We start from the raw sequence: 57,671 nt of genomic DNA on the forward strand, positions 1-57,671 counted from the left end.
TACTATTCCTGATGTCTTTAAAGTCGTGCAGAGTCGCCGTAGACTCCGGCGTAAGGTACCGACTGACGCTGTTCAGCACTTCAAAATTCATATTATTCCAGATAGCCGCTCTCCCACTGTGAGCCTGCAAGAAATTTTGTAGTCGCTTACCCAACCCCATACTATTGCCGATAACATTATTATGGTGTTGCCGATAAAGTACAGTAGGAATAGTGTCAAAAAAAACTTTCCCACCACATCCGCTGACAATCTGATAGAGCGACCAGTCATGCGCAACCATAGGAATGCCATAAGCCAGAGCAAGAAGCTCTCTGGCCTTATGATTGAAAACCATCGTATTTCCACTGGCAATATTTTGAAGAATTGAATTTGCGAAAGAAGGAGGACGCTTATAGTTAGGGGAAGCCCCGATGATTTTTCCGTGAGCATCCGTCAATGTTGTTCTGGAACAATACAGCGCCGGCACATCATCAGGGATCTCAGAAAGCCAATTAATCGCCCGCTCCAGCTTGTCAGATTTCCAGACGTCATCTTGATCAGAAAAGGCATAATACTTCTCGCATATTTCTTCATTGTTGATCATATGCATGAAGTTTTCTACAAAACCGCGTTTTGGACCTTTTAAGTGTGTGCCCTTTAAGTGGGAGCAGTTAATAAATGAACGAGCTATTGCGCAGGTTTCGTCGGAAGAACCATCGTCAGATATGTAAATATGTACATTATTGACAGATTGATTTTCAATAGACTCTAGTTGAGATAGCAAATATGGTGCACCATTATAAGTGCACATCATAACTGCGATTTCATGATCCTGCATATTGGGATAACCTTATTCTGATATTGAGAAAAAGTCTGCCCCACAGGGCAGACTTTCGAAAAGAGATCCAAGAATTCAGTTGATCAAACCTCGTCCACAATAGTCATCATCAAGAACCATTTTTTCCAGAACACTGTTCTTATTTTCAAGTGTTGCTTCAATGAAATCAGCATACAGTACATCAGCAATCTCTACCGAAGGTTCAAAGCTATTGTAAAATTTATTTTTAATATCAACAGACTGATATACGAAGTCCATTGCACCTTCTTGCAACGCATTCCGGGTGAGTTGAGTAGACAATTCCGCTTCACTTAAAACTTTAAAACATGGTTTGAATAAATTATCTTCATCAAAGACATACTTCGTCACCTGTGGATCATTAGCGCTTAATAATTGCTCTAAGCAGAAACTGTTACTGAATATGCGGGAACCAGTATTTATAGCCTGACCCAATTCAACATAACAACCTTCAGCAAATGCATTGTCAGGCATAGTATCGCGGATGTTATGTGCAGTAGCGAAATAGAATCCGTGAATCGGACCAGTTAGTAATTTATTTATAGATTTTTGGATCGTCCCAGAATATCCCACATCCACTACCGCCGCATTTTCGCTGCTGGTAAGACCAACAGAGTCTAAATACTGTAAAAGGATATTCTTTTCAGCTGAAGCCTCAGCCAAAATATCAGGTGTAAGAACATGTAATAACTCATTAATAGCAGACAAATCCCCGTCTTTTACCTGGAGTAAAGTACCTTTATTCCAGACACCTGAAGCATAAATTTCATTCCAACGATCATCTGAAAGTTCTAAACCAAACCGTTCGTAGAAAAAGCTCTGTACTTTATTAGGATAATAGTTAGACATCGCGATTGCACAAATATCTTCGAATGACGCAATATTCGGTACATTAACCGCTCTGCGAGAAACCTGTAGATAGTGGCTATTTGGTGCATCATCAACTGTTTTGGACCATGCATCATAAACTTGCTTGATTAGCTTACCCTCACGAGCAAGGAAATACAGATCCGTCACATTTCGTGCTTTTGCTCTCTTAGCAAGCCATGCGCAAAATGCTGATATTGTCGGCCCCACGAGATTAAAGCCAAGTTGACGAGGGATAGATGAAAATATAGCAATATCATTAGCATCAAAATTGTAGCATTTATTCAGATTTTCTCTGACTAACATCCCAATGGTCAATTCTCTATTGAGATTGTTCTCATAAACTTCTGGTCGAACAAGAGTCTCATATTCAGGCAAAGATTTAGCGAGGTCTGCGGCCCGGAGTATGTGTAACGCACGCAATTTGAACTCATCACAAGGCAGTTGCAAATCGGAACGCTCATTATCACCAAACATAACAACTTCCTCACCCTTCACGCCTTCTTCAGCAAGCATGAATGAATAGAGTTGTCCGGTATCTTTCCTTATGCCCAAATCTGAGGAAAGGTATAGGCGATCATAATTATCAATCCCATTGAGCTTTAACATTGTTTTGATAGTTTGTATCGATAAAAACATATCGCTGATGAGAACAACACGTTTGCCCCACTCTTTTGATTTATTGAGGAGGTGTATCATATCTTTTCGAGGTGATACTGATTCTAATTCAATATTTTCCTCAATGCATTGGATTTCAGCACATTTCTCAACAGACAGTTTAGTTAGTAAACCAAACTGCTCATATATATCAGAGATGGAAATATCTTTCCCTTTAATATTACGTGCATTAACCTCTGCTATTGCTCGGAAATTAGCAAAGAGCTTACCCTCAGCCTCATCCAACTTCTGACGAATGATTTCTTTAGTATGGTCAGCAACGAGTAATGGACGAACAAGTAATGTATCAAAAATATCGAATGCTATAACTTTAGTTTTGGAATCTCTGATCAAATGGCTATAAGTTTCATCTGCACGATTTAAATATTGCTGATCAAAGCGGAATGGTGACCAAGAAGGACTGCTATGGTCTTTAATAATAATTGACTGATAGTTTTGAGATGTTGGTACAATACCGAGCATCCTTTCCAGCGCATGCGCTAATGTACCATCAGTTTGGCCTAATTCTTCAGGGAATTCTTCCCATTTAAGATTCAGGTCAAAAAGAGGTTTCATTGCTGACATTTTTGCCCAAAACATGGAACCCGCAGGGAAATGGTAATAACTTTCAGGCATCGGTATACCAATGCGTTGACAAAGCATTGCACCATCTCGTTTATTAGCCAACCATGTAAATGCCGGATACGGGACCTGAACAAAAGCTTGGGGGAAGATGATACCTACCGAAGGATTATCTTGGAATAACCCAAAAATACGATTTATATTTTTTTCTGTACCTAAAAGAGCATTAAACAAGTACTCACGCCATCCCAATGTTGTCCCACCGTTATAGAGAGACTTTTTGCTCTGTATATGACAGACATAATCGTATTCCTTTATCCGTTCACCAAACTGACAGAACATCGGAGCAATATCTCTACCGCGGTTCGGTACAATTTCAACATATAGATTCGAAATGTTTTTTATTTGCTTCAGCGCATTAGTACAAACCTCTCTTCCTTCCTCAGTTGTAACTGAAACATAAACGTCAAATAAGAATGGAATAGCTGAAAGATGGGCGCTAAACTCGTTTATTAGATCATGATAAAATATATGGCAATGTACAGCGACCTTTCCAGGTGTTCCTTTAAAATTGTCTCTGCAGGCATTAATATCTACCATCCAGTCAGTTTTAGCCTGCCTAAACCCTGCAATGCTGTCGTTCGTACGCATGAAAGATGGATGGTCATAGAACCATTCTGGTTTTAATTTCATCGCAACTTTTAAAGCACTAAGCTTATATCTATCTGGCAGTGCATGATAAACACGCTGTGCGTATGTTCTACTGCGCTGGTTCACTCTTGTAGCGAGCATTTTTACAGGGCGTGTAATGTTCTGCACAGCCTGGCCCGACTTAACTTTAACTTTCTGTCCAATATAGAAAAATTTTCTAAAAATCAGGCGCGCTGGATTGCGCAAATAAGAAGGGGTTCGTCTTGAAATCACACGAATAGGGGCTGAAAATTTCCAGCTGGTTGAATCGTAAATACCATTTAGTTGCTGTTGCAATAAATAATTTTCATGGCGGGATTGGCCCAAAAGCTGCTCATTGAGAGCAGCATCATTATAAAGTTCAGCGAGTTGTTGATCACGTAAAGATATTTTATCCAGCAATTCTAATTGAGAATTATTTGATTTATCAACATTTACTCTGTTCGTATCTTCTAATGTTTTAATAGTCATCTCTTTACCGGCAATATCTAATTCAAGTGACTGAATTACGCTTGCGCGCTCATCAGCTACAGTAAGCAGTTCTGCAATATGCTTCTGTAAATGTTTCTGTTCTTCAATTGCATTATTTAAGTCGTTGACAATAGCCTTTGCAGAATCCCTTCTGACATTTAATTTTACCTCTTTAAGAACAGAGAGTATTGCAACAGAATCTTTAGACTGAACAGATGCCAGGAAATCTGCTTCTGCATCCAGCCAGATATTTTTTAAATCGTCGTCACAGTTAAAGCCTATAGCATTCATAATTAATAACGAAAAATCAGCAATACTTTCGCCACGATATGACGGGCTAAATGAAATTGACGTCAATCTTAATAGAGAATGGAAAATCCCTCTGAAGACTATATATCCCAGAGTAATCTCAGCAGGTGAATTCCACTCTTGGTCAAAAAGTTTCTTATCACCATTATCTAATGTAATAAAATTAAATGGCATTGCATCCAAAAAATCAGAAGGCAAAACCGTCAGGCTATTGAATTCGTTAGAAAGACTAGCTCGCTTTTGTATTTCATTAATCCATATACTGGACCAGCAAACGATAGCTTGAATTGTCCAGTTGGGTTTGTTAACAGTATGAACGAGGGAAAGCCATAAACTCTCTCCGTCATGGAAAGCGCCACTTTCAACAATTGAATGTTCATTAACTGATGATGGAATTGAAACATCACCACCACTGGTATGCACAACTAATTCATCATCTAAATTTGTTTGGAAAATTGTTGTTTTTTTGAATTCATTAGCTCTACCATCTGAAAAATGATAAGCAGCAATCGTATTATCAATAATTCCCTCATCAGGTTTTACCTGACTGCTTATCATTAAAAAAGAGTTACTCAAATCAGCCGCGAGATCATTATTCCAGATGTTATAAATGCCTTCCTCAATTGAAAAATAATTTTCTGAATTTTTCTGGGGGTCCTGATGTGCACTTTCGATTGCCAGTTGCGAGAATTGTGATGAAAAGTTTTTCCATCCAAGAGGACAAATGATGCTAACGGGTAATTTATAATCAGGAAGCGGCAAAAATTCTTCGTTATGCAAAAAACCTGAATTAGCTAATACAGCTTTAAGTTCACTACGGCCAAAAGTAACGACGCTTTCTTCAGTGTAAGAGTTGTTGATACCAAACATTGGCAAGTTTACATGATCTTCATTGACACCGGAGAAATACTTTATACCTAATTTATTTTCAATTGCGACGAAAAGCCTGCCCGACTCAGTCATTCTGTCACGACATGAATCTAAAAGGGTTTTTTGGCCATCGCGTCCAAGAAATACTCGCGCATATTCCAATACACCTACAAGTATAACTGCGTCAAAATGACCAATGTCTGGTATAATATCACTCGGTGCACAAATAACGTCAACATTAGACAAATCTCGGGTTCGTGCTCTTGCAATTTGAGCTCGTCGAAGGCTCCCTTCTACCGATACAACATCAGCGCCACTCTCTCCTAAAAAACGCGTTATTGCACCGCAACCGCAACCTATTTCAAGAACCTTTTTGCCCTTCAACCATTGCTCAAAAGGACGCAGTAAATTCGAGCGTCTAGAGGAAAGATGATAAGTGGATGGCCAATCCTTCATCTTATCTGACAGCTCTTTTGAATTAATGCTCACATCAACTGATTCGGTAACGGACTTCAATACGTAATTCTCAGCCTCATCACCGTCATTATATGCAAAAGCTGGCAATTCAACAGGACGCCAAACATTGGTCGTTTTATCAATAAAGAAATCATTATTTAATAAAATTTCATGTATGTTATTCTGTTTCAAAATTTATTCTCGCATTCAAATTGGCTAAGCCAGTGAAAGATTTTACAGGCCCGACAGCCAAGTGTATTGAATCATACCGGCGGTCATGCGGTATGATTTCACCATCAAGAGAACTACTGGCAATACCGACAGAGATAAAGAAATCACCCTCATACACCATCATCGGCAATGTAACAGAAACCATCATTTCAGTATTAATTTCCGCCACATCAACCAAGTCTACAGATTGCCATTCACTATTCGTATTATAGATTGTCACGCCTTCTTTAGTTTTAATTGCGAAACCAAATATTGGCCTCACAACAACATCATGAAATCTTACTTTAATAGCCAAGGTTAATTCTTTTCCGGGAGTAACGGTGCTTGGATAATCTTCACCATCCTGACAGATGTAAAAATCTATCAGTTCCGCTGCACGGTCTCCCCATCGGTACTCTGACGGATTATAGTTAGGGCGTTCTGAGTATTCTCCCGTCAACAATGAGCTGAAGCTTCCAGGTGAGAGATTAGATTTCGATTCCCGGTCCCGAATTTGAACTTCGCGGGAAACAGCCTTCTCAAGTTTATCATCTTGATCTTTTCTAATCGATGAGCCGTTTTTCTTACCAAAAAGAACATCCAAATACCTGTTAACAACATCATTAGGGCTACCCTGAACTTGTACCACCCCATGGTCTAACAGCAATGCACTATCACAATGGGTGACAATTTGCTCTGTTGCATGTGATACAAAAAGAATTGAAGTACCGTCCTGTTTAAGCCTTTTCAGTCGCGAAAAACATTTTGCCTGAAATTTCGCATCTCCAACCGCCAGGGCCTCATCAACAATAAGAATATCTGGGTCTATTTGCGCCTGAACGGCAAATGCAAGGCGGACCAACATTCCACTCGAATAAGAACGGACCGGAGAGTTGATAAAATCGCCAATGTCTGCGAAAGATAATATATCATCTAATTTATTTTCAGTTTCCTCTTTAGATAACCCCAAGAGTGAAGCATTTAAATAAACATTTTCCAGACCTGTGAAATCGGAATTAAAACCTGCCCCCAGTTCCAGTAAGGCTGCAACGCGACCATTGACAGCTATATTTCCCGCTGTCGGCGTTAAAGTCCCAGCAATTATTTGCAAGAGTGTGGACTTACCAGAACCATTTTGGCCAACAATCCCCATTGTCTGGCCACGAGGTAAATTAAAAGACACATCTTTTAACGCCCAGAAGTCCTGATGATAGATACGTGCCTCTTTCCCTAATTTACGGTCAATTTTAGGCATAACGAATTGCTTAAGCCTGCGCGCAGGACTTTCATACACCTGGAAACATTTATCAACATTTTCAATTCTAATTGCAAAATCATCAGAGGACATCTGCGAATCCTTTTCTAGTCTTTTGGAACCAGGCATACCCTAACCACATAATGAAAACTGCAATCAAGGAATATATTGCCAGCCCCATAAAATCAGGTAATTTCCCCCAAATAATGACGGATCTCCCTTGCTCAATAATAAATGTCAATGGGTTAAGTAAAATTATTTTTCTCATTGCAACAGGCACAGCTGTAATGGGATAAAACACTGGGGAAAGAAACATTAGTACAGTGACTACAATCGAAATGGTTTGACTAACATCACGGATAAACACCCCTAATGAGGCAAGAAACCAAGTTAAACCCAGCGTCAGTAAAATCAAAGGGAACAGGACTAATGGAAAGAAAACTATAGTCCAATGGAGATAACCGTTAAATATTACAAAAGCCGCAGACAACACAAATGTGCTAACAAAACTATGGAAAAGCACATTACCCAGCGCGACTAGAGGTAGTATTTCAAGAGGGAAAACTACTTTTTTAACATAATTTACATTATTTAAAATCATCGAAGGGGCACGACTGAGCATTTCAGCTAACAGTGTGTGGATGATCAAACCGACGAAGAGAATAATCGCAAAATCGGCTTTAGATTCATTTCCAGCAGACTGAGTGCCCCAGCGGGCTTTAAAAACAACCGAGAACACCAACGTATATACAACCAGCATAAAAATTGGGTTGATGAATGACCATAAGACCCCCATCACTGAACCACGATACCGGCCAATAATTTCACGCTTAGCCATCTGTAATATTAAATTTTTATTATTCCACGCGCTATTAAATAGCGAAAGCAGTGAAGTGGGTTTTCCTAAATGAGGATTCATAGACTTCTCTTTTTGCTTCACATTTGAAAGTTAACAGTTTCTTTGAGCTGAGGTTTGTAAAAACTCAACTCAAATTAATTGACACCTTGAAATTTACCTGAATCAATTTACTGATTTCACCCATTGTACGCATTGATATTTTCAAGTGCTTTTTGCCAATCACTTGGTGCAATATTGAACTTTTTCAATAACTTGGCACAATCAAGTTTGGAATTGGAAGGGCGTTTGGCAGGCGTCGGGTATTCAAAAGTTTTAATATTTAGTATAGAAGGCGATTTAGCGAGAACTGAATGCTTTGTAGCTGAGGTGAAGATTTCTGCTGCAAAACCTGCCCACGATGTATAAGGATACCCTGAATAGTGATACACGCCCCAACGTTCGTCTTCAGTTTTCAGTTGACCGGATATTGCAATCAGAGTTTCCGCAATATCTCCGGCATAAGTTGGACTACCGAATTGATCCCCAACAATAGATAATTGCTCCCTGTCTTTCGCCAGTCGCAGCATGGTCTTTACGAAATTGTTGCCATATTCACCGAACACCCATGAAGTGCGCAAAATAATGTGTTTTTTGCAAGCCATGGCAACAGCTTGTTCACCGGCCAATTTGCTTGCGCCATAAACTCCGGTAGGCCCTGTGAGATCTGTTTCCACATAGCATCCCTCATGGTCTCCAGAAAAAACATAGTCAGTCGATATATGTAGAAAAGAAGCATCAACCTTTTGCGCTGCAATTGCCAAATTTTCAGCGCCTGTGCTATTGATTAAATAGGCAAATTCACGTTCAGATTCTGCACGATCAACAGCAGTATAGGCAGCAGCATTAATAATCGCGTTAGGGCGTAACTCGCTGACAACACTCATTACTTTACGGTGATCGGTAATGTCAAGCTCTTGCCTGTCAACAGCTTTTACCTCCCATTCAGCCGGAGCTCGTCGCACCAATTCTTTACCAACCTGGCCCGCGCATCCTACGATCAATAATTTCATTTGGTTATAGTACCTATAGAATTTTATAGTGTTCTTGTATTAATGCCTCAAGCCAAAGCCCAAGGCCTTTGAAAGCAAATCAAATCTTAAAAAGTTCTGAAAAACTTTGACCCAATGCATCTTTTGCAGAGAGCAAGGGTTCACTAACCGGCCACTGAATCCCAACTTCCGGATCGTTCCAGATCAAGCAACCTTCATTTTTCGGATCATAGTAATCAGTGCATTTATACTCAAAATCGGCGAAGTCTGAAATCACAACAAATCCATGGGCAAGGCCGGGTGGTACCCATAGTTGATTCTTATTACTTTCTGAAAGATGGACACCAACCCACTTGCCAAATGTTGCGGACTCAGGACGAATATCAACTACGACATCGAATACTTCACCTCGCACTACACGTACAAGTTTACCCTGCGGTTTTGACGTCTGGAAGTGCAAGCCACGAAGGACATTGCGGGAGGATCGTGAATGATTGTCCTGAACAAAATCCAGATCAATATCCAACATTTCCCGATAGCGGTCTTGCTGGAAAGTCTCAAGAAAGAATCCACGTTCATCACCAAACACTTTAGGTTCAACTAACTTCACACCAATAACGTCTGTATCAGTCACTTTCATTTTTATAGCTCACTCGTTATACAATTATCAGGCGATACTCAACTCTCTTGTATGAACAGCAGTCGCTGTAACTTGTACAAAGGAAATTTTGAGCGAAATCCGCCTTGCTCAATTTTCTAAAAATCCTACCACAAATGACTCTTATGGCTCACTCAGAATCTGGCTAAAAGCTCCCTTAATCGCCTAAATGCATCTTTACTGTACTTTGTTCTACGAGTTTGGATGATCCAGCATCCAGGCCAGACACTCTGCAGCAATTGAAAGCATTTTTATTCCCTCACGAAGCTTCATTTGTGCTGAAAATTGGACAATTCCTACGAGAACTTTTACCGACAAGTAATATGATATTCCACACGTTTTGCCACAGGATTCAATGGTAGTCAGGCTCAACCATTAGGAGCATTTTTTAATCAGATATCTGGCGTGTTTAATTTATTTTAAGCACCTCGAAATATTTAGCTCAAAAACGCTAGAATAACCTGATTATAGCTGCGCTTACCCTGACTCTGCGCTACGCTATGTTGTTCTTCGCAAGCTAAAGCGAAATAGCTGATTTTTTGAGCATGTCAAAAAGCTAACACTTCATAAATGAGTACGTATATATGAAAATCTTGATCACCGGTGGTGCCGGTTTCATCGGTTCAGCAGTTGTTCGTCACGTTATTGATAATACGCATGATAATGTCTTGGTGGTCGATAGTCTTACCTATGCAGGTAATCTTGAATCGCTCGTTTCTGTTTCGGATAACAGCCGTTATGAGTTTGCTCAGGTAAATATCTGTGACCGTTCAGCCCTTGATGCTGTTTTTGCAACCTTTCAACCTGATGCTGTTATGCATCTCGCAGCTGAAAGCCATGTTGATCGTTCAATTGATGGGCCAGCAGCTTTTATCGAAACTAACATCGTGGGTACTTACGTTCTTCTTGAGGCAGCTCGGCATTTCTGGAGTTCGTTGTCTGAAGAGAAAAAAACAGCTTTCCGCTTCCATCATATTTCGACGGATGAAGTGTATGGTGATTTGCACGGTACTACAGATCTTTTCACTGAAACGACACCGTACGCACCAAGCAGCCCTTACTCTGCGTCAAAAGCCTCAAGCGATCACCTTGTTCGTGCATGGCAGCGCACGTACGGCTTCCCTACTATTGTGACAAACTGTTCAAATAATTACGGTCCTTATCACTTCCCTGAAAAACTCATTCCCCTCATCATTCTTAACGCATTGTCGGGTAAAGCGTTGCCTGTTTACGGTGATGGAGCCCAAATTCGGGACTGGTTGTTTGTAGAAGATCATGCCCGCGCACTTTATAAAGTGGTAACCGAAGGTGTGGTAGGCGAAACCTATAACATTGGTGGTCATAACGAGCGCAAAAATATTGATGTTGTTAAGACAATCTGCGGACTGCTTGATGAACTGATTTCAGATAAACCGGCAGGCATCACCCATTTTTCAGAGCTCATCACTTTCGTCAAAGATCGGCCTGGTCACGACATGCGCTACGCAATTGATGCAACTAAGATTGATCAAGAATTAGGCTGGAAGCCGCAGGAAACTTTCGAAAGCGGTATCCGGAAAACGGTCGAATGGTATCTGAACAATGAAAATTGGTGGCGCCGTGTTCAGGATGGTTCCTATGCCGGTGAACGTTTAGGCCTGACTGACTAATATTTGAGGAGAATAATTAAGTGAAAGGTATCGTTTTAGCCGGTGGTTCAGGCACACGCCTGTACCCCCTGACACGCGGTGTATCTAAACAACTGCTGCCAATTTATGATAAACCGATGATTTATTATCCAATATCGGTGCTAATGCTCGCAGGGATTAATGAGATATTGGTCATTTCTACTCCTGAAGATATGCCGTCATTCAAGCGTTTACTGGGTGATGGTTCGCAGTTCGGTATTAAATTGGAATATGCCGTGCAACCTTCTCCCGACGGTCTTGCCCAGGCATTTATCATCGGTGAAGAATTTATTAACGGTGAGCGTTGCGCACTGGTTCTCGGCGACAATATCTATTTTGGTCAAAGCTTTGGCAAACAACTCGAAGCCGTTTCCAAAAGAGAGACTGGCGCTACGGTCTTCGGTTATCAGGTACAAGATCCTGAGCGCTTTGGCGTGGTTGAATTTGATAAGGATTTCAAGGCACTTTCCATTGAGGAAAAACCATTAAAACCAAAATCTCATTGGGCAGTAACCGGGCTTTATTTCTATGACAACAACATTGTAGAAATGGCTAAACAAGTGAAGCCATCTCATCGCGGTGAACTTGAGATAACCACATTAAACGAAATGTATCTTGAGAAGGGTCAACTGCAAGTCGAACTTTTGGGGCGTGGTTTTGCGTGGCTGGATACCGGCACACATGACAGCCTGATAGAAGCTTCGCAATTCGTCCATACCATCGAGAAGCGCCAGGGTTTCAAAGTAGCCTGTCTTGAGGAAATCGCATTCCGTAAAGGATGGCTCAGCAAAGAACGTGTTGCTGAACAAGCTGCTTTAATGAGTAAAACAGCTTACGGAACCTATCTGACCCAACTGCTAAATGAACAGAAGTAAGAGTAAGGTTTACCTAAATTTCTCAAACATCCAGGATTGTTTAAAATAGCGCTTCTGGAAATCAGATATAAAAAAGCACCGGTAATTCGGTGCTTTTTTTTGTTCGCATTGGATAAGTATCTACTCTTCTACAAACTCTTTCAACCACGCCTTGAACGCTTCACCTTGTGAGTTATGGCGAATGCCATACTCAACAAACGCTTTCATATAACCGAGTTTGTCACCACAGTCGTGTGAACGGCCAGTCATGGAGAAAGCTTCTACAGTTTGTTTTTTCATCAGCATAGCAATGGCATCCGTCAACTGGATTTCATTACCTGCACCGTATGGCGTTACTGCCAGCAGTGGCCAGATAGCTTCGGAAAGAACATAACGCCCCACAACCGCGAGGTTAGATGGCGCATCTTTCAATTCAGGTTTTTCAACGATGGCAGTCATTGGCGCACTTTCGCCCGGCTCAACTTCCGCACCATTACAGTTCACGATACCGTATTTGGACACGTCTTTTTCAGGCACTTCTTCAACCATAACCTGGCTGTTGCCGGTCTCTTTGAAACGGCGAAGCATTGCTGCAAGGTTGTCTTTACGCAGATCGCTGGTTGAATCATCCATCAGAACGTCTGGAAGGATAACCGCAAAAGGTGAGTTACCAATCAAAGGTTTAGCACACAGAACGGCATGTCCAAGGCCTTTAGACTGCCCCTGACGCACGTTCATGATAGTCACGCCTTTCGGACATATTGACTGCACTTCTTCCAGCAACTGACGCTTAACGCGGGTTTCCAGCATGCTTTCCAGTTCGAATGAAGTATCGAAGTGGTTTTCGATGGCATTTTTGGAAGAATGCGTGACGAGAATGATCTCTTTGATGCCCGCCGCCGCACATTCATTAACGATGTACTGGATTAAAGGCTTGTCGACGATAGGCAACATTTCTTTTGGAATGGCTTTCGTCGCTGGCAACATACGTGTGCCCAGACCGGCAACAGGGATAACAGCTTTTAACATTGTAGAAGATACTCCTTGAAACCTATTGGTGTGTAAATTCAGTCAGTTGGGGAGCCAAACATGTCAGGGCATTCACTGAACTGAAATTGTATAAACAAATTAATTTCCCAGCACGATATTTTCTTCCCTGAGTATAGTCCCTGTGATTTCGTTTAGGGAGACTATACTGCTGACTTTAGGACTCCAGCACCATTCTGTGTATGCCATTACGATACCAGCAAGCAGCACATAACGGTAAGCTAAAGACTTAAAATTAGGAATGTTGAACCTGTTCGCTGATTTTCTGCACACAATTTGCTGCTTTCCAAAACATCCCGTTAAACTTTACCGCACAGCAACCGCACCTGTTTCATTTCCATCACGCTATGCGGTAGCACGCTGATTTAGATTTGAAATTTCGCCCTCTGACGCCCATTATTCAACGTGCGACAATCGTCGTGTAACTAAAGGTGAAACAAGCAATATGGAATGGATCGCCGATCCGTCAATCTGGGCCGGGCTGGCTACCCTGGTAATCCTTGAAATTGTCTTAGGGATAGACAACCTGATTTTCATCGCCATTTTGGCAGAAAAGCTTCCCCGCCGGCAGCGCGACAAAGCCCGCGTCACAGGGTTAATGCTGGCATTAGTGATGCGCCTGTTGTTACTGGCGTCAATTTCCTGGCTGTCGACCCTCACCCGCCCTCTCATCACTTTACTCGGGCATCCGTTCAGCGCCCGAGACATGATTATGCTGACCGGCGGCGTGTTCCTGCTGTTTAAAGCCACCATGGAGCTCAATGAGCGCCTGGAAGGTAAAGATGAAGAGCAGAGCCAGCAGCAAAGCGGTGCCAGATTCTGGCCTGTCGTGGCGCAGATCGTGGTGCTCGATGCGGTATTTTCCCTCGACTCGGTGATTACCGCCGTTGGTATGGTGGATCATCTGGCCGTTATGATGGCGGCAGTCTGTATCGCCATCGGGCTGATGCTCCTGGCCAGCAAGCCGCTGACTAAGTTTGTGAACGCGCATCCCACTATCGTTATTTTATGTCTGAGTTTCCTGCTGATGATCGGCTTCAGTCTGGTCGCCGAAGGCTTTGGCTACGCGATTCCTAAAGGCTATTTGTACGCGGCTATCGGTTTCTCGGTGATCATCGAAGCGCTCAATCAGCTGGCACAATTTAACCGCAAACGCTTTCTGTCATCGCGTCGTTCTTTGCGTGAACGCACGGCGGAGACGGTTCTGCGCGTTTTACGCGGCAAGCATGAAGAGGCTGAACTGGATGCCCATTCGTCCAGCATGATTGCGGACAGCACTGAAGAAGACGCCATTTTCAACCAGCAGGAACGCAACATGATTGAACGCGTTCTGGGGCTGGGGCAGCGCACGGTCAGCAGCGTAATGACCTCGCGTCATGACGTCGATAATCTCGAACTGAATGACCCCATTGATGTCCTGAGAAATCAGATTGCCGAGAATCAGCACACACGCATTCTGGTGACGGAAGACAGCTCGACCGACGAGCCGCTGGGTGTTGTTCATGTTGTTGACTTGCTTAAACAGCAGCTGCTGCAAAATGAGTTAGATCTTAAGGCACTGATCCGCCAACCCTTGATCTTCCCGGAGCAGCTTTCATTGCTGATGGCGCTTGAACAGTTCCGTCAGGCGAAAACGCACTTTGCTTTTGTCGTGGATGAGTTTGGTTCTGTCGAAGGCATCGTGACGCTGACTGACGTGATGGAAACCATTGCCGGGAATCTGCCGGAATCTGATGAGTTGCCGGATGCACGCCACGATATCCAGCAGCAGGAAGACGGAAGCTGGATTGCGAATGGCTATATGCCGCTCGAGGATCTGGCAATGTACATCCCCCTGCCGCTCGATGATAAGCGCGAATACCACACGCTGGCCGGTTTACTGATGGAATATACCCAGAGCATTCCGCAGGTCGGCGCACAGATAAAAATTAACGATTATTTGTATGAACCACTGGAAGTCAGCAGTCACCGGATTTTAAAAGTGAAGATCACCCCGCTCAATCCGCCGGTGTCCGACGATTACGAAGTCTGATTTCTTCGCGGTAAGCGTGACCAAAAAAACGGGGTGCCATTGAGCACCCCGTTTTTATTCCCGGCTAATCCGATGTTACTTCTTCAATATCTTCTGCACTTCATCACCGGCTTTACTGTCTTTGCGTTTATCAATCCAGTTCTGGATAGCGCTGCGGGCGCTCTGCTCCAGTGACTGACGCAATATCTGGTCAACCTGCAACTGATAATGCATCTGCGACCACGGCCCGTACACGCGCAGCGGAATATCGGTCGTTTTCAGCGTATTGATCAGATTGCTGTCGCCCTTCCAGCCGCCGGTTACGCGGATCAGCAGATTCAAATCCACCTGCTGTGCAGCCATATTAATGGTGCCGTCACCTTTGCCGGTGACCATCGGCGACACTCCTTCCATATTGCTCAGCGTCAGCGTGCCATCGGCAAGATGACCTTTCGCATTCAGCGTATCAATCTGGCTGTAGTGCTCGTAACGGTCGAGGCCCTGAACTTTGTCGCTGTTTCTCGCAATAGCCTGCTGGATAAGCTGCTGAATATTCATGCCATTCAGACGCGCATTATCCATTGAAATCTGGCCATCGCCCTGCCAGTGCCGCGCGAAATCAGCGGCTGAAAGGCCTTCACCGCTCACATTACCCTTCAGCGAGAAGTTGCCGGTCAGCGCCTTAGGCAACTCATATGCCGAAAGCAAATCGCCCAGCTCAATCTTGTTGACGTCAGGCACCAACTGAACCTGAATTTTCTTGCCCGTCACATCCATTTTGCCTGGCAGTGAGAAATTGCCGGTACCCATGTTGCCGCTGAACGTCGACAGCAAAACCTGCCCTTGCTGATTATCAGCTTCGAGCGCCAGGTTCTGAATTTTCATTCCACGGTAAGTAAGATCAGCCACTTTCAGCGCCAGGTGTGCATTGAATGTCTGAAGTTCACTCAGCCCGTTGGGTTGTTCATCTATGTCGCGCGCAATAACCGGTGCCGACGTAATGGCCTGAGAAGTCGTGGCTGTCTCTTCCGTTGTTTTCGGCTGCCAGCCAGAAAGCGCATCCAGATCGAGTTTTTCCGCGTTCAGGTTCAGCTGATAATTCGGTTCATCGCCCAGCGTGGCCGAAGCCGTACCGGAGATCTGATTATCATTGGCGGTCAGCGCCATCTGGCTGAGCGTCACAGCATCAGTCTCCCGCTGATAACTCGCCTGCATCGAACCGTTGCCCTGAATGCCTTTAACCGGAATATCCGCGCCGCTCAGCTGATAGGTAAATTTGCTGATGTTGGCAGCAAAGGCCTGCGGATAATGCTGCATATCCAGTTCCGCATTCATCGTGAAGGCTAAATCACGCTGATTACGATTGATGCGGCTGGAAAGCTGGACAGAAGCCTGCCGGTTGTCGTCTTTATCAATTTCGAGATTAATGTCGCGCACATTGATTTGTTCATCGTCGCCACGCTGCCAGATAAGCAAACTGTCGGCGATGCTGATTTTATCAATGTCGAACTTCCAGCCAGCGTCCAGCTCAGACGCACCGGGCGCCACAGGAACCGGAGAAGATGGAGCAACCGGCGCATCGGGCTGATTCTCTTCGGTATCCGGCGTTAACCGGATAATCGCATTTTTAAACAAAACTTGCTTTACGGCGAGCTGATGAGAAATGAGAGGCCAGAGTTTGACATCCAGTCGCATATTTTCAGCACTGACTACCGGTTCTTTCGCACCCGGCGCGGTGAGCGATGTCTGCCCGGCAATAATGCTCAGCTGCGGCCAGACGTGCCAGCGCAGCGAACCATTAATGGCCAGCTTGTAACCGCTTTTCACCTCAACCCTTTCCACCATGTACTGACGGAAATCGTTCGGGTTGATCAGAAATACCAGCGAAGTCATGCCGGCAATGATAACCACCAGTAAAATCACCAGTGTTGTCAGTAGTCTTCTCATGCCTTCCTCACGTTTTCATCCGCTCACGCCGATAAAAAACAGAATCAGTCTTTATCAATACGACTGGCAATTGCACTTTGCTGGTCGCGGTATTTCGCATCCTGACGGCTGTTATAAGGGCGTGCAGCTGAACCGGACAACGGTTCAAAGCTTAACGCGCCAATCAGCATACCCGGGCGAAGCGCCAGAGGCAGTTTACCGGAATTGTAGAACTCAAGGACGATGCGACCTTTCCAGCCCGGATCGATGCGGTGTGCTGTGACGTGTACCATCAGGCCCAGACGCGCCAGTGAAGAACGCCCATCGAGCCAGCCCACCAGATCATCCGGAATGGTGACGGATTCAAAAGTGACCGCCAGTGCCAGTTCGCCGGGATGCAGGAAGAAAGCTTCACCTTCCGGCAGAACGATTTCGTCGCTCATCACTTTGTCCAGCGCCGCGCTTACTTCGTCTTTCGGGCCACTCAGATCGATAAAGCCAGCGTTATGGCCGAGGAAAACGCGAAAACCGTTACCCAGACGCACATCTACCGTTGCACCGTTAATCCGCTCAACCGGCGGACGGGGTGAAATGCCTAATTTGCCGCTGTCCAGCCAGGCTTCTATATCTCGATCGCAAAGTCTCATCGTATCTCCGGTGTGGTTTTCTACGGATTGTTCCGCGATTAGTTGAAGAACTGGCTGATTTTCGCCTTAAGAATATCAATCGCAATCCGGTTTTTACCGCCACGCGGCACAATGATGTCTGCGTATTGTTTTGAAGGTTCGATAAATTGCAGGAACATTGGACGGACAGTTTTCTGGTATTGCGCCATCACGGAATCCATAGAGCGACCACGCTCGTTGACATCGCGCTTCATGCGGCGCATCAGGCAGATATCCAGCGGTGTATCCACGAAGATAGAGAAATTCATTTCCTGACGCAGACGCACGTCGGTCAGTAACAGGATCCCTTCCAGAATAATGACTTTCTTAGGCTTGAGCGTCACGGTCTCAGCCAGACGGGTATGTTCGATAAAACTGTAACTCGGTAATTCGATAGCCTGACCTGACTTCATTGCCTGCAAATGCTGGAACAGCAAATTGTGATCCATGGCACTGGGATGGTCATAGTTGGTTTTGACCCGTTCTTCCATGGTCATATGGCTTTGGTCTTTATAGTAGCAATCTTCCGGGATCACCCCGATATGCTCATCACCTACCTGATCACGAAGTTCACGGTATAACGTACTGGCGATGAGGCTTTTTCCCGAAGCAGATGCGCCAGCGATACCCACGATGACACACTGATGGAATTTGTCAGACATAAAATTAAAGACCTGATTTGGAAGTTGGAAGGCAAGCACAGCGTGTGCTTTGAACGCGCCAATTATAAGTACAACACACTACCCGATGCCAGCGTTAAGGCGGTGTAATCGCTGACATCGGGCAATAATTCGCAGAGTTGGGAGATTAAACCGCCCGGAAAGCGATTTCTGTCGGAATCGCGTCGCCTTTCCAGAACAGCTGCGACGCCACTTTTGACGCAAGTTCGCGATAAATCGTCGTGAACTCGCTTTCAGGATTAGAGACAACAGTCGGTTCGCCGCGATCCAAATCCTCGCGCAGCGAAATATGCAGCGGTAACTGAGCCAGTAATTCGCAACGGTATTTTTCGGCCAGACGTTGTGCGCCACCGGTGCCGAAAATCGGTTCATGATGCCCGCAGTTGCTGCACACATGCATGCTCATATTTTCGATAATGCCTAACACCGGCACATGTACTTTCTCAAACATCACAATGCCTTTCATAGCGTCGAGCAGCGCGATGTCCTGCGGCGTGGTCACCACGAGCGCGCCCGTCACCGGAATATTTTGCGACAGCGTCAGCTGGATATCGCCGGTGCCCGGCGGCAGGTCAATCACCAGATAATCGAGATCCGGCCACAGCGTATCCTGCAACATCTGCATCAGCGCTTTGCTGGCCATCGGGCCGCGCCACACCATCGCATTTTCGTCGGTGACCAGATAACCAATGGAGTTAGTCGCCAGTCCGTGCGCCATAATCGGCGACATATGTACACCATCCGGTGATGTCGGACGCTCTTCTTCCGTGCCCAGCATGTTCGGCACCGACGGGCCATAGATATCCGCGTCCAGAATACCGACTTTTCCGCCTTCCGCGGCCAGCGCCAGCGCCAGATTCACCGCCGTGGTGGATTTACCCACGCCGCCTTTGCCTGAGCTGACCGCCAGAATATTGCGTACGCCTTTAATGCCGGGCTGATCATTGGCACGTTTCATCGTGGCGATATCGTGACGCAGGTTCCACTGAATGGCCGAAGCGCCGGTAACCCGCAGCAATTCACCGCTGGTTTCATCTTTGAGCACCTCGAAACCGCTGTTCCAGGCAAACGGCAGCGTCAGATCGATATGCAGAACTTCGTCCATCAGCACGCAATGATGCACCGCTTTTATCGCAGCTAAATCTTTTTGAAGTGTTGAATGGCGGAAGGTGGCCAGTACGCCGGTCACGAGTGCGCGCAGCCCTGCGGGTGTGGTCTGCTGTGGGGATTGAGATGTCATCCCGGCTCCTTGAAAACTGGTTATCAGACTAGTTATTTACCCTAAGCATAACAGAACACACGTAAGGAGATCCCCCCGTTTGTTTACGCGGGGCGGCGCTTTCGGTTAACATCAATGCCCCTGATTTCAACAACAGAAAGCAAGCTCTTACTATGGCTCAAGTCGCGAAAAAAATTTTGGTAACCTGTGCACTTCCGTACGCCAACGGATCCATCCACCTCGGTCACATGCTCGAGCATATCCAGGCTGACGTCTGGGTTCGTTTCCAGCGAATGCGTGGCAATGAAGTGCACTTCATCTGTGCGGACGATGCGCACGGCACACCGATCATGCTGAAAGCACAGCAACTCGGTATCAAGCCGGAAGAGATGATTGCCGAAATGAGCCAGGAGCATCAGAAAGACTTCGCCGGCTTCGGCATCAGCTACGACAACTATCACTCCACGCACAGTGACGAAAACCGTGAACTGTCGGAGCTGATTTATGGTCGTCTGAAAGAAAACGGTTTCATCAAGAATCGCACCATTTCTCAGCTGTACGATCCGGAGAAAGGCATGTTCCTGCCTGACCGTTTCGTTAAAGGCACCTGCCCGAAATGTAAATCGCCAGACCAGTACGGCGATAACTGTGAAGTGTGTGGTGCAACCTACAGCCCGACCGAACTGATCGAGCCGAAATCTGTTGTCTCCGGCGCGACGCCTGTGCTGCGTGATTCCGAGCATTACTTCTTTGATTTGCCTGAATTCAGCGCGATGTTGCAGGCGTGGACCCGTTCCGGTGCGTTGCAGGAGCAGGTCGCGAACAAAATGCAGGAATGGTTTGAATCCGGCCTGCAACAGTGGGATATCTCCCGCGACGCGCCGTACTTCGGTTTCGAAATTCCTGATGCGCCGGGCAAATATTTCTACGTCTGGCTGGACGCGCCAATCGGCTACATGGGTTCATTCAAAAACCTGTGTGACCGCCGCAGCGACCTGAACTTCGACGAGTTCTGGAAGAAAGATTCCACCACCGAGTTGTATCACTTCATCGGTAAAGACATCGTCTATTTCCACAGCCTGTTCTGGCCGGCAATGCTGGAAGGCAGCAATTTCCGCAAGCCAACCAACCTGTTCGTTCACGGTTATGTAACGGTGAACGGCGCGAAGATGTCTAAATCACGCGGCACCTTCATCAAGGCCAGCACTTATCTGAACCATCTGGATGCAGACTGCCTGCGTTATTACTACACCGCGAAACTGTCTTCCCGTATCGACGATATCGACCTGAATCTGGAAGATTTCGTGCAGCGCGTTAACGCAGACATCGTGAACAAAGTGGTCAACCTGGCTTCACGTAACGCCGGTTTCCTCGCCAAACGTTTTGACGGCAAACTGGCGGATAAACTGGCGGATGAAGCGCTGTACAAAACCTTCACGGATGCCGCTGAAAGTATTGCGCAGGCGTATGACAGCCGCGAATCAGGCCGTGCAATCCGTGAAATCATGGCGCTGGCTGACCTGGCTAACCGTTATGTAGACGAACAGGCGCCGTGGGTTGTGGCAAAACAGGAAGGCCGCGACGCGGACCTGCAGGCGATTTGCTCAATGGGCATCAACCTGTTCCGCGTTCTGATGACATACCTGAAACCGGTTCTGCCTTCACTGTCTGAACGCACAGAAGCTTTCCTGAACACCACGCTTGAGTGGGATGCGATTGCACAACCGCTGCTTTCTCATCAAGTGAATCCGTTCAAGGCGCTGTTTAACCGTATCGAACTGGATAAAGTGACCGCCATGGTTGATGCATCGAAAGAAGACATTGCGGCAGCGAAAGCCCCTGCAACCGGCCCGCTGGCGGATGATCCGATTCAGGAAACCATCACCTTTGATGACTTCGCAAAAGTCGACATGCGTATCGCGCTGATCAAAAGCGCTGATTTCGTGGAAGGTTCCGACAAACTGCTGCGTCTGCAACTGGATCTGGGCGGCGAAACCCGTCAGATCTTCTCCGGTATCCGCTCTGCCTATCCGGATCCGAAAGCGCTGGAAGGCCGTCTGACCATAATGGTCGCAAACCTTGCGCCGCGTAAAATGCGCTTTGGCATTTCTGAAGGCATGGTGATGGCCGCAGGCCCTGGCGGAAAAGACATCTTCCTGCTCAGCCCGGATTCCGGCGCACAACCTGGCATGCAGGTGAAATAAGCCACTGCGTTTCTCAGTAAGCCCCTCCCCTCATCCCCGGGGGGAGGTTCAAGGAGTTCCTGCTATGTTTAACTTCGATTACTACAATCCCACCCGCGTTCTTTTTGGTACACAGCGTATTGCCGATATCGGCCAGTACATTCCGGCCAACGCCCGCGTCCTGATTACCTACGGCGGCGGCAGCGCAAAAAAATTCGGTACGATTGATGAAGCGCGCAAAGCTCTCGGTGACCGCGAAATTTTCGAATTTGGCGGCATTGAGGTTAACCCGCATTTCGAAACCCTGATGATTGCCGTTGAGCTGGTTAAAGAGAAAAAAATCGACTTCCTGCTGGCCGTTGGCGGCGGTTCTGTCGTGGATGCCACCAAATTTATCGCCGCCGCCGTCCTGTACGAGGGCGACGTCTGGAATATGTGGTCGAAACGCCTGCCGCTGGAAAAAGCCATGCCGCTCGGTTGCATCATGACGTTACCGGCGACCGGTTCGGAAATGAACCCGACAGCCGTGGTCACTAACGTCGCACTGGGCGCAAAAATGGGTTTCAGCGACGCGCATCTGTACCCGCAGTTTGCCGTGCTGGATCCGCGAAAAACCTACACGCTGCCGGTTAAACAAGTGTCCAACGGCGTGGTTGACGCCTTTGTGCATGTGATTGAGCAATACCTGACGTATCCGGTTTACGGCAAAGTGCAGGATCGTTTTGCCGAGGGCCTGCTGCTGACGCTTATCGAAGAAGGCCCGAAAGCGCTGACCGATCCGGAAAATTATGATGTGCGCTCAACCGTCACCTGGTCGGCAACGCTGGCACTGAATGGTCTGATTGGCGTCGGTGTGCCGCAGGACTGGGCAACGCACCGCATCGGCCACCAGCTGACCGCGCTCTATCATCTGGATCACGCTGAAACGCTGGCCGTTCTGCTGCCTTCGCTGCTTCAGGTACAACGTGAAACTAAACGCCTCAAACTGCTGCAATACGCAGAGCGCGTCTGGGGGCTGACCGACGGTGATGAAGAAACCCGTATCACCGCGGCCATCGATAAAACCCGCGATTTCTTTGATGATATGGGCGTGAAAACGCGCATCAGCGCTTACGGCGTGCCGGAAAAAGTCATTGAAGAAGTGCTGGAGAATCTGACCCGCTTCAACCTGCTGCCGATGGGCGAACACAAAGATATCGATCGGGTGGCTGCCCGCCGCATTCTCAGCCTGAGCTACTAAAAGCCGCTTCTGAAGAAATCGAAGGGGAAACGCGACACCGTTTCCCCTTTTTATAACGTCTCATTTATTTCGGCCAGTTCGGCCAGACGCTTCGTGGATACTCTTTATCGATATCCGATCTTGCCAGCCCGATATCTTTCAGTTGCTCCGGGCTCAGCGCATGCAGAAGTTTGCGGCTGACGCGGCGCTCATTCCAGGCATGTAAAACACTGAACACCCGTTTTACCCATCCGCCCTGCTTAACCGGCATCTTTACCGGTGCAACACTTTCGGCACTACGCACTGACTCACAAGCGGCAAACTGCCGTTCTTCAATGGTATTTTTCATTTTCTGCTCCTGTTAACGACCTGTGATCAGGATCTAACATCCGGCAAAAACATTACAGATTCAGTTATTTTGTATTTCAACCATACAGATCTGGATCCAATGACAGATTCAGCGTTAGATTAGACGCATCTGTACTGCTCTTATTGCGCAGACGTTGAGGGAATGAAAATGAACCGTTACGAAAATCTGGCGAATGTACTGAGCGAACGCATCGAACAGGGGCTGTACTCGGCGGGGACCCGCCTGCCGTCGGTGCGCGTCTTAAGCAGCGAGCACGGCGTCAGCGTCAGTACCGTTCAGCAGGCGTACCGCGTACTGGAAGAAAAACAGCTGGTGGAAGCACGTCCGAAATCCGGTTACTTCGTCAGGGAAGCCCGGTTGCAGGCGGCGCTGCCGAGCGGGTGTCGTCCGACGCAGCGCCCGGTGGAAATTTCCCAGTGGGATCAGGTTCTGGAGCTGATCACCTCGCCACACCTTCCCGGTTTTGTTCAGCTGGGGCGCGGTTCACCGGACGTCACCGCCGCCACGCTCAAACCGCTCAGCCGTCTGATGGGCCGCGCCGGACAACATCAGAACCTCAATGCCTTTCACTACGACAGCATTTACGGCTCCGAAGATCTGCGCGAACAGATTGCGCGCCTGATGATCGACAGCGGCAGCCATATGGATGCCAGCAATATATTGATCACCACCGGCTGTCACGAAGCGCTGTCTATCGCCATTCGTTCCGTTTGCGAACACGGCGATATTGTGGCGGTAGATTCCCCGAGTTTTCACGGCGCGATGCAAACCCTGAAAGGCTTTGGCATGAAAGCACTGGAAATTCCGACAGACCCGGTCACCGGCATCAGCCTGGAAGCACTGGAAATGGCGCTGGAACAGTGGCCCATCAAAGCTATCCAGCTCACACCAAACTGTAACAATCCCCTCGGCTACAACATGCCGGATGACCGCAAGAAAGCGCTGCTGAGGCTGGCGCAGCGTTACGATATCGCCATTATCGAGGACGATGTTTACGGCGAACTGGCCTATCAGTATCCGCGCCCGGCGACCATTACTTCGTTTGACGACGACGGCCGCGTATTGCTTTGCAGCTCATTTTCAAAAACGCTCGCGCCCGGTCTGCGCGTCGGCTGGATTGCACCGGGCCGATATCACGACCGCGCCCTGCACATGAAATACATCACCACCGGCGCGTCGGCCACGCTGCCGCAAATCGCCATCGCGGATTTCATCAAACAGGGCCATTACCTTCAGCACCTGCGCAGAATGCGTAATCAGTACCAGCGCAATCTGTGCACCATGACCGACTGGGTGATGAAATATTTTCCGTGTGGCACGCGGGTCAGCCGCCCTCAGGGTGGTTTCCTGCTGTGGATTGAGCTGGACGAACGCGTTGATACGCAGCGCCTGAACCGGCTGCTGGAAGAACATTTTGTGCAAATTGCGATCGGTTCGATATTTTCCGCTTCAGGGAAATACCGCAACTGTCTGCGTATTAACTATGCTCAGCCTCTGGCGGCCAAAACTGAACGCGCCGTTCAGCAGGTAGGGCAGATGGTTTCATACATGCTGGAAAGCTGCTAAACGCATCCCGGAGAACTCATCACTGTGCAGATAGAACCGTTACCACCGCTCAACACCCTGGTGGCCTTCGAATGTGTGGCGCGTTATTGCAGTTTTTCCCGGGCAGCCGACGAGCTGAACCTCACGCAAAGCGCCATCAGCCGCCAGATTATTCAGCTTGAGGAAATGCTCGGCTGCAAACTTTTCCAGCGGGCGCAGCGCAAAACCGCGCTCACACCGCGCGGTGAAACTTACGCGCATCAGGTAAGAAAACTGCTCGGCGATATCTCGCTTTCGACGGCCGAAGTCATGGGCTGGAACGGTTTACCGCAGGTGACGCTGGCCTGTACCAGCGCCATGAGCGGCCTGTGGCTGTCATCGCGCCTGTCTTCTTTACGCCAGCTGATGCCGGATCTGCAAATCCAGATGAAAATTTCCGACAGCTTTTCTGAACTGAAGTCATCAGAATTTGATCTGGCTATTTTCTATCTGCGCGAACCGCCGCCCGGCTATCACGTGCAGGCACTGTTTGATGAAGTCTGTTATCCGATGTGCTCGCCGGAATTGTTCAACCGTTTGCCCGCCCGTGCCAGCGCGGCGGATTTGCTGGAACAAACACTGCTGATTCAGGACGATCCGCAACGGGAATGGACCGGCTGGCGCGACTGGTTCGCCTCACAGGATGTCACTTTCGTCACCCCGCGCCGGACATGGCGCGCCAACAACTACCCGTTTCTGGTGCAGTCAGCGGTGCTGGGCGATGGCGTTCTTCTGGGCTGGGAAGGTCTGGTACAGGATTACATCAACAGCGGACAACTGGTCGCCGCGCATCCGGGTAAACTGGCTGCTGCCGGAAAATGCTACATGCTGACGCCACAAGACCGGTTCCTGAAACCGGTGGTGCATAAAGTAATTAACTGGCTGAAACAGCCTTAAAAAACTCCTCCCCCTTCGCACGGGGAGGAGAAAATAATAATAATCTTATATGTTATTTATATATCAGCGGGCGGGATTTTATTTTTCTCCAGAACTCTGCGTTTTCTTGCAGAATTCATCCCGATTAATGTAAACAACAGCCAGCATGACTGTGAAATACAGGATGCAAGATTAAAATCATGGCTTAACGAATACAGGCCAAACACACCGCCGATTATATTAAGATAGGCGTAACTGTTAGCATCAACCGCTAGCCTGCGCATCTGAACCAGCGCATAGGCAAGAAGGTAGCAAAATACCCCAATTAAACCGACAACCGTATGCATCTCCACCGGCCACTTCCCTTTCCTGTCATTGATAGCTCAGAAAAATAAAGCTTTTCAGGGTGTTCTGCCGCGCATTTTTCGCATACCCTCATGATAAATTCTCATGCAAGTTCCGCAGGGGGTTTTGATATAAATCATCAGGGCAATCCATTTCGCCCCTTTGAAACACCCGGAGTATTTCGCCTGCACCTATAAAATTCCAGCACGTACTATGGAGAAAATTAATGAAAGATAATAATTCCCCTTTGACGAAATTAATGCAGGATGCACAACTTAGCCGTCGCGGCTTTATTACCAGCGCTTCCGCTGTGGGTATTACCAGTGCCATGGGCTTCTCACCTTTCTCTGTTTTCGCCGCTGAACCGAAAAAGGGCGGCATATTAAAACTGGGTATGTCAGGCGGAAATACCAGTGATACGCTCGACCCGACGTTATTCAGCGACTGGGTGCCGCTCAACCAGGCATATATGCTGATGAATGGCCTGATTGAAATTGATGAAAATAACAAAGCCACGCCTGAACTGTTCTCTGCGTGGGAAGCCAAACCGGGCGCAGCCGAATGGGTGTTTACCGTCCGTGATGGCGTCACCTTCCACAACGGTAAAAAGCTGGACGCCGACGATATTCTTTACTCCATCAACCTGCACCGCGGCGACAAATCCAAAAGCGCCATCAAAACGCAGCTGGCACCGATTACCGGCCTGACCAAACAGGGCGACAACCAGATTCTGATTAATCTCGACAGCGGCAACGCCGACCTGCCGTACCTGCTGGCAGATTACCATCTGGTGGTCGTGCCCGCGGGCTTCACCGACTGGTCGCACCCGATTGGAACCGGCGGTTTTATCTTTGATCAGTACGAACCGGGTGTACGTTCGCTGTTCAAACGTAACCCGAATTACTGGAAGCCGGATCGCGCCTTTGTTGACGCCGTGGAAGTGCTGGTGATCAACGACCCGACCGCGCGCACCAACGCCCTGATTTCCGGTCAGGTTCACGCGATCAACCGCGTCGATTTCAAAACCGTCGATTTCCTTAAACGCAGCCCGGCCCTGAACATTATCCGTTCCTCCGGCGGCCAGCACTTTACATTCCTGATGGATTGCAGCGTCGCGCCGTATAACAACAACGATGTGCGCATGGCGATTAAACACGGCATCGACCGCCAGAAAATTCTTGATACCGTACTGCGCGGCTACGGCTCGCTGGGCAACGATCACCCGATCCCGAAAACCGACCGTTTCTTCAACCACAGCCTCGAGCAGCGTGTTTACGATCCGGACAAATCAAAGTTTTACCTGAAAAAAGCCGGATTAACCGACCTGAAAGTCGAGCTGTCTTCGTCTGACGCCGCCTTTGCCGGTGCGCTCGACGCCGCCGCATTGTTCCAGGGTCAGGCACAGAAAGGCGGCATTCAGGTCAACATCAAGCGCCAGCCTGCCGACAGCTACTGGGACGACGTGTGGATGAAGGCCCCGTTCAGCATGGGTTACTGGGGCGGACGCCCGACGGCTGACCAGATGTTTTCAACCGCGTACCAGTCCACCGCCAAATGGAACGACACGCACTGGAAAGATGAGAAGTTTGACGCCCTGCTGCTTCAGGCGCGTTCACTGCTCGATGAAGCCAAACGCGCTGAAATTTATGGCGAGCTGCAAAGCATCGTGCGCGACAACGGTGGTGCGATGATCCCGTTGTTTGGTGATTATCTCGATGCCGCCAGCAAAAAAGTCGGCGGGATCAAACCGCATCCGATGTTCAACTTCATGGGTGGTCGTCTGGCCGAGCGCGTCTGGCTGGAGGCATGATGAAAAAACGGATTTTACAGCGGGTCCTGTTGGGCATTATCACGCTGTGGCTGGTCTCTGTGCTGATTTTTATCGGCACAGAAATGCTGCCCGGCGACGTCGCTACCGCGATTTTAGGGCAAAGCGCGACGCCGGAAACCGTGGCGGCTCTGCGGCTGCAACTGGGTCTGGATGAACCGTCGGTGCTGCGCTATCTGCACTGGCTGGCAGGGATTCTGCACGGCGATTTAGGTCATTCACTGGCGAACGGTCGCGCCATCAGCGACGAACTTTTGCCGCGTCTGGCGAACACGCTGTTTCTGGCCGGATACGCCGCCGTGATCGCCATTCCGCTGGCGGTCGGTCTGGGTATCGCTTCCGCCATCTGGCGCGGTTCCGTGTTTGACCGGCTGGCAAATACCCTCACGCTCATCAGCATTTCCGTGCCGGAGTTTTTCGTCGGCTACATTCTGGTGATCGCCTTTGCTATCCGCCTGACGTGGTTCCCGAGTCTGGCGATGGTTGACAGTTCATCTTCGTTCGCCGACCGGCTTTATGTCTGCACCCTGCCGATGCTCACGCTGACGCTGGTCGTGCTGGCGCATATGTTGCGCATGACGCGTGCATCGGTGACGGCGGTGATGTCCAGCCCGTACATCGAAAGCGCGGTGCTCAAAGGCATTCCGCGCTGGCGTATTGTAGTCTCGCACGCGCTGCCCAACGCCCTCGCGCCCATCATCAACGTCGTGGCGTTCAATCTGGCGTATCTGGTGGTTGGCGTCATTCTGGTGGAAGTGGTGTTCGTCTATCCGGGCATTGGCCAGTACATGGTGGACGCCGTCACCAAGCGAGACCTGCCGGTCGTTCAGGCCTGCGGTCTGCTGTTTGGCGGCACCTACATTTTTCTTAATACCACCGCCGATTTACTGGCGATCTGGTGTAATCCACGCCTGCGCCATGCGCGCTAAAAGAGGGACAGCATGAACCGGTATTTCATTAACATCCCGCTGTCGGCCTGGATTGGCATTGTGATTATTGCGGTGAATCTCTTCGCCGCCATTTTCGCGCCGTGGCTTGCGCCTCACAGCGAAACCGAACAGGTTGGCGATATCTGGCTGCTGCCGTCTTCCGCCACGCCGTTTGGTACCGACAGCCTCGGGCGCGACATGCTTTCGCGCATTTTATTTGGCGCGCGCACGACAATTGCCATCGCCCTGACCATCACCTTCAGCTCATTTATCATCGGCATCGTCACCGGTTTCACCGCCGCGATTTACGGCAAATGGGTGGATACCGTGCTTTCGCGCATCGTCGATACCGTGATGTCGATTCCGGTGCTGATTTTCGCGCTGATCGTATTATCCGTAATGGGCACCTCGATTCCGGTTCTGGTGCTGACCATCGCCCTGCTCGACGCCACCCGCGTGTTCCGTCTGGCACGCCTGGTGGCGCAGGCGATTGTCTGTCAGGAATATGTCGAAGCGGCGCGTCTGCGCGGTGAAGGGTTGCGCTGGGTGCTGTTCAAAGAAATTCTGCCTAACGCCCTGCCGCCGCTGCTGGCAGAGTTTGGTATGCGCTTTTGCTTTACCTTCCTGTTTATTGCGGGTCTGAGCTTCTTAGGATTAGGCATTCAGCCGCCGTATGCTGACTGGGGAAGCATGGTGCGTGACAACGCGCAGGCGATTAACTTTGGTCAGCTTGCGCCGCTCTATCCGGCGGCGGCGATTGCGCTGCTGACGATTGGCGTCAATCTGGTGGTTGACTGGCTGCTGGCCCGTAACAGCCTGCCGCAGGGAGATGAAGCATGACACGCACGATTTTAGAAATGCGCGGCCTGCGCATTGAAACCCTCGACGGTTCGCCGCTGGTGCAGGATATTTCGCTGAAACTGGCGGCGGGCGAAGTGCTCGGCCTGATTGGTGAATCCGGCGCAGGCAAATCCACCATCGGGCTGGCGGCGCTGGGCTATGCACGTCAGGGCTGCCGGATTGCGGGCGGCGAGGTGATCCTCGACGGCACCAACATTGTTTCACAGCCTTCGCGCGTTAAACGCGAGTGGCGCGGCAAACGCGTGGCCTATGTCGCGCAAAGCGCCGCCGCCTCGTTTAACCCGGCGCTGACCATCGAAAAACAGGTATGCGAAGGCCCGATCCGCCACGGTTTGATGAACAAAGAAGAAAGCCGCCAGTGGGCGATTTCCCTGTTCCGCTCACTGGATTTGCCGGATCCGGAAAACATCGGCAAGCGTTATCCGCATCAGCTTTCCGGCGGACAGCTTCAGCGCGCAATGGCCGCGATGGCGATGTCCTGTAAACCGGATTTGCTGATCATGGATGAACCGACCACGGCGCTGGACGTCACCACGCAAATTGAAGTGCTGGTGATGCTGCGCAAACTGGTGCGTGAGTTCAACACCGCCGCGCTGTATATCACGCACGATCTGGCCGTTGTCGCGCAGCTCGCCGACCGCATTATGGTGCTGCGTCACGGCAAGGAAGTGGAAACCGGCAGCACGCAAACCATTCTGGAAAACCCGCAGCAGGATTACACCCGCAGGCTGGTCGCGGAGCGTGAACACGCGCTGGCGCCACTGACCGGCGGCCATGAATCGTCCGGCCAGCCGCTGCTGACCATGAAGAAACTCAGCACCGGTTATAACGGCAAACGCGTGGTGCATGATGTCAGTCTGCAACTCCCTCGCGGCAAAACGCTGGCGATTATCGGTGAATCCGGCAGCGGAAAAAGTACGCTGGCGCGGGCGCTGGTGGGTCTGCTACCGGACACCGAAGGCTCGGTGGACTTCGACGGCACGGCGCTTTCGCATAATTACCAGAAGCGCAACAAAGAAACCCTGCGCCGGATGCAGATGATTTATCAGCTTCCCGACGTGGCGCTCAACCCACGCCAGACGCTGCTGGATATCATTGGCCGCCCGCTGAGTTTCTATTTCGGGATGAACAAAAAGCAGGTTCGCGAGCGCGTGGAAGAGTTACTGCGCCTGACGGAGCTGCCGGTAAAGCTGATCGACCGTCGTCCCGGCGAGCTTTCCGGCGGGCAGAAACAGCGCGTCTGTATAGCCCGTGCGCTGGCTGCGCAGCCGGAACTGATTATCTGTGACGAAGCCACCTCCGCGCTCGATCCGCTGGTCGCTGAGGAAGTGCTGAATCTGCTGCGCCGCTTACAGGAACAGCTCGGGCTGTCTTACCTGTTTATCACCCACGACCTGGGCACCGTGAAACGTATCGCCCATCAGGTCGCGGTGATGTATCAGGGCCAGGTGGTCGCCAGTGGCGATACCGGCGTGGTATTCAGCGCGCCTATGCACAGCTACACCGAAAAACTGCTGACGTCCGTACCGGAAATGCGCACCCGCTGGCTGGACGACGTTCTCGCCCTGCGCAACGTTCCGCTTCCGGCTACAGCCATTCCTTCGACAGGAGTCTTATGAATACCAAACGCATCGTGACCGAATTCCCCCACGCCGTCACCGTGACTGAACATTTGTGGATACCGCTGAGCGACGGCACACGCCTCGCCGCGCGATTATGGCTACCGGATGATGCGGTAAACCAGCCGGTTCCGGCGATCCTCGAATACATTCCTTACCGCAAGCGCGACGGTACCCGCACCCGCGATGAACCGATGCACGGATTCTTTGCCGGCAACGGTTACGCGGTAGTGCGTGTGGACATGCGCGGCAGCGGCGAATCCGACGGATTGCTGGCCGACGAATACCTGTTGCAGGAACAGGACGACGCGCTCGAAGTCATCGAATGGATCACGCAGCAAAACTGGTGCAGCGGCAACGTCGGCATGATGGGCAAATCCTGGGGCGGATTTAACGGATTGCAGGTCGCCGCCCGTCGTCCTGCGGCGCTGAAAGCCATCATCACCGTATGCTCAACCGACGACCGCTACCGCGATGACATCCACTACAAAGGCGGCTGCCTGCTTAACGATAACCTCTGGTGGGGCGGCATTATGCTGGCGTACCAGAGCCGTCCGTCCGATCCGGCGCTGGTCGGTGAAAGCTGGTACAAAGACTGGCTGAACCGTCTGGAAAACATGCCCTTCTTCCCGGCGTTGTGGATGGAGCATCCGCTGCGCGACGAATACTGGCAGCACGGCTCAGTGTGCGAAGACTGGTCAGCCATTGAATGTCCGGTGCTGGCGATTGGCGGCTGGGCGGATGCCTACAGCAATGCCGTTTTCCGCCTGATGGACAATTTACAGGTTCCGCGCCGCGCCATTCTCGGCCCGTGGGCGCATATTTATCCGCAGGACGGCACACCGGAACCGGCGATCGGTTTCCTGCAGGAAGCGGTTCACTGGTGGGATCACTGGCTGAAGGGCGAACAAAACGGCGCGATGGAAGGTCCGATGATTCAGACATGGTTGCAGGACAGCCAGCCGCCTTCGGCGATGCGTCCGGTCAGCAAAGGCGAATGGGTGGGATTTGATCGCGGCACCGCCAGCAATATTAATTACATGCCCCGCTGGCTTTCGCGCGGCCAGCTGAATACTCAGCCGGATGCCGGCGCGGGCGTCATCAATATCTGTTCGCCTCAGAATCACGGGCTGATGGCCGGGGAATGGATGGGCGCTGGCGTGCCCGGTGAAATGCCGCCGGATCAGCGCGTTGACGACGGCATGGCGGAAATCTTTGACGGCGAACCGCTGGCCGAACCGCTGTCCATCTTCGGCTTTCCGGAATTCACGGTGGAGCTGAGCAGTGATAAACCGGCGGCGATGCTTTACGTGCGCCTTTCCGACGTTTCACCGGAAGGTGCGGTAAACCGCGTCACACACGGCTGGCTGAATCTGGCGCATCTGCATGGCCACGATAAATCTGTACCGCTCGTACCGGGGCAAAAAGTCAAAGTACCGGTACAGCTGGATGGCATCGCTCACCGCTTTGCCGCCGGACATCGCCTGCGGCTCTCGCTGGCAACCACTTTCTGGCCGATGATCTGGCCGATGGCCGAAGCCGCGACGCTGACGGTCGATTTGCACAGCGCGCAGCTCAGTCTGCCGGTTTGCGAACAGCCGGTACCGGTTGATGGCCCGATCGCCGAACCACAAAGCGCCCCGCTTACCCCGCAGACCGTACTGTCACCGGGACGCGTTGATCGCAACATCACTTATGATTTCCTTACCGACAGCTGGACCAGCGTGACTCACGGCGTGGGTGGCGTATTCGGTGAAGGCGTTTACCGTTTCGATGATATCGATACGACCGTCGATCACGGTCTACGCCGCGAGCTGACGGTCAGTAACAGTGACCCGCTTTCCGCGCGCTATCTGCTGACGCAAACCATGAAAATGGGGCGAGAAGGCTGGTGGATGGAGGCGGAAATTACGCTCGAGCTGCGTAGTGATCTGACCCACTTTGTCGTCAGCGGCGACATGGTGGTGAGTCTGAACGGCGAAGAAGAATTCACGAAATACTGGCACGAGAGAATTGCGCGGTAACGATTAGGGTTGGTAATTCCAGGTCAAGGTCAAAACCGTGGGTTGCCACCCACACCGGCCTTAAGGAGCGCCTTTCGCCGCGCCCCTTAAGAATCCCGGGCTCTTTAAATGCGCGCTACCGCTGGGACGATGGACATGTTCCGTTGCTGCGGCATGTGGCGCGAAATCTTGCCGCTGCGCGGTTCCTTCCCCGATGATTCGAGCCACAGGTCTCGAATCATCGGTCAGCAAAATTTCTGAGCGCGCCAGTAAGATTTCTCAAAATCCGATCAGTGCGAGATTTGGGGGATTATCGCCGTAATGTCCTGACTCTCCAGCACCCGCCCGTCCTGCGCACGTATTTCGAGTTTGCGCAGCGGCTGGCGGTTTTTGTTATCAACCAGCAGCGTGCAGGCTTCGCCTTCTTCAAACAGGTATTCACTTCCCCACTGCCCCAGCGCGACCAGCACCGGTTGCAGCGCCAGCCCTTTTTCTGTCAGCACATAATCCTGATACGCCGAGCCATCCGCCGCCGGTTCAACTTTCAAAATACCTTCCGCCACCAGCGCTTTCAGTCTCGTGCTGAGAATGTTTTTAGCCGCGCCTAGACTGCGCTGGAATTCACTGAAACGCGAAATTCCACGCATGGCATCACGGACAATCAGCAGCGTCCACCAGTCACCAATTAAATCCAGCGCACGGCCTGCCGGACATGGCGTATTTTCCAGACGGGTTCGTTTCATGGCACTTCCTGCTCAATGCGGTTTAAATAATCTGGTTGCATTATAAAACCACTGGTGCTAAAAATCATCTGGTTTCATAATTAAACCACTTATTCAAACCCGAGGTTCTACTATGTCAGATTCTATTCGCTCCAAATCTGTTGCTTTGATCACAGGGGCATCCACCGGTATTGGCGCAACCTATGCCGATCGCCTGGCAAAGCGTGGTTATGATTTAATTCTGGTTGCCCGTGACGTTGAACGTCTTAATGCGCTGTCCGATCGCCTGCAACAAGAGTCGGGCGTAAATATCACCGTGCTGCCTGCTGACCTGACCCGCAGCGAAGATCTCGCCCGTGTCGAAGACTTCATCCGCGCCACGCCGCAGATTTCCCTGCTGATCAATAACGCCGGGGCTTCACTGAAAGCCGGTTTTGAGAACAGTGACGCCGGGGCTATCGAGAATCTGATCACCCTGAATGTCACCTCAGTGGCACGTCTTTCCCGTGTCGCTTTCGACGGTCTGATTAAACATAAAGACGGCGCCATTATTAATATCGCTTCTGTGATGGCGCTGACGCCGGAGCTGCAATCGGCGGTGTATTCCGCGACTAAGGCTTTTGTGCTGACTTTCAGCCAGACGCTGCAATTTGAAATGGCAGAACGCGGCCTGTACGTTCAGGCCGTGTTACCGGCCGCAACGCGTACCGAAATCTGGGCGCGTTCGGGCAAAAATATCGATGAAGTACCGGGAGTCATGGAAGTCGGTGAACTGGTAGATGCCGCGCTGCTGGGCTTTGACCGCAAAGAAAAAGTCACTATTCCGCCGTTGCAGGACGAAAAACAGTGGGACGATTTTGACGCCCTGCGTTCGGCGATGGTGCCGAACTTCCTGCAATCTCACGCCGCGCCGCGTTACAAAGCCTGACAGTGAGACATTGACCAGTAACATAAATTTACTGGTCAATGTTGATTTGCTTTGCAAATATGTTAATTCGCCAACTTTGTGAAGTGAATACGATGACTGAATATGTAATTGCTACACCTGAAGTTTCCTCTCTTGCCGTCGAAGGCCAGAGCGCCCGTTTTCCGATACGCCGTGTGTACTGCGTCGGACGTAACTATTCCGAGCACGCCCGCGAAATGGGGCATGATCCGGATCGTGAACCGCCATTTTTCTTTGGTAAGCCGGCTGATGCGGTTATTCCTGCCAGCGGTAACGTGCCGTATCCGACACTGACCGAAGATCTGCATTACGAAGTGGAACTGGTGGTAGCGATCGCCGAGGGCGGTAAAAACATCGCCGCCGGAGACGCGCTTTCGCATGTCTGGGGTTATACCGTCGGCGTGGATTTAACCCGTCGCGACATCCAGGCGCAGGCCAAAAAGCAGGGGCGTCCGTGGGATTTCGCCAAAGGCTTTGATGATTCCGCACCCGCGAATCCGCTGCTGCCGGTCAGTCAGACCGGTCATCCTGCCGCCGGTAAAATCTGGCTGGATGTGAACGGCGAAAAACGTCAGCGCGGCGATTTAAGTGATCAGATCTGGCAGGTGGCGGATGTGATCAGTTATCTGTCACAGGCCGTTGAGCTTAAGCCCGGTGACCTGATTTACACCGGTACGCCTGCGGGCGTCGGCCCGGTTGTGCGCGGTGATGTGATCACCGGCGGGATCGAAGGGCTGAGCGAATTCAGCTTTACTATCGTTTAAGCGTCTATCCCTGCTGCGACGCCTGATTTCAGGCGTCCTTTTCTCCCGCCTTTCTTTCAGCCTCTTCCGTAACGAGCGGGATCAGCTTCTCAAATGCACAAGCGCTGGACGGATCAAACAGTGACAGCGTTTCTATCTGGCTGAGCAAAATCACCTTTCTGAAATTCAGTGCATTCACCGGCTGGGAAACAGGCGTCACGCCGTGTTCCTGATAATACCGGGCATAGTTGTGCTCAACGCGCAGCTCCAGTGTGTCTTTGTCGCGGTAGCCGCTGACCATCGGGATCACCACGACGTTATCTGATGATGAGGTTTCACAGCGCGCCGTGTGCACCATCCCGATATACACACGCCGTGACTGGAGCGTGATAAACACCATATCGCCCTGCTCCATGCACTGGTACAAAAGGCCTTCGACGCCGTTGGCCCGGGTGAGCTGTTTGTACAGTTGCTTGCGTCCGGCGGTATTGAGCCGCAAGCCCGGCGACCAGGTGGTGCGCACCAGGCAAAGCATCACCGAAATGCCGAGCATGATGACAACCGGCGCCTGAATCCCTAAGAAACTCCAGTTGATAAAATCGCGGTGGTAATGAACGTTTTGATGCGCATAAACCGTGGCCGGAATGGCGTTCACGATTTCTGAAATGCCCCACAGCGCCATATACCCCAGCGCAATCATCAGCACGCCTTGCAGGACAAAAATGCAGCCGTAGAGCGCCACCAGAAAATAGACATCCCAGCCAAATGTCCGTTTGAGTTTGAAACGTGATGAGATGTCGCGGGTGGTGTACCAGTAACCGCAGACCATTAACACCATGAAAACCGCCGTCGCCATTACAGCACACCCATGCGTTTGACGTGCCGGGCGAAATCTTCCTGCATGTCCTGATTCGCCGGATTGACCGAGGCAGTACCGTTTTCATCAATCAAAATACGCTCCCCCTCCTCCAGCGTATTCTCAATATCCTTCGCACTGAACAGCCCCAGAAATTGCTCGGGGCTGGAAAAAATTTGAAGCAGATTCTTTAGCATAGGTTTCTCTCACAGCAAAAGAACAAGCCTAGTCAACGAAGGGCAATGCGGTGAAAAATCAGGAGAGTTTAGGAATGTTTACTTTCTGAAGGCAAAAAAAAGGCCGCCCCGCAGGACGACCTTCTTTCACGGCAAACATTCTGCCCGGTTTACTTCGTTTCCACGCTTTCGTGATGCGCTTCTTCGTGCGCTGCCTGTTCGGCATGCACTTCCGCCGCGCGCTTACGCAAGCCAATCCAGCCCAGAACCAGCAGAATGATCAGCACCGGAATAGTGGAAACCGTGAAGGTTCCGTTCGGGTAATCAAACGCCATCAGAATCAGTACGCCCGCCAGGAAGGCCAGCGTCAGCCATGAAGTAAACGGCGCCCACGGCATTTTGAAGGAGACGTCTTTCGCCCGACCTTCTTTGATGGCGGTACGCAGTTTCATCTGACACACGATGATGAATGCCCATGAGCTGAGGATGCCCAGTGACGCAACGTTCAGGACAATCTCAAAGACCTGCGAAGGCACGTAATAGTTGAGGATGACGCCTATTACGTAAATACCGACGGTCACCAGAATGCCCGCGTAAGGCACCTGCTGCGCGCTCATCTTCGACATGAATTTCGGCGCAGAGCCGCCCATCGACAGCGAACGCAGAATACGACCGGTGGAATACAGGCCAGAGTTCAGGCTCGACAGCGCGGCGGTCAGCACCACGATATTCATGATTGTCCCGATGTACGGCACGCCGAGCTTGCTGAAGAAGGTCACAAACGGACTCTGGCCCGCCTGATACGCATTCCACGGCAGCAGCAGAACCAGCAGCACGACGGAGCCGACGTAGAACAAAGCAATACGCCAGATCACGCTGTTGATGGCTTTCGGCAGCACTTTTTCAGGATTTTTCGTTTCGCCCGCTGCGGTACCGACCAGTTCGATCGCCGCAAAGGCGAAGACCACGCCCTGCACTAAAACCAGCGCCGGTAACAGGCCGTGCGGGAAGATACCGCCGTTGTCGGTGATCAGGTGCAGACCGGTGGTATTGCCGTCGAGCTGTTTGCCTGTGCCAAGGAACACCACGCCGACCACCAGGAAGATTGCGATAGCCGCGACTTTGATCAGCGCAAACCAGAATTCCATTTCAGCGAACCACTTCACGCCGATCATATTCATGGTCGCCACAATCGCCAGCGCACCGAGGGCAAACATCCACTGCGGGACATCACCGAAGGTTCCCCAGTAGTGCATGTACAGAGCCACTGCGGTGATATCGACAATGCCGGTCATCGCCCAGTTCAGGAAGTACATCCAGCCCGCCACATAGGAGGCCTTTTCGCCCAGAAACTCACGGGCATAAGAGACGAAACTGCCGCTGGTCGGACGGTGTAAAACCAGTTCACCCAGCGCACGCAGAATAAAGAACGAGAAAATACCACATACCGCATACACGATAGCCAGCGCCGGGCCTGCCATCTGTAAACGCGCACCCGCACCAAGGAATAAACCGGTACCGATAGAACCCCCAATAGCAATCATCTGAACCTGACGATTGCCCATGCTCTTGTGGTAACCGCTTTCGTGCGAATCCAGCCAGCGCCGTTTTGCGGCGTGTTTTGCCTCTGCCGATTTCTTATGAGACTTCATTATGACTTGTTCTCCAAAATAACCTTCACCTGACGCCGGTGCAGCAAGCAAACGATTGCAAGCCACGACGTTTACGTGGTTAACCCACTGTAGTTTTTTTAGCCGGAACTGTTTTTGATGCAATAACGGCGAAGGATGCTACCTGTTCTCATTAACCGAGGCAAAAAAAACCGTACTTAAAAATTGTGATAAGACATATTTCGCGGCGTGAATTGCGCATGCAACGACAGTTTTATGCATGATCTTGTGGTTTGCTCTCTTTGCGCACCCGCTCAATATTGATCGACAGGTACATGATTTCTTCCGTCGTCAGCCCGCGCTGGTACTGCGCCGTCAGGTATTCCCCGATCTTTTCTGCACACTGCCACGCCTGCGGGTAATTCTCTTTTACCGCCACATGCAGCGTCATATCGTCATCGGCGACCACGGTCCGGTTCAGCATCCGCTGGGCGAAGAATTTCAGGTGGGTAACGAACCGCTGATAACTCAGCGACTCTTCGTCATATTCCAGACGCAGCTGGTATTTCACCAGATTGAGGATTTCCTGCATCACGCGGGTAATGCGCGCCACTTCCGGCATTTCGCCGTTCAGCTGCGCGTTGACCAGATGCAGGGCAATAAAACCGGCTTCATCCACCGGCAACCGCACGCCCAGACGGGCATCAATAATGTCCAGCGCTTCCACGCCCAGCGCATACTCTTTGGGATACAGACGTCGCGTTTCCCACAGCAACGCATTGCTGATGGGCACACCTTTTTTCTGCCGTTCAATGGCAAAGTTGCAGTGATCGGTCAGCGCGATATACAGATTTTCCTGCAACTTTCCCAGCCGGGTTCGTGCCAGCGAAATGATCTGGTCGCAGGTCGTCATCACTTCCATCGGAATATGCGAGAGCAGTTCCGTCAGATGCGCGACCAGTTCGTCGTTTTGTAAGGCGAAGATTTTCTCGATTTTACTGTCATCAAGTTCATCTCCCGTTTTTTTCATAAACGCCAGACCACGGCCCATGACGACCTGTTCCCGCTGCTGATCGTTGACGACAACCACCACGTTATTATTTAAAATTTTGGCGATTTTCATTGTGATTCCCTGAAAAGAAAAACCCGATCGTCAGTGAAGAAGATCAGGTTTTGTCTGCCACAGCATTGCGTATCTGCCTGATAATTCTAGCAGGTTAGATTAGCCACTCAATGCACATTACTGAAAAAGCGTGATAACGATCCCGGCTCTCCGGCCATGCCCGCACTCAGAAAGTGACAATGGCTTTCAGCCCTGTCACCCAGGCGTCCTGCGTTTCTTTCACGCCACCCGGACGGTACCAGTATTGCAAATCAGGTTGCAGGATAAGCCATGAACGCACTTTGATCTGATAGTACAAATCGGCATTAACCGAATGCCCGGACAGCGGCGTGTACAACGGATTGCCGTAATCATCCACCTGATAAATGGCGTTCAGGTTTTCCTGATTTTGCCGGTAGTGGTCGCTCATTTTAATGTACGTCATACCAAAACCCAGCCAGTCGTCAGGGCGCGCATCGAACAGACCGCGATAACGCATGGACGCCGCCTGCGTGTAATGCATGGCGTTGCTGCGCGGGTCGGCCAGACCGAGACTGTATGACACGCTCATGCCGCGGTTCGGATCATCGCCACGCTGCGTCACCTGCTGGTTGAAACCGGTGTACATAAACCAGGTGCTGCTGTGGGAACGATAACCTTCCGGGTCGCTGGCGCCGACGCTTTGCGTTTTCCCCTCAGAAAGATCCTTCTGCGGCGAGTTGGTGTACAGCAGTCCGAAGTTATAAATGCCCGGCAAACCGTTGACCTTGGTTTTCAGTTCGGCTTCCATCGGCAGCAAAATCCCGCGAGCGCCTTTCAGCGAACCGCTCCAGGCGTATTTTCTATCTGACGCGTCCGGGTTTTGTTCCATGATGCCGGTTTTCAGCGTCAGGCTGTCCGTCAGTTTGTACTGGAATGTGGTGCCCCAGTAATGTTTGTTCCAGTTGTACCAGGTCATCGAGTTAGCAGATTTGCCGCCGCACTGACTGAGCAACTGGAAATCGCACGGGATAATCTGATCGAAATCCTGATTCTTGTTCATCATGCCGATGCGCCAGTGCAGTTTGCGGTCATCAAAACTGCGGCTAAAGGTCAGCCAGCCCAGACGCGTAATCGACTGCCCTCCCCAGCTTTCCTGCGCGATATCGTTAAAACCCACACGCGGATCTTGCGTACGTTCGGACGTCAGGTTGTCATCATGGTTACGGTTAACAATGTTCCCTTCAATCGCCGCATCCGGAATGCCGGTGTACATTTCCAGATCCTGCGTAAACGTCAGCGAGAACTGGTCGATGTACGCCAGTTTTTTATCGTGGTTATAACCGCCGCCCGCGTTGTAGGAAGATTCGCTCAGGTAACCGAGCTGATAATGGAAACCGTGGTCTTCAAGAATGGGCCGGATCCCCAGCATGTCGCCGAGCATCCCTTCGCCGGGTGCCTCAAAACCGAGCACGGTTCCGTTCCAGTCGCTGGCGGCCAGTGCCGGTTGGATCCCTGCGCCCGCCAGACAAACGGCCAGCGCGAAATATTTATGATATGAACGAACTGCGGGTCGCATTTTATACCCGGAATCATTATGTGCAGGTAATACAGAAATCTGAGAAAATTTCATCATTACATTCCCTTCGAATTATTGATTATCTTTTTATTGTTATTCGAATTCCTTCCCGCAGGCACAGATTGCCCTGCGGGTGAAATTTCGCATTATTAATTGAGGTTCGGTATGAAGTGGCCTGCTCATTCAGGCCACCGGATTACGGTTTGTTTATTTACGCTTTTAAAGAAGCACCGTGAGTTTTAATCACGTCGGCATACCAGAAGAAGCTTTTCTTGCGGCGGCGTTCCAGCGTGCCATTGCCCTGGTCGTCGCGGTCAACATAGATATAGCCGTAGCGTTTGGAGAATTCGGCTTTCGATGCGCTGACCAGGTCGATAGGCCCCCAGCTGGTGTAGCCCATGACTTCCACACCGTCTTCAATGGCTTCGCGCACCTGCACCAGATGGTCATTGATATACTCAATGCGGTAATCATCATTAATGCTGCCGTCCGCTTCGACTTTATCGCGGGCACCCAGACCATTCTCAACAATAAATAACGGCTTCTGGTAGCGGTCATATAATTCATTCATTAAGAACCGCAAACCTTCCGGATCAATCTGCCAGCCCCATTCGGAACTTTTCAGATGCGGATTCGGCACCATATTTAATATATTGGCACGTGCTTTAATATTTTGTTCTGCATCCGTGGTTACACAACCGGTCATGTAATAACTGAAGGAAATAAAGTCGACCGTTTCTTTCAGCGCTATTTTGTCTTCAGCAGTAATGTTAATTTCCATACCGCGATCTTTAAAGAAACGTTTCATATACGCCGGATACGCGCCACGTACCTGAACGTCACCAAAGAATAACCAGTCGCGGTTTTGTTGCAGCGTTTCCATCATATCAGCCGGTTTGCAGGTCAGCGGATAGAGCATTCCGCCCAGCAGCATGTTACCGATTTTGCCGTCAGGAATGATTTCATGACAGGCTTTCACTGCTTTGGCACTCGCCACCAGCTGATGATGAATGGCCTGATAAATCGCCTGTTTGCTGCTGCCTTCCGGCAATCCGACACCGGTAAACGGCGCGTGCAGCGACATGTTGATTTCGTTGAACGTCAGCCAGTGTTTCACTTTATCTTTGTAACGCGTGAACACGGTGCGGGCGTAATTCTCGAAGAAACCGATGGTATCCCGGCTGCCCCAGCCGCCGTGTTTTTTCACGATGCCGTACGGCATTTCGTAATGGGAAAGCGTCACCAGCGGCGTGATGCCGTATTTTGCCATTTCATCAAACAGGCGGTCGTAGAATGCCAGACCGGCTTCGTTCGGGTGCAGTTCGTCGCCTTCCGGGAAAATACGTGTCCAGGCAATAGAAGTTCGCAGCACGGTGAATCCCATTTCGGCGAACAGTTTCATGTCTTCCGGATAACGATGGTAAAAATCAATCGCCACATCTTTGATGCCAAAATCGCCTTCCACGCGCTCCTGCACCGGGCCGAAAACGCCCTGCGGTTGCAGGTCAGAGGTGGACAATCCTTTACCGTCGGTCAGGTACGCGCCTTCAACCTGATTAGCTGCGACTGCGCCGCCCCATAAGAATTCCTTCGGGAATTGCTTGCTCATGTGAATCTCCTGGTTCTGACTGTTATCGTAAAAGGGTAAGTAATAAAGCTTGTTCGCCGACGTCCTGACCCGTGCTGGCCGGAATGACGTCGAGATAATCGTCGCTGTTGGTGATAAGCACAGGCGTAGTCAGGTCGTAACCGGCATCGGCAATGCCCTGGGTGTCGAACTCCAGCAGCAAATCGCCCTGCTTCACGACGGTGTCTGCTGCCACGTGCGGCGTGAAGAATTTGCCATCAAGCTTCACGGTATCGATACCGACGTGGATCAGGATTTCCGCGCCGTCTTCTGATTCAATTCCGATAGCGTGATGGGTTTTGAACAGGGAAACCACGGTGCCGTTGACCGGCGAAACGACACGGCCCGCGGACGGAATAATCGCTACGCCTTTACCCAGCAAACCGCTGGCAAATGTCGGATCTTTCACATCTTCAAGCGCCACGCAGATACCTGCAATCGGGCTGGCCACCAGGGTTTTGCCACGCGGCGACTGGACGGAAGCCGGCGAGACACTATCGGCCGTTTCACCCGCTTTCGCTTCTTCATTCATCCCGAAGAAGAACGTTGCCAGAGCGGCAAACGCGAGGGCAAAAACGGTGCCGGCGATCGCGGCGGTAACCGTCTGGTCAAAACCCGTCGGTGGAATGATCTGCGTGAAAGTGAAGATGTTAGCGAAGCCGAACGAGTACGCGGTAGTCTGGAAATAACCGAGGATTGCCGCGCCCAGCGCGCCGCCGACGCAGCCGAAAATAAACGGACGGCGGCGTGGCAGGTTAATGCCGTAAACCGCCGGTTCTGTGATACCGAAAATCCCGGCGCTGACCGCTGAACCCGCCAGTGCTTTGGTACGCGCGTCTTTAGCACGCAACATCACGCCGATTACAGCGCCAACCTGCCCCATCACGGCCGGTAATAGCAGCGGCAGCATGGTGTCGTGGCCCAGAATGCTGAAGTTGTTGATCATCAGCGGCACCAGCCCCCAGTGCAGACCGAAGATCACACAGACTTGCCACAGGCCACCCATAAAGGCCCCCGCGATGGCCGGGCTGATGTGATAGATAAACTGATAGCCGTTAGCAAGTTGCTGGCTGGCCCAGGTCGCGACCGGCCCGATGAGGAGGAAGGTCAGCGGGACAATTACCATCAGGCAGATAAGCGGCGTAATGAAATTGCGCAGGGAACCCGGCAGTAGTTTCATCAGACGTTTTTCCATCCAGCTGGAGGCCCACGCGGCAAGGATCACCGGAATAACCGATGAGGCGTAGTTGATGAAAACCAGCGGTATGCCAAAGAAATGTTCAGACGGTACACCCGGCTGCTGAGCGTTAAATGCCGCCGTCATCAGCGGATGCACCATCGCGCCGCCAATCATCATCGTTACAAACGGATTGCCGCCGAATTTTTTCCCGGCGGTATAGCCGATCACCAGCGGGAAGAAGTAAAACATGGCGTCGCTGGCGGCGAACCAGACTTTATACGTGCCGCTTTCCGGATTCAGCCAGCCGCAGGCCAGCGCCAGTGACAGAAACCCTTTCAGGATCCCTGACGCGGCCATGATGCCGATAAACGGGGTGAAAATACCGGAAATGACGTCAATGGCGCGGGCGAACAGATTGCCTTTATCCTGCCCCTCTTCTTCATCGCCGCTTTCCGAAAGTGCGCTGCCGCGCACTAAAGCGTCATAGACCGCGCCGACGTGGTTGCCGATCACGACCTGAAACTGGCCACCGCTTTCCACCACCATAATGACGCCGGGGTTCTTTTTTAATCCTTCGGCATCCGCTTTACTGATGTTTTTAAGCTTGAACCGTAAACGGGTGGCGCAATGCACCACGCTGTTCACGTTTTCCTTTCCGCCCACTCCGCGGAGAATTTCGTCGGCTAATGTTTTGTATTCCATGGTGTTATCTCATCAGAGTAATGGCGTCGTGCACGACATTGCCGTTGTATTTCAAAGGGGCGGCCGGCCCCTGAATTCAGGCCAAAAAAAAACCTAAACGTCCGGTCTCTTCGCGGCATGCGAAGAAACGAGAAGTTTAGGTTTTGCCTGTCAGACAGTAACAATCCTGCTTTCTGCAACGGATTCTCGGGCGAATCGTTGACAGAAACAAGTCGTAATATCAGCCGTGTGACGAAACTGTGATCGGCTTCAGACTTTGTGCTGAAGGAGGCTCGTCCCTGAGCATCTCCGGCAAACTAGCGCAGACCGGCGATGGTGAATCCGCCGTCTACCAGCAGATTTTGCCCGGTGACAAACCGCGCTTCGTCGCTGCACAGCCACGCAACAACGTCGCCCACGTCGTCGGATTCGCCAACGCGCCCTGCCGGTGTCAGCTGAACAAACGGCCTGAGCATCTCTTCATTCGCGCCCATCCGTCGTGCCATCGGCGTATCGATAATGCCTGGATTCACGTTGTTGATACGGATTTTATGCGCGCCGGTTTCCAGCGCAATGGCGCGGATCATGGCATCCAGACCGCCCTTGCTGGCGGAATAAGCCGCAGACCCGAAACTCGCACCGTGCGCCAGCCACGAGGACGTATTCACAATCGCGCCGCCGTGACCTGCGGCCACCATCGCCTCCAGTTCATATTTCACGGACAGCCAGACGCCTTTCAGATTGATGGCGATCACGCGGTCGAATTCGGCTTCCGTCATTTCGCTGACCGGCGCAAAACCTTCGACACCGGCATTATTAAACGCCGCGTCCAGACGCCCGAAATGCGCCAGCGTTTCCGCAATCATATGTTGAACCTGCGCGCTGTCTGAAACGTCTGCCGGCACCGCCAGCGCGTCGCCGCCCTGTTCATGGATCAGCGCAACGGTTTGCAAAAGTTCCGCCTCACGACGCCCGGCGACCACCACTTTTGCGCCGTCGCGTGATAAAGCCAGCGCCGCGGCACGGCCAATTCCGCTTCCTCCGCCAGTGACCAGCGCCACGCGGTTATGCAGACGAAGGGGCTGAATATGAAGATGTGATCCCTGAAGATGTAATTGTTGTGACATAGAAACCTCTGAGAAATGTGTTGACCAGAACCTGACTATAAGAGGATTAATTGTTGCGGATAAGCCGTCTTATATCGCATGATTTACTGGTTCATATTCATCAATGAGAAAAGAAATGCGGACTAACGAACTGGGTGAACTGACCGCCTTTGTCGCCGTGGCAGAAGAAAAAAGCTTCCGTAAGGCGGCGGCGCGGCTGAATTTAACCCCATCCACCCTCAGCCATTCTTTACGCGCGCTGGAAGAACGGCTGGGCGTACGGTTACTGAACCGCACCACGCGTACCGTTTCGCCGACCGAAGCGGGGATTGCGCTGCTGGCCGAAATTGCGCCTGCGTTTGCGGCGATTGCCGGTGCGGTTGAGAAAGTGAATACCTTCAGGGAAACTCCGCAAGGCACGGTGCGCATCAATACGCCGCGCATTGCGGCAGATCTCGTTTTTATGCCGCAGCTGAAGCAATTTAATCTGGATTTCCCGGACATCCGGCTGGAACTGGCCACCAACGACGGTTTCGTGGATATCGTTACTGAAGGATTTGATGCCGGAGTGCGTATCCGCGGCGACGTTCAGCAGGATATGAGTGCGGTTCGCCTGACGTCCGATTTTCATTCGGCGGTTTACGGCTCGCCTGAATATTTCGCGCGGCATGCGAAACCGCTCTCACCAGCCGATTTGCAACATCACGCCTGCATCGGGCGACGGGAAATTACCGGCGGTGCGTTGTATCGATGGGAATTTGAAAAAGAAGGTAAACAAATTGCGGTGCCGGTCCGCGGCCCGCTGATTGTCGACAGCGTAACGATGATGACTCGCCTCGCTCTCGACGGGATCGGGTTGGTCTACACAGCCCGCAGCCCGGAACATGACGCGCTGGTCGCACAGGGTTTGCTTATCCGCGTGCTCGAAGACTGGTCGGTCACGTTTCCCGGTTTCTTTCTCTATTATCCCGGTCACCGCCAGCTTTCTGCGGCGTTAAAAGCCGTGATCAGCAGCTTTCGTTTACCGCTGCGGGATCACTAATTCGCTCATTTAACGTCAAGAAATTAAAGGCACTCCTAATGCGGTGTTGGTACACGTAAGCCGTTACGTTATAATTCCCCCGTTACGGCAAAATCCGTAACCAGGATTCTCAACCTGAATGTTTACTGGCGACATGGAGTGCATAAGTGCATTTCACGTTTGAGTCTGCGCATGCCTATTGCCTGTACAAACAACAAGCAATATCTCAATGGTGGCTCAGGCGGGGCTGACTACGGTCAGGCCGGTATCCAGTAGAACCGGTGTTGAGAACCCCGTCAGGGCTACCACCAGTGAGATTCTCAACTCCGGTGGTCGCTGTAACATTAAACTACTGGACAATGAACCATGAACGACAAGCCAAGGCAGGCATTACTTCCTCCCCCACTGTTGGTTTATGCTCCCGTTTGTTACGGAGAGAGCATATGAAGAACACCCGTGAAGACTGGCATCCCGCCGATATTATCGCTGCAATTCGCAAAAAAGGCTCAACGCTGACGGCACTCTCGCGTGATTCCGGACTGGGCGCATCAACCCTGTCCAATACGCTGTCGCGACGCTGGCCCAAAGGTGAGTTGATTATTGCGGCAATGATCGGCGTTCCGGCGTGGGAAATCTGGCCAAGCCGTTATTACAATGCCAACGGGGAGTTGGTTGTTCCTAAATTGCGGAACCCTAAAGCGGAGAGTTAATCCGTAACAGCGGTGGGAGCCTGGCTTTCACCGCATTTTGAAGAGTCTCAGACCGGCGAATTTTTAAATATTCATGCCGTTACCGCAAAGGTTTCCATCCATTCGCAAGAGACCGCATACCGTTCGCTGCGGGCTTTTGCCGGCCAGGCCTCATTCTGTTTGATCCCGTTCACAAATAAAAAACAAAATCAAAAAACGTAAAGTGGCGGGACGCCGATTGCATTCCATTTCGGCTCGAAATACCCGTTTGGTTACGGGCTGAGCGGCACCACGTTCTGGTACCACGATTTGCAGCTAAATCAGCAGCCAGTCGTCATCGAAAACGGCGAAATTTCCGTACAGATTCAGATAGCCAATACCGGTTCGCGAGCAGGCAGCGAAGTGGTTCAGGTTTATCTGCGCGACTGCGTGGCTTCTCTGGTGCGGCCGGTGCACGAACTGAAAGCATTCCAGCGCGTTGAACTGAACGTCGGAGAAACCGCCACGCTGAATTTCAGTATTCCAACCGACACGCTGACTTTCACCAACGCCGCGCACAAACGCATCGTTGAGCCGGGCTTTATTGACGTTCAGGTCGGGGCTTCCAGCGCTGATATTCGCGCTAACGGCAGGGTGACGCTGGCCGGAAAAGTGCGGGAATTGCCGCGTAACTGGCGGATGGTCAGCCGGTGTGAAGTGAATCAGTAAAGGCTACTCGCAGATCATAAAATCAGAAAGCAAAACGGACGCTTCAGCGTCCGTTTTTACAGGGTTCAGATAGGCTGTTATTCAGTTTCCCGCGTAATGCCGAAATGCTTATACGCGTGGTTGGTTGCCATACGTCCGCGCGGCGTTCGCTGGATAAAGCCCTGTTGGATCAGGAACGGTTCGATCACGTCTTCAATCGTTTCACGTTCTTCGCCAATTGCGGCAGCTAAGTTATCCAGCCCTACCGGCCCGCCGGTGAATTTATCGATAATCGCCAGAAGCAGTTTGCGGTCCATATAATCGAAACCTTCCGCATCAACGTCCAGCATGTCCAGCGCGCCATTTGCTACATCACCGTTGATCGTACCGTCGCCTTTCACTTCGGCAAAATCACGCACGCGGCGCAGCAGGCGGTTGGCAATACGCGGCGTGCCACGCGAGCGGCGGGCAATCTGATGCGCCCCTTCTTCCGACAATTCCAGCCCGAGGCAGGACGCACTGCGCCCGACGATATGCTGCAAATCGGCGACCTGATAAAATTCCAGACGCTGCACAATACCGAAACGGTCACGCAGCGGAGACGTCAGGGAACCGGCGCGCGTCGTGGCACCAATCAGGGTGAACGGGGGTAAATCAAGCTTGATGGAACGCGCCGCCGGGCCTTCGCCAATCATGATATCCAGCTGATAATCTTCCATCGCCGGATACAGAATTTCTTCGACAACCGGCGAGAGGCGGTGGATTTCATCGATAAACAGTACGTCGTGAGGTTCGAGATTGGTCAGCATCGCGGCCAGATCACCGGCTTTTTCCAGCACCGGTCCGGAAGTCGTGCGCAGATTCACGCCCATTTCGTTGGCAACAATGTTCGCCAGCGTGGTTTTACCCAGCCCCGGCGGCCCGAAAATCAGCAGGTGATCGAGTGCATCTTTGCGTTGCTTTGCCGCCTGAATAAAGATTTCCATCTGCGAGCGCACGTGGGGCTGCCCGACATATTCGTTAAGCAGCTTCGGGCGGATCGCACGGTCAATGACCTCTTCTTCACTAAACACTTCAGAAGAAATCAGGCGGTCAGCTTCAATCATCGTTTACCTCACAGCGCCGCGCGCAGCGCTTCTCTAATCAACGTTTCGGATTCTGCACCCGGTTTCGCCACTTTACTGATCATGCGGCTGGCTTCCGGCGGTTTGTATCCGAGGGATATCAGGGCGGCTACTGCTTCACCTTCGGCATCAGATTCTTTCGCTTTCGACGCCGATGCAGGTAGCGTGATATCAGTATGATTGTTAAATAGATCACCGTTTAATCCTTTAAACCGGTCTTTCATTTCGACGACCAGGCGTTCTGCGGTTTTCTTACCGACGCCAGGTAACTTAATTAAGGCAGTGATTTCTTCCTTTTCCACTGCGCTGACGAACTGCTGTGCCGACATACCTGACAGGATTGCCAGCGCCAGCTTTGGCCCGACGCCGTTCACTTTGATCAGTTCCCGGAACAGCGCGCGCTCTTGTTTATCATTGAACCCGTAAAGCAGTTGGGCATCTTCGCGAACGATAAATTGCGTGAAGAGGATGGCTTCCTGACCCAGTTCGGGCAATTCGTAAAAACAGGTCATCGGCATATGCACTTCATAGCCCACGCCGTTGGTTTCCAGCAGCACCAGAGGTGGCTGTTTTTCCAGAATAATGCCTCGAAGTCTGCCTATCACGTTCGTTTTCCTTATCAGGTCAAAAGCAGCAGTGTTTATATCATAAAAAAGGCTGGATGAATATCCAGCCTAATGGACTTGCGGCGTCTATCGCATACGTCCGCGCGCCATCTGCAATTTATCAGAACTCAGCCGGATCGCATTCTGGCTCATGTGACAATGCGTAATCGCAATCGCCAGTGCATCGGCGGCATCGGCCTGCGGATTGGCGGGCAGTTTCAGGATAGAACGCACCATGTGCTGCACCTGCGATTTTTCGGCAGCACCTGTACCGACAACCGTTTGTTTCACCTGCCGCGCGGCGTATTCGAACACCGGCAAATCCTGATTCACTGCGGCTACAATCGCTGCGCCACGCGCCTGCCCGAGCTTTAACGCGGAGTCCGCATTCTTCGCCATGAATACGGATTCGATGGCAAAAAAGTCAGGCTGGAACTGCGTAATAATTTCCGATACGCCGGCGTAAATTAATTTCAAACGCCCCGGCATATCGTCAACGACGGTACGGATGCAGCCGCTGCCCAGATAACTCAGCTGACGCCCTGTCTGGCGGATAATGCCATAGCCGGTGATGCGTGAACCGGGGTCGATCCCCAGAATAATAGCCATAGCAGCTCAACGCCTTGTGTTGTCGTTTTTTTGAGAAAGTTGGGGACAGTATAAACTGCTGAGGGATTTGAGAATAGCCAGCCGGTGGAGACCACCGGCTGCGGTGAGATTACAGAGTTTCTGCGATCTCGTCGGAGATTTCACCGTTGTGGTAAACCTCTTGTACGTCGTCACAATCTTCCAGCATGTCGATCAGGCGCAACAGTTTTGGTGCAGTTTCTGCATCCATGTCGGCTTTGGTCGATGGGATCATGGTGACTTCTGCGGAATCTGCTTTGAAACCGGCAGCTTCCAGTGCGTCTTTCACTTCGCCCAGATTTTCCCAGGCTGTGAACACATCGATGGCGCCATCGTCGTAAGACTGGATATCTTCTGCACCCGCTTCCAGTGCGGCTTCCATCAGCACATCTTCATCCAGACCTGGTGCGAAAGAAATCACGCCTTTCTTGGAGAACAGGTACGCAACGGAACCGTCAGTGCCCAGATTACCGCCGGTTTTGGTGAAGGCATGACGCACTTCAGCCACGGTACGGTTGCGGTTGTCACTCAGACATTCGACCATGATTGCAGAACCACCCGGGCCGTAACCTTCATAAATGATGGTTTCCATGTTGGTGTCTTCGTCACCACCGACGCCACGCGCAATGGCACGGTTCAGGGTATCGCGGGTCATGTTGTTGGACAGTGCTTTATCAATTGCAGCACGCAGACGTGGGTTTGAACCCGCATCGCCGCCGCCCAGACGTGCAGCGGTAACCAGCTCACGAATGATTTTGGTGAAGATTTTGCCACGTTTAGAATCTTGCGCCGCTTTGCGGTGCTTGGTGTTGGCCCACTTACTGTGACCTGCCATAAATATCTCCAAAAAGTCTAAAGTCTTAACAGACCGAATAGTTTACAAATTCTTCAATCGCCTGCTGGTTGCTCGGGGAGACGGTCAGCGCTGCCGCTTCCGCTTTTCCCAGCCACCGGAACGCATGATGTTCGGTAAGAACCACATCACGCTCGTCGGGTAACGCCAGACAGAACCAATGTTCTTTATTACGGGTTACGCCGGGAGCATAGCGATGGCGCAAATGCGCAAATATTTCAAAGTCCTCGCAACGGTCACAATCCTGAAGAGGCAGGTTTTCACCTGCGATGTCGATTCCGACCTCTTCCATCACTTCACGCTGCGCGGTTTGATTCGGGGATTCCCCGCCTTCCAGGCTACCGGTCACCGACTGCCAGAAATTCGGGTCATCCTTTCGTTGGAGCATCAGCACCCTGCCGGTGTTTCTGGCGTAGATGACGCACAGTATCGACTCAGGACGCTTATAGCTCATTAGTTATTCTCAGTATTTGTGTCTGGCGTCACTTCTTTTTTCGCAACAACCGCAATACCGAGTTCCAGTAAAGAGGCCGGATTCGCGAAGCTTGGTGCTTCGGTCATCAGACAGGCCGCTGCCGTGGTTTTCGGGAAAGCGATAACGTCACGGATGTTATCCGTACCGGTCAGAAGCATAACCAGACGATCCAGACCAAATGCCAGACCGGCATGTGGCGGTGTACCGTATTTCAGGGCGTCGAGCAGGAAGCCGAATTTCTCGCGCTGTTCATGTTCGTTAATGCCCAGAATGCTGAACACGGTCTGCTGCATTTCGCTGCGGTGAATACGCACAGAGCCGCCACCCACTTCGTAGCCGTTGATGACCATGTCGTAGGCATTCGCGATAGCGGAAACCGGGTTTGCCGCCAGTTCCTGCGCCGTCATCTCTTTCGGTGCTGTGAACGGGTGGTGCATGGCGCTCAGGCCGCCTTCGTCGGTATCTTCAAACATCGGGAAGTCGATAACCCACAGCGGAGCCCACATGTCTTCGTTGGTGATTTTCAGATCGCGACCTACTTTCAGACGCAGTGCGCCGATTGCGTCGGTCACAATCTTCGCGCTGGCTGCGCCGAAGAAGATCATGTCACCGTCTTGCGCGCCGGTACGTTCGACCAGGGCGGACAGCAGTTCTTCATTCAGGAATTTGGCAACCGGGCTCTGAATACCTTCCAGACCTTTCGCCACTTCGTTGACTTTGATGTAAGCCAGGCCTTTCGCGCCGTAGATTTCGATGAATTTCGCGTACTCATCAATTTGCTTACGGCTCAGGGATGCACCGCCCGGAACGCGTAATGCTGCTACACGGCCTTTCGGATCGTTAGCCGGATCAGCGAACACTTTGAACTCGATGTTTTTCATCAGGTCAGCAACATCAACCATTTCCATCGGGTTACGCAGGTCCGGTTTGTCTGAACCGAAACGACGCATGGCTTCTGCAAAGGTCATGACCGGGAAATCGCCCAGATCCACGCCTTTGATTTCCTGCCACAGTTCGCGGGCCAGTTTCTCCATCACTTCGCGCACTTGCTCAGCGCTCATGAAAGAGGTTTCCACGTCGATCTGGGTGAATTCCGGCTGACGGTCAGCACGTAAATCTTCGTCACGGAAGCATTTAACAATCTGATAATAGCGATCAAAACCGGACATCATCAGCAGCTGTTTGAACAGCTGAGGAGACTGCGGCAAAGCGTAGAATTTGCCTTTATGCACACGGCTTGGCACCAGATAGTCACGCGCGCCTTCCGGTGTGGCTTTGGTCAGCATCGGGGTTTCAATGTCGAGGAAGTCATGGCTGTCCATGAAACGACGCACGAAACTGGTAATTTTTGCACGCGCTTTCAGGCGGTTAGCCATCTCGGGGCGACGCAGATCCAGATAGCGGTATTTCAGACGCGCTTCTTCAGTGTTGACGTGATTGGAGTCCAGCGGCAGCGCTTCTGAACGGTTGATGATGTTCAGCTGGTTAGCGAACACTTCCACTTCACCGGTCGCCATGTCTTTGTTGAACTGGCTTTCAGGACGCGCACGGACGGTACCGGTTAACTGAATGCAAAACTCGTTACGCAGTTCAGAAGCCAGTTTGTAGGCTTCGGCCTGATCCGGGTCGAAGAAGACCTGAACGATACCTTCGCGGTCACGCATATCGATGAAAATCAAACCACCCAAATCGCGGCGACGGTTAACCCAGCCACACAATGTCACTTCCTGGCCCACATTGGACGCATTCAGCTTTCCACAATATACAGTACGCATAACGGTATCCTTTTGATCCCACTACCCGGCCTCATGGCGCACAGGTACAGAAACGGTTATTCACTCTGGTCGCCCGCCGCAAAACTGTGCAGCGCGCGGAATGGGTTTTATTCGGGTCGAAAAAAGGCGGCTATTATAAAGGAATTTCCGCCGCAGGATAAGTGCGAACGCATCAAGGCTGGCGCGGAAATTCACACATGTTGCTTGCTACACATAATTTAACAAAATTATCCCCATTTTGACCCACGCGTTAGCATAGACTCCGGCTATCCCCTTTGTACACGCAGTTCATTATTCCTGCCTCTATTTACCCCTTTTGATAACCGGGAGCTAACACCATGAAACTCGACCCTAAAACCACTGCATTAGTGCTGATCGATTTACAGAAAGGCATTCTGCCGTTTGCCGGCGGCCCGCATACCGCGCAGCAGGTTCTGGATAACGCCACTGAACTGGCAAACCGTTTCCGTAAACTGGGCTCTCCGGTGGTAATGGTGCGCGTGGGCTGGTCCGACTCTTTTGACGAAGCGCTGAAACAGCCGGTCGATGTCCCTGCGGCCGCGCCGGAAGGCGGCCTGCCAGCGAGCTGGTGGGAATTCCCGGAGCAACTGGGCGTCACCGACAAAGACTTGCTGGTGGTTAAACGCCAGTGGGGTGCGTTCTACGGTACAGATCTGGATTTACAACTGCGCCGCCGTGGCATTAAAAGCATTGTGCTGGCCGGCATTTCCACCAACATCGGTGTGGAATCCACAGCCCGTAACGCCTGGGAACACGGCTATGAGCTGGTGATCGCCGAAGATGCCTGCAGCGCGCACAACAACGACCATCATCAGTCCAGCGTGCAGTTTATCTTCCCGCGCATCAGCCGCGTACGTTCAACCGCCGAAGTGCTTGCCGCACTGCCACAGTAACGTTAACCTGCCGGATATCCCTGACGCTGCCTGCCGGGCGGCGTTTTTTATGGAAAAAACAGAGGAAGCGCGGCATGTATATTGGTTTACCGCAATGGCACCACAACGCCTGGGCCCGTATCGGGCTTCGCGATCTGGCTGATTACGCCCGGTATTTCAATTGTGTCGAAGGCAACACCACATTTTATGCGTTGCCGAAACAGGACGTAGTGATGCGCTGGCGCGATATGACGCCTGAATCCTTCCGTTTCTGTTTTAAATTCCCGTCATCCATCAGCCATAAAGCGGCACTGGCGAACTGTCAGGAAGATGTCGATACGTTTTACCGCACGCTGGAGCCGCTTGGCGAACGCATCGGGCAGCTCTGGTTACAGCTTCCGCCCACTTTTGCACCCGCGCATCTTGAGCGTTTATGGCAATTTCTTGATGCCCTGCCCGCCGGTTTTGATTACGGCGTTGAAGTACGCCATTCTGATTTCTTCGCCAAAGGCGATGCCGAGCGTGCGCTGAATCAGGGGTTACATCAGCGTGGGATCAACCGCACCATTCTCGACAGCCGTCCGGTTCACAGCTCGAAATCTCAGACTGAAGCGGTGCTTGACGCCAAACGAAAAAAACCTGTTCTGCCGCTGCATGCCGTTGTAACCGCGACGCGCCCAATCGTGCGTTTCATCGGCGGTGATATTCTTGACGATAACAGGCCGCTGTTCGCACAGTGGGCAGACAAACTTGCGGAGTGGGAAACCCAGGGGCTTTCTCCTTATCTGTTTATCCACACGCCGGACTGCACCGACGCACCGCAACAGGCGCGCAGTCTCTGGCCCTTGCTGCGGGCTAAAATTCCGACCGTTCAGCCTGAACCTGACTGGCCGGAACAGGACGCACTGTTCTAAATTATTCGTGAATGTCTGACGACAGTTTTGCGTCTTGCCGCTATCATAATGGCGCAGTGAAGCGGGTCATTGCCCCACCGGATCACAGGGAATAACCAAGGAAGTCATCATGATTAGCGCGTTATATGTCGTGCTTGCCGCCATACTTTTGATCAAACTCTCTTTCGATGTCGTACGCCTGAGAATGCAGTACCGCATTGCCACCGGCGACGGCGGCTCCTACGAATTGCAAACCGCCATCCGCGTTCACGGCAACGCCGTCGAATACCTGCCAATCGGCTGTTTATTGCTGCTGTTTATGGAAATGAACGGTGCCGGCGTCTGGATGATTCATGCCTGCGGATTACTGCTGATTACCGGCCGGCTGTTCCATTATTACGGCTTAAAACACCGCGAATTCGCCTGGCGCCGCAGCGGCATGGCCGCCACTTATATCTCGCTGGTGTTAATGGTTATCGCGAATATCATCTATTTGCCGTGGTCCCAGTTTCTGGCATTCGATTAGCTTTTCCGCCGTTTTTTACGGGCAGCGCCGCGCACAGGTATCTGCCCGCCTCAGTATCTGCTAAAATTCGCCCTCAAAATTCTGTCCCTTCAATTTTTTGGTTCGACTCACCATTATGGCAAAGCACGATACGCTGTTTTCTGCACCGATAGATAAGCTGGGCGACTGGACGTTCGATGAACGCGTTGCTGAAGTTTTCCCCGATATGATCCAACGTTCTGTACCGGGTTATTCCAACATTATTTCGATGATTGGCATGCTCGCCGAGCGCTTTGTTAAGCCCGACACGAATGTCTATGATCTGGGATGCTCGCTTGGTGCGGCTACGCTGTCGATGCGCCGCAATATCAAGGTTTCGGGTTGCGAAATCATTGCAGTCGACAATTCCCCCGCCATGGTGGAACGCTGCCGACGCCACATCGACGCCTTCCGCGCCGATACGCCGGTTAACGTTATTGAAGCCGATATTCTGGATATCGAACTCAAAAATGCCTCGATGGTTGTGCTCAATTTCACCCTGCAATTTCTTGAACCGGACGATCGTCAGCGCCTGCTGAATCAGGTCTATCAGGGAATGCGCCCGGGCGCAGCGCTGGTGCTGTCAGAGAAATTCAGTTTCGCGGACAAAGACGTCGGCGAACTGCTCTTCAATATGCATCATGATTTCAAACGTGCGAACGGCTACAGCGAGCTGGAAATCAGCCAGAAACGCAGCATGCTGGAAAACGTGATGCTGACCGATTCTGTTGAAACCCACAAAGCGCGCCTGCATCAGGCTGGTTTCCAGCACACTGAACTCTGGTTCCAGTGCTTTAACTTTGGCTCGCTGATTGCCGTGAAAGCCGGGGAAGCAGAATGATTGATTTTGGTGATTTTTACCGCGTGATTGCCAAAGGCCCGCTGAGCCCGTGGCTCAATACGCTGCCTTCGCAACTGACCGCCTGGCAGAAAGAGTCGCTGCACGGTAAGTTCAAGCTGTGGTTTAACTCGGTTGACCGCCTGCCGCTGTTACAGCCTGAACGTCTGGATTTGCTGCACAGCGTTTCCGCCAATATGGAAACCCCGCTGCCCGCCGGTCAGCGCGAAGGAATTGAAAATCTGCTGCGTAATATGATGCCATGGCGCAAAGGGCCTTTTTCGCTGTATGACGTTGAAATCAATACCGAATGGCGTTCAGACTGGAAATGGGATCGCGTACTTCCGCACATCTCTTCTCTGGCAGGCCGTACAATTTTAGACGTCGGCTGCGGCAGCGGCTATCACATGTGGCGCATGATTGGCGCGGGCGCGCATCTGGCCGTCGGTATCGATCCGATGCAGCTTTTCCTCTGCCAGTTTGAAGCCGTACGTAAATTGCTGGGCGGCGATCAGCGTGCACATTTACTGCCGCTGGGCATTGAGCAGTTGCCTGAGCTGAACGCGTTTGACACTGTTTTCTCGATGGGCGTGCTTTATCACCGACGTTCACCGCTGGATCATCTTTATCAGCTGAAAAACCAGCTGGTCAGTGGCGGTGAACTGGTGCTGGAAACGCTGGTTGTCGAAGGTGACAGTCAGCAGATT

Annotated in this window: 51 protein-coding genes (2 of these 51 running past the window's edge); 23 read left to right on the plus strand and 28 right to left on the minus strand. The window is 51.2% G+C overall.

The window, feature by feature from the left end; genetic code table 11:
- The 6 genes from M2403_RS01065 to rfbC form a co-directional block, all read right to left on the minus strand.
- On the minus strand, positions 1-817 hold the 5' portion of the coding sequence (locus M2403_RS01065; protein ID WP_259228309.1) for a glycosyltransferase family 2 protein. The gene continues 104 nt to the left of window position 1, outside the view; only the first 817 of its 921 coding nucleotides appear in the window; it begins with the start codon at positions 815-817; its stop codon lies beyond the left edge, outside the window.
- Positions 818-892: 75 nt separating this feature from the next.
- On the minus strand, positions 893-5,929 hold the full coding sequence (locus M2403_RS01070; RefSeq protein ID WP_259228310.1) for a rhamnan synthesis F family protein: 5,037 nt from the start codon (positions 5,927-5,929) through the stop codon (positions 893-895).
- On the minus strand, positions 5,916-7,295 hold the full coding sequence (locus M2403_RS01075) for an ABC transporter ATP-binding protein (RefSeq protein ID WP_152325840.1): 1,380 nt from the start codon (positions 7,293-7,295) through the stop codon (positions 5,916-5,918). The genes M2403_RS01070 and M2403_RS01075 overlap by 14 nt, the downstream gene beginning before the upstream one ends.
- Positions 7,285-8,121 carry an ABC transporter permease gene (locus tag M2403_RS01080; RefSeq protein WP_152325839.1) on the minus strand — a complete coding sequence of 279 codons (837 nt, stop codon included), beginning with the start codon at positions 8,119-8,121 and terminating at the stop codon, positions 7,285-7,287. The genes M2403_RS01075 and M2403_RS01080 overlap by 11 nt, the downstream gene beginning before the upstream one ends.
- Before the next feature lie 116 nt (positions 8,122-8,237).
- Positions 8,238-9,110 (minus strand): dTDP-4-dehydrorhamnose reductase, encoded by an 873-nt coding sequence (gene rfbD / locus M2403_RS01085; protein ID WP_259228313.1) that lies wholly within the window; start codon positions 9,108-9,110, stop codon positions 8,238-8,240.
- A gap of 79 nt (positions 9,111-9,189) precedes the next feature.
- Positions 9,190-9,729 (minus strand): dTDP-4-dehydrorhamnose 3,5-epimerase, encoded by a 540-nt coding sequence (gene rfbC, locus M2403_RS01090; RefSeq protein ID WP_152325837.1) that lies wholly within the window; start codon positions 9,727-9,729, stop codon positions 9,190-9,192.
- A gap of 602 nt (positions 9,730-10,331) precedes the next feature.
- Here rfbC and rfbB point away from each other — a divergent pair.
- Together rfbB and rfbA are read left to right on the plus strand one after the other, a co-directional pair.
- Positions 10,332-11,396: a dTDP-glucose 4,6-dehydratase gene (rfbB, locus tag M2403_RS01095; protein WP_165057018.1), complete on the plus strand. Its 1,065-nt coding sequence runs from the start codon at positions 10,332-10,334 to the stop codon at positions 11,394-11,396.
- A gap of 20 nt (positions 11,397-11,416) precedes the next feature.
- Complete coding sequence (rfbA, locus tag M2403_RS01100; protein ID WP_152325835.1) at positions 11,417-12,289, plus strand: glucose-1-phosphate thymidylyltransferase RfbA; 873 nt, start codon at positions 11,417-11,419, stop codon at positions 12,287-12,289.
- 120 nt (positions 12,290-12,409) lie between these two features.
- On the opposite strand, the gene galU is transcribed toward rfbA, so the two are convergent.
- Positions 12,410-13,297 carry a UTP--glucose-1-phosphate uridylyltransferase GalU gene (galU, locus tag M2403_RS01105; RefSeq protein WP_208950271.1) on the minus strand — a complete coding sequence of 296 codons (888 nt, stop codon included), beginning with the start codon at positions 13,295-13,297 and terminating at the stop codon, positions 12,410-12,412.
- Between the two features lie 463 nt (positions 13,298-13,760).
- Between galU and M2403_RS01110 the strand changes: the two genes are divergently transcribed.
- The gene (locus M2403_RS01110) at positions 13,761-15,347 is read left to right on the plus strand and encodes a TerC family protein (RefSeq protein WP_195814549.1); all 1,587 of its coding nucleotides are present in this window, start codon (positions 13,761-13,763) and stop codon (positions 15,345-15,347) included.
- A gap of 75 nt (positions 15,348-15,422) precedes the next feature.
- Here the strand turns inward: M2403_RS01110 and asmA are convergent, their stop codons facing one another.
- From asmA to apbC, 4 genes are all read right to left on the minus strand, one after another.
- The gene (gene asmA, locus M2403_RS01115) at positions 15,423-17,273 is read right to left on the minus strand and encodes an outer membrane assembly protein AsmA (protein ID WP_259228322.1); all 1,851 of its coding nucleotides are present in this window, start codon (positions 17,271-17,273) and stop codon (positions 15,423-15,425) included.
- Between the two features lie 44 nt (positions 17,274-17,317).
- Complete coding sequence (dcd, locus tag M2403_RS01120) at positions 17,318-17,899, minus strand: dCTP deaminase (protein WP_152325831.1); 582 nt, start codon at positions 17,897-17,899, stop codon at positions 17,318-17,320.
- Between the two features lie 38 nt (positions 17,900-17,937).
- The gene (gene udk / locus M2403_RS01125; protein ID WP_120506638.1) at positions 17,938-18,579 is read right to left on the minus strand and encodes a uridine kinase; all 642 of its coding nucleotides are present in this window, start codon (positions 18,577-18,579) and stop codon (positions 17,938-17,940) included.
- A 145-nt stretch (positions 18,580-18,724) separates the two neighbouring features.
- Complete coding sequence (gene apbC / locus M2403_RS01130) at positions 18,725-19,837, minus strand: iron-sulfur cluster carrier protein ApbC (RefSeq protein ID WP_152325830.1); 1,113 nt, start codon at positions 19,835-19,837, stop codon at positions 18,725-18,727.
- A 152-nt stretch (positions 19,838-19,989) separates the two neighbouring features.
- Here apbC and metG point away from each other — a divergent pair, with 152 nt between their 5' ends.
- Together metG and M2403_RS01140 are read left to right on the plus strand one after the other, a co-directional pair.
- Positions 19,990-22,020: a methionine--tRNA ligase gene (metG, locus tag M2403_RS01135; RefSeq protein ID WP_208950267.1), complete on the plus strand. Its 2,031-nt coding sequence runs from the start codon at positions 19,990-19,992 to the stop codon at positions 22,018-22,020.
- A 64-nt stretch (positions 22,021-22,084) separates the two neighbouring features.
- Positions 22,085-23,239, plus strand: a complete 1,155-nt coding sequence (locus M2403_RS01140) for an iron-containing alcohol dehydrogenase (RefSeq protein WP_152325828.1) — start codon at positions 22,085-22,087, stop codon at positions 23,237-23,239.
- Positions 23,240-23,303: 64 nt separating this feature from the next.
- Here M2403_RS01140 and M2403_RS01145 read toward each other — a convergent pair whose 3' ends face one another.
- Positions 23,304-23,567, minus strand: a complete 264-nt coding sequence (locus tag M2403_RS01145) for a DUF1127 domain-containing protein (protein WP_259228331.1) — start codon at positions 23,565-23,567, stop codon at positions 23,304-23,306.
- A 168-nt stretch (positions 23,568-23,735) separates the two neighbouring features.
- Between M2403_RS01145 and M2403_RS01150 the strand changes: the two genes are divergently transcribed.
- Together M2403_RS01150 and M2403_RS01155 are read left to right on the plus strand one after the other, a co-directional pair.
- On the plus strand, positions 23,736-25,154 hold the full coding sequence (locus M2403_RS01150; protein WP_259228333.1) for a PLP-dependent aminotransferase family protein: 1,419 nt from the start codon (positions 23,736-23,738) through the stop codon (positions 25,152-25,154).
- Positions 25,155-25,178: 24 nt separating this feature from the next.
- Positions 25,179-26,069, plus strand: a complete 891-nt coding sequence (locus M2403_RS01155) for a LysR substrate-binding domain-containing protein (protein ID WP_165057007.1) — start codon at positions 25,179-25,181, stop codon at positions 26,067-26,069.
- Positions 26,070-26,125: 56 nt separating this feature from the next.
- Here M2403_RS01155 and M2403_RS01160 read toward each other — a convergent pair whose 3' ends face one another.
- Entirely contained in the window at positions 26,126-26,401 is a 276-nt protein-coding gene (locus M2403_RS01160) for a cyclic nucleotide-binding protein (protein WP_152325824.1), read from the minus strand.
- A gap of 218 nt (positions 26,402-26,619) precedes the next feature.
- Between M2403_RS01160 and M2403_RS01165 the strand changes: the two genes are divergently transcribed.
- Genes M2403_RS01165 through M2403_RS01185 form a run of 5 tightly spaced genes read left to right on the plus strand, consistent with a single transcriptional unit; the run spans position 26,620 to position 33,654 of the window.
- A complete protein-coding gene (locus tag M2403_RS01165; protein WP_259228338.1) occupies positions 26,620-28,203 on the plus strand; it encodes an ABC transporter substrate-binding protein in 1,584 nt (527 codons plus the stop codon).
- Positions 28,203-29,150 (plus strand): ABC transporter permease, encoded by a 948-nt coding sequence (locus M2403_RS01170; RefSeq protein WP_152326341.1) that lies wholly within the window; start codon positions 28,203-28,205, stop codon positions 29,148-29,150. Before M2403_RS01165 ends, M2403_RS01170 begins: the two co-directional genes overlap by 1 nt.
- A 12-nt stretch (positions 29,151-29,162) precedes the next feature.
- Complete coding sequence (locus tag M2403_RS01175; protein ID WP_259228345.1) at positions 29,163-29,990, plus strand: ABC transporter permease; 828 nt, start codon at positions 29,163-29,165, stop codon at positions 29,988-29,990.
- The gene (locus M2403_RS01180) at positions 29,987-31,630 is read left to right on the plus strand and encodes an ABC transporter ATP-binding protein (protein WP_152325821.1); all 1,644 of its coding nucleotides are present in this window, start codon (positions 29,987-29,989) and stop codon (positions 31,628-31,630) included. The genes M2403_RS01175 and M2403_RS01180 overlap by 4 nt, the downstream gene beginning before the upstream one ends.
- Positions 31,627-33,654 (plus strand): CocE/NonD family hydrolase, encoded by a 2,028-nt coding sequence (locus M2403_RS01185; protein ID WP_259228348.1) that lies wholly within the window; start codon positions 31,627-31,629, stop codon positions 33,652-33,654. Before M2403_RS01180 ends, M2403_RS01185 begins: the two co-directional genes overlap by 4 nt.
- Before the next feature lie 269 nt (positions 33,655-33,923).
- On the opposite strand, the gene M2403_RS01190 is transcribed toward M2403_RS01185, so the two are convergent.
- Positions 33,924-34,376, minus strand: a complete 453-nt coding sequence (locus tag M2403_RS01190; RefSeq protein ID WP_259228350.1) for a helix-turn-helix domain-containing protein — start codon at positions 34,374-34,376, stop codon at positions 33,924-33,926.
- Between the two features lie 112 nt (positions 34,377-34,488).
- On the opposite strand from M2403_RS01190, the gene M2403_RS01195 reads away from it, so the two are divergent.
- Both M2403_RS01195 and M2403_RS01200 read left to right on the plus strand, forming a co-directional pair.
- Entirely contained in the window at positions 34,489-35,283 is a 795-nt protein-coding gene (locus M2403_RS01195; protein ID WP_152325818.1) for an SDR family oxidoreductase, read from the plus strand.
- Between the two features lie 92 nt (positions 35,284-35,375).
- Positions 35,376-36,065 carry a fumarylacetoacetate hydrolase family protein gene (locus M2403_RS01200; protein WP_165056997.1) on the plus strand — a complete coding sequence of 230 codons (690 nt, stop codon included), beginning with the start codon at positions 35,376-35,378 and terminating at the stop codon, positions 36,063-36,065.
- A gap of 28 nt (positions 36,066-36,093) precedes the next feature.
- Here M2403_RS01200 and M2403_RS01205 read toward each other — a convergent pair whose 3' ends face one another.
- The 8 genes from M2403_RS01205 to M2403_RS01240 all read right to left on the minus strand — a co-directional run bounded on the left by M2403_RS01205 (position 36,094) and on the right by M2403_RS01240 (position 45,961).
- Positions 36,094-36,900 carry a hypothetical protein gene (locus M2403_RS01205; RefSeq protein ID WP_152325816.1) on the minus strand — a complete coding sequence of 269 codons (807 nt, stop codon included), beginning with the start codon at positions 36,898-36,900 and terminating at the stop codon, positions 36,094-36,096.
- A complete protein-coding gene (locus M2403_RS01210; protein WP_152325815.1) occupies positions 36,900-37,097 on the minus strand; it encodes a hypothetical protein in 198 nt (65 codons plus the stop codon). The genes M2403_RS01205 and M2403_RS01210 overlap by 1 nt, the downstream gene beginning before the upstream one ends.
- A 149-nt stretch (positions 37,098-37,246) precedes the next feature.
- Positions 37,247-38,728 (minus strand): L-asparagine permease, encoded by a 1,482-nt coding sequence (ansP, locus tag M2403_RS01215; RefSeq protein ID WP_152325814.1) that lies wholly within the window; start codon positions 38,726-38,728, stop codon positions 37,247-37,249.
- A 232-nt stretch (positions 38,729-38,960) separates the two neighbouring features.
- Entirely contained in the window at positions 38,961-39,809 is an 849-nt protein-coding gene (bglG, locus tag M2403_RS01220) for a transcriptional antiterminator BglG (RefSeq protein WP_152325813.1), read from the minus strand.
- A gap of 166 nt (positions 39,810-39,975) precedes the next feature.
- Complete coding sequence (locus M2403_RS01225) at positions 39,976-41,346, minus strand: carbohydrate porin (RefSeq protein ID WP_165058659.1); 1,371 nt, start codon at positions 41,344-41,346, stop codon at positions 39,976-39,978.
- Positions 41,347-41,557: 211 nt separating this feature from the next.
- The gene (locus tag M2403_RS01230) at positions 41,558-42,955 is read right to left on the minus strand and encodes a glycoside hydrolase family 1 protein (RefSeq protein ID WP_152325812.1); all 1,398 of its coding nucleotides are present in this window, start codon (positions 42,953-42,955) and stop codon (positions 41,558-41,560) included.
- Positions 42,956-42,977: 22 nt separating this feature from the next.
- Positions 42,978-44,855 (minus strand): PTS beta-glucoside transporter subunit IIABC, encoded by a 1,878-nt coding sequence (gene bglF / locus M2403_RS01235; RefSeq protein ID WP_259228355.1) that lies wholly within the window; start codon positions 44,853-44,855, stop codon positions 42,978-42,980.
- Between the two features lie 296 nt (positions 44,856-45,151).
- Positions 45,152-45,961, minus strand: a complete 810-nt coding sequence (locus tag M2403_RS01240) for an SDR family NAD(P)-dependent oxidoreductase (protein ID WP_217152655.1) — start codon at positions 45,959-45,961, stop codon at positions 45,152-45,154.
- 115 nt (positions 45,962-46,076) lie between these two features.
- Here M2403_RS01240 and M2403_RS01245 point away from each other — a divergent pair, with 115 nt between their 5' ends.
- The 4 genes from M2403_RS01245 to M2403_RS01260 all read left to right on the plus strand — a co-directional run bounded on the left by M2403_RS01245 (position 46,077) and on the right by M2403_RS01260 (position 48,358).
- Positions 46,077-46,982 carry a LysR family transcriptional regulator gene (locus M2403_RS01245; protein ID WP_208950258.1) on the plus strand — a complete coding sequence of 302 codons (906 nt, stop codon included), beginning with the start codon at positions 46,077-46,079 and terminating at the stop codon, positions 46,980-46,982.
- Positions 46,983-47,160: 178 nt separating this feature from the next.
- Positions 47,161-47,331 carry an ash family protein gene (locus tag M2403_RS01250; RefSeq protein WP_256443880.1) on the plus strand — a complete coding sequence of 57 codons (171 nt, stop codon included), beginning with the start codon at positions 47,161-47,163 and terminating at the stop codon, positions 47,329-47,331.
- A 73-nt stretch (positions 47,332-47,404) separates the two neighbouring features.
- Positions 47,405-47,671, plus strand: coding sequence for a helix-turn-helix transcriptional regulator (locus M2403_RS01255; protein WP_152325807.1), 267 nt, complete (start codon positions 47,405-47,407; stop codon positions 47,669-47,671).
- A 288-nt stretch (positions 47,672-47,959) separates the two neighbouring features.
- Positions 47,960-48,358: a fibronectin type III-like domain-contianing protein gene (locus tag M2403_RS01260; protein WP_259228363.1), complete on the plus strand. Its 399-nt coding sequence runs from the start codon at positions 47,960-47,962 to the stop codon at positions 48,356-48,358.
- A 77-nt stretch (positions 48,359-48,435) separates the two neighbouring features.
- On the opposite strand, the gene ruvB is transcribed toward M2403_RS01260, so the two are convergent.
- The 6 genes from ruvB to aspS all read right to left on the minus strand — a co-directional run bounded on the left by ruvB (position 48,436) and on the right by aspS (position 53,796).
- The gene (gene ruvB, locus M2403_RS01265) at positions 48,436-49,443 is read right to left on the minus strand and encodes a Holliday junction branch migration DNA helicase RuvB (protein WP_015696866.1); all 1,008 of its coding nucleotides are present in this window, start codon (positions 49,441-49,443) and stop codon (positions 48,436-48,438) included.
- An 8-nt stretch (positions 49,444-49,451) separates the two neighbouring features.
- Positions 49,452-50,066: a Holliday junction branch migration protein RuvA gene (ruvA, locus tag M2403_RS01270; RefSeq protein WP_152325805.1), complete on the minus strand. Its 615-nt coding sequence runs from the start codon at positions 50,064-50,066 to the stop codon at positions 49,452-49,454.
- An 87-nt stretch (positions 50,067-50,153) separates the two neighbouring features.
- Positions 50,154-50,675: a crossover junction endodeoxyribonuclease RuvC gene (gene ruvC, locus M2403_RS01275; RefSeq protein ID WP_015696865.1), complete on the minus strand. Its 522-nt coding sequence runs from the start codon at positions 50,673-50,675 to the stop codon at positions 50,154-50,156.
- Positions 50,676-50,784: 109 nt separating this feature from the next.
- Entirely contained in the window at positions 50,785-51,528 is a 744-nt protein-coding gene (locus M2403_RS01280; RefSeq protein ID WP_152325803.1) for a YebC/PmpR family DNA-binding transcriptional regulator, read from the minus strand.
- 25 nt (positions 51,529-51,553) lie between these two features.
- The gene (gene nudB / locus M2403_RS01285; RefSeq protein ID WP_152325802.1) at positions 51,554-52,000 is read right to left on the minus strand and encodes a dihydroneopterin triphosphate diphosphatase; all 447 of its coding nucleotides are present in this window, start codon (positions 51,998-52,000) and stop codon (positions 51,554-51,556) included.
- A complete protein-coding gene (gene aspS, locus M2403_RS01290; protein WP_259228370.1) occupies positions 52,000-53,796 on the minus strand; it encodes an aspartate--tRNA ligase in 1,797 nt (598 codons plus the stop codon). The genes nudB and aspS overlap by 1 nt, the downstream gene beginning before the upstream one ends.
- 338 nt (positions 53,797-54,134) lie before the next feature.
- On the opposite strand from aspS, the gene M2403_RS01295 reads away from it, so the two are divergent.
- From M2403_RS01295 to cmoB, 5 genes are all read left to right on the plus strand, one after another.
- Positions 54,135-54,710, plus strand: a complete 576-nt coding sequence (locus M2403_RS01295; protein ID WP_152325800.1) for a hydrolase — start codon at positions 54,135-54,137, stop codon at positions 54,708-54,710.
- Positions 54,711-54,784: 74 nt separating this feature from the next.
- A complete protein-coding gene (locus M2403_RS01300) occupies positions 54,785-55,603 on the plus strand; it encodes a DUF72 domain-containing protein (protein WP_259228372.1) in 819 nt (272 codons plus the stop codon).
- Positions 55,604-55,712: 109 nt separating this feature from the next.
- Entirely contained in the window at positions 55,713-56,108 is a 396-nt protein-coding gene (locus M2403_RS01305; RefSeq protein WP_152325798.1) for an MAPEG family protein, read from the plus strand.
- Between the two features lie 115 nt (positions 56,109-56,223).
- Positions 56,224-56,967, plus strand: a complete 744-nt coding sequence (gene cmoA / locus M2403_RS01310; RefSeq protein WP_152325797.1) for a carboxy-S-adenosyl-L-methionine synthase CmoA — start codon at positions 56,224-56,226, stop codon at positions 56,965-56,967.
- Positions 56,964-57,671: the 5' portion of a tRNA 5-methoxyuridine(34)/uridine 5-oxyacetic acid(34) synthase CmoB gene (gene cmoB / locus M2403_RS01315; protein WP_259228374.1), read on the plus strand. The gene runs 264 nt beyond the window's last position; the window shows 708 of its 972 coding nt (coding positions 1-708); the start codon lies at positions 56,964-56,966; its stop codon lies beyond the right edge, outside the window. Before cmoA ends, cmoB begins: the two co-directional genes overlap by 4 nt.

This window comes from Rahnella sp. BIGb0603, from assembly GCF_024808755.1.
Lineage (GTDB): Bacteria > Pseudomonadota > Gammaproteobacteria > Enterobacterales > Enterobacteriaceae > Rahnella > Rahnella contaminans.

Coding starts and splice junctions, on each gene's coding strand:
- M2403_RS01075 (WP_152325840.1), bottom strand. CDS start 7,295: ATGTCCTCTGATGATTTTGCAATTAGAATTGAAAATGTTGATAAATGT.
- M2403_RS01080 (WP_152325839.1), bottom strand. CDS start 8,121: ATGAATCCTCATTTAGGAAAACCCACTTCACTGCTTTCGCTATTTAAT.
- rfbD (WP_259228313.1), bottom strand. CDS start 9,110: ATGAAATTATTGATCGTAGGATGCGCGGGCCAGGTTGGTAAAGAATTG.
- rfbC (WP_152325837.1), bottom strand. CDS start 9,729: ATGAAAGTGACTGATACAGACGTTATTGGTGTGAAGTTAGTTGAACCT.
- rfbB (WP_165057018.1), top strand. CDS start 10,332: ATGAAAATCTTGATCACCGGTGGTGCCGGTTTCATCGGTTCAGCAGTT.
- galU (WP_208950271.1), bottom strand. CDS start 13,297: ATGTTAAAAGCTGTTATCCCTGTTGCCGGTCTGGGCACACGTATGTTG.
- M2403_RS01110 (WP_195814549.1), top strand. CDS start 13,761: ATGGAATGGATCGCCGATCCGTCAATCTGGGCCGGGCTGGCTACCCTG.
- asmA (WP_259228322.1), bottom strand. CDS start 17,273: ATGAGAAGACTACTGACAACACTGGTGATTTTACTGGTGGTTATCATT.
- dcd (WP_152325831.1), bottom strand. CDS start 17,899: ATGAGACTTTGCGATCGAGATATAGAAGCCTGGCTGGACAGCGGCAAA.
- udk (WP_120506638.1), bottom strand. CDS start 18,579: ATGTCTGACAAATTCCATCAGTGTGTCATCGTGGGTATCGCTGGCGCA.
- apbC (WP_152325830.1), bottom strand. CDS start 19,837: ATGACATCTCAATCCCCACAGCAGACCACACCCGCAGGGCTGCGCGCA.
- metG (WP_208950267.1), top strand. CDS start 19,990: ATGGCTCAAGTCGCGAAAAAAATTTTGGTAACCTGTGCACTTCCGTAC.
- M2403_RS01140 (WP_152325828.1), top strand. CDS start 22,085: ATGTTTAACTTCGATTACTACAATCCCACCCGCGTTCTTTTTGGTACA.
- M2403_RS01145 (WP_259228331.1), bottom strand. CDS start 23,567: ATGAAAAATACCATTGAAGAACGGCAGTTTGCCGCTTGTGAGTCAGTG.
- M2403_RS01150 (WP_259228333.1), top strand. CDS start 23,736: ATGAACCGTTACGAAAATCTGGCGAATGTACTGAGCGAACGCATCGAA.
- M2403_RS01165 (WP_259228338.1), top strand. CDS start 26,620: ATGAAAGATAATAATTCCCCTTTGACGAAATTAATGCAGGATGCACAA.
- M2403_RS01170 (WP_152326341.1), top strand. CDS start 28,203: ATGAAAAAACGGATTTTACAGCGGGTCCTGTTGGGCATTATCACGCTG.
- M2403_RS01175 (WP_259228345.1), top strand. CDS start 29,163: ATGAACCGGTATTTCATTAACATCCCGCTGTCGGCCTGGATTGGCATT.
- M2403_RS01180 (WP_152325821.1), top strand. CDS start 29,987: ATGACACGCACGATTTTAGAAATGCGCGGCCTGCGCATTGAAACCCTC.
- M2403_RS01185 (WP_259228348.1), top strand. CDS start 31,627: ATGAATACCAAACGCATCGTGACCGAATTCCCCCACGCCGTCACCGTG.
- M2403_RS01190 (WP_259228350.1), bottom strand. CDS start 34,376: ATGAAACGAACCCGTCTGGAAAATACGCCATGTCCGGCAGGCCGTGCG.
- M2403_RS01195 (WP_152325818.1), top strand. CDS start 34,489: ATGTCAGATTCTATTCGCTCCAAATCTGTTGCTTTGATCACAGGGGCA.
- M2403_RS01200 (WP_165056997.1), top strand. CDS start 35,376: ATGACTGAATATGTAATTGCTACACCTGAAGTTTCCTCTCTTGCCGTC.
- M2403_RS01205 (WP_152325816.1), bottom strand. CDS start 36,900: ATGGCGACGGCGGTTTTCATGGTGTTAATGGTCTGCGGTTACTGGTAC.
- M2403_RS01210 (WP_152325815.1), bottom strand. CDS start 37,097: ATGCTAAAGAATCTGCTTCAAATTTTTTCCAGCCCCGAGCAATTTCTG.
- ansP (WP_152325814.1), bottom strand. CDS start 38,728: ATGAAGTCTCATAAGAAATCGGCAGAGGCAAAACACGCCGCAAAACGG.
- bglG (WP_152325813.1), bottom strand. CDS start 39,809: ATGAAAATCGCCAAAATTTTAAATAATAACGTGGTGGTTGTCGTCAAC.
- M2403_RS01225 (WP_165058659.1), bottom strand. CDS start 41,346: ATGCGACCCGCAGTTCGTTCATATCATAAATATTTCGCGCTGGCCGTT.
- M2403_RS01230 (WP_152325812.1), bottom strand. CDS start 42,955: ATGAGCAAGCAATTCCCGAAGGAATTCTTATGGGGCGGCGCAGTCGCA.
- bglF (WP_259228355.1), bottom strand. CDS start 44,855: ATGGAATACAAAACATTAGCCGACGAAATTCTCCGCGGAGTGGGCGGA.
- M2403_RS01240 (WP_217152655.1), bottom strand. CDS start 45,961: ATGTCACAACAATTACATCTTCAGGGATCACATCTTCATATTCAGCCC.
- M2403_RS01245 (WP_208950258.1), top strand. CDS start 46,077: ATGCGGACTAACGAACTGGGTGAACTGACCGCCTTTGTCGCCGTGGCA.
- M2403_RS01255 (WP_152325807.1), top strand. CDS start 47,405: ATGAAGAACACCCGTGAAGACTGGCATCCCGCCGATATTATCGCTGCA.
- ruvB (WP_015696866.1), bottom strand. CDS start 49,443: ATGATTGAAGCTGACCGCCTGATTTCTTCTGAAGTGTTTAGTGAAGAA.
- ruvC (WP_015696865.1), bottom strand. CDS start 50,675: ATGGCTATTATTCTGGGGATCGACCCCGGTTCACGCATCACCGGCTAT.
- M2403_RS01280 (WP_152325803.1), bottom strand. CDS start 51,528: ATGGCAGGTCACAGTAAGTGGGCCAACACCAAGCACCGCAAAGCGGCG.
- nudB (WP_152325802.1), bottom strand. CDS start 52,000: ATGAGCTATAAGCGTCCTGAGTCGATACTGTGCGTCATCTACGCCAGA.
- aspS (WP_259228370.1), bottom strand. CDS start 53,796: ATGCGTACTGTATATTGTGGAAAGCTGAATGCGTCCAATGTGGGCCAG.
- M2403_RS01295 (WP_152325800.1), top strand. CDS start 54,135: ATGAAACTCGACCCTAAAACCACTGCATTAGTGCTGATCGATTTACAG.
- M2403_RS01300 (WP_259228372.1), top strand. CDS start 54,785: ATGTATATTGGTTTACCGCAATGGCACCACAACGCCTGGGCCCGTATC.
- M2403_RS01305 (WP_152325798.1), top strand. CDS start 55,713: ATGATTAGCGCGTTATATGTCGTGCTTGCCGCCATACTTTTGATCAAA.
- cmoA (WP_152325797.1), top strand. CDS start 56,224: ATGGCAAAGCACGATACGCTGTTTTCTGCACCGATAGATAAGCTGGGC.